The sequence below is a fragment of the Nonomuraea thailandensis genome, assembly GCF_024172165.1.
In the GTDB taxonomy this organism is placed as follows: Bacteria; Actinomycetota; Actinomycetes; order Streptosporangiales; family Streptosporangiaceae; genus Nonomuraea; species Nonomuraea thailandensis.
In genome coordinates this window covers 9556546-9611894 of the sequence record NZ_JAMZEB010000002.1, presented here as the reverse complement: position 1 = coordinate 9611894, position 55349 = coordinate 9556546, and the positions used below count along the sequence as shown (strand labels likewise).

The 55349-nt window shown below is 70.2% G+C and carries 57 protein-coding genes, 1 tRNA gene and 1 pseudogene (2 of these 59 only partly in view); 25 read left to right on the top strand and 34 right to left on the bottom strand.

Features of this window, described 5'->3' with window-relative positions:
* The 8 genes from HD597_RS48195 to HD597_RS48160 all read left to right on the top strand — a co-directional run.
* A protein-coding gene (locus HD597_RS48195) for a sugar phosphate nucleotidyltransferase (RefSeq protein ID WP_253753663.1) crosses the window boundary here: on the top strand, window positions 1–412 show its 3' portion. It extends 365 nt beyond the left edge of the window; only the last 412 of its 777 coding nucleotides appear in the window; its start codon lies beyond the left edge, outside the window; it ends in the stop codon at window positions 410–412.
* Window positions 409–1059 carry a PIG-L deacetylase family protein gene (locus tag HD597_RS48190; protein WP_253753661.1) on the top strand — a complete coding sequence of 217 codons (651 nt, stop codon included), beginning with the start codon at window positions 409–411 and terminating at the stop codon, window positions 1057–1059. The genes HD597_RS48195 and HD597_RS48190 overlap by 4 nt, the downstream gene beginning before the upstream one ends.
* 5 nt (window positions 1060–1064) lie before the next feature.
* Window positions 1065–2084 carry an NAD-dependent epimerase/dehydratase family protein gene (locus tag HD597_RS48185; RefSeq protein ID WP_253753659.1) on the top strand — a complete coding sequence of 340 codons (1020 nt, stop codon included), beginning with the start codon at window positions 1065–1067 and terminating at the stop codon, window positions 2082–2084.
* On the top strand, window positions 2081–3352 hold the full coding sequence (locus HD597_RS48180) for a DUF4910 domain-containing protein (RefSeq protein ID WP_253753658.1): 1272 nt from the start codon (window positions 2081–2083) through the stop codon (window positions 3350–3352). The genes HD597_RS48185 and HD597_RS48180 overlap by 4 nt, the downstream gene beginning before the upstream one ends.
* Window positions 3349–4302 carry a hypothetical protein gene (locus tag HD597_RS48175; protein ID WP_253753656.1) on the top strand — a complete coding sequence of 318 codons (954 nt, stop codon included), beginning with the start codon at window positions 3349–3351 and terminating at the stop codon, window positions 4300–4302. The genes HD597_RS48180 and HD597_RS48175 overlap by 4 nt, the downstream gene beginning before the upstream one ends.
* Window positions 4299–5747 carry an oligosaccharide flippase family protein gene (locus HD597_RS48170; protein WP_253753654.1) on the top strand — a complete coding sequence of 483 codons (1449 nt, stop codon included), beginning with the start codon at window positions 4299–4301 and terminating at the stop codon, window positions 5745–5747. The genes HD597_RS48175 and HD597_RS48170 overlap by 4 nt, the downstream gene beginning before the upstream one ends.
* Window positions 5734–6606, top strand: coding sequence for a glycosyltransferase family 2 protein (locus tag HD597_RS48165; RefSeq protein ID WP_253753652.1), 873 nt, complete (start codon window positions 5734–5736; stop codon window positions 6604–6606). The genes HD597_RS48170 and HD597_RS48165 overlap by 14 nt, the downstream gene beginning before the upstream one ends.
* Before the next feature lie 64 nt (window positions 6607–6670).
* Window positions 6671–7651, top strand: a complete 981-nt coding sequence (locus HD597_RS48160; RefSeq protein ID WP_253753650.1) for a hypothetical protein — start codon at window positions 6671–6673, stop codon at window positions 7649–7651.
* Here the strand turns inward: HD597_RS48160 and HD597_RS48155 are convergent.
* Window positions 7630–8502 carry a DUF6492 family protein gene (locus HD597_RS48155; protein WP_253753648.1) on the bottom strand — a complete coding sequence of 291 codons (873 nt, stop codon included), beginning with the start codon at window positions 8500–8502 and terminating at the stop codon, window positions 7630–7632. The genes HD597_RS48160 and HD597_RS48155 overlap by 22 nt on opposite strands.
* Window positions 8499–9383, bottom strand: a complete 885-nt coding sequence (locus tag HD597_RS48150) for a DUF6492 family protein (protein WP_253753646.1) — start codon at window positions 9381–9383, stop codon at window positions 8499–8501. Before HD597_RS48150 ends, HD597_RS48155 begins: the two co-directional genes overlap by 4 nt.
* Before the next feature lie 142 nt (window positions 9384–9525).
* On the opposite strand from HD597_RS48150, the gene HD597_RS48145 reads away from it, so the two are divergent.
* Both HD597_RS48145 and HD597_RS48140 read left to right on the top strand, forming a co-directional pair.
* Window positions 9526–10251 carry a YveK family protein gene (locus tag HD597_RS48145; RefSeq protein WP_253753644.1) on the top strand — a complete coding sequence of 242 codons (726 nt, stop codon included), beginning with the start codon at window positions 9526–9528 and terminating at the stop codon, window positions 10249–10251.
* Between the two features lie 3 nt (window positions 10252–10254).
* Window positions 10255–11613: an O-antigen ligase family protein gene (locus HD597_RS48140; protein WP_253753642.1), complete on the top strand. Its 1359-nt coding sequence runs from the start codon at window positions 10255–10257 to the stop codon at window positions 11611–11613.
* Here HD597_RS48140 and HD597_RS48135 read toward each other — a convergent pair.
* Complete coding sequence (locus tag HD597_RS48135) at window positions 11562–12467, bottom strand: right-handed parallel beta-helix repeat-containing protein (protein ID WP_253753640.1); 906 nt, start codon at window positions 12465–12467, stop codon at window positions 11562–11564. The two genes, HD597_RS48140 and HD597_RS48135, sit on opposite strands and share 52 nt — an antisense overlap.
* 12 nt (window positions 12468–12479) lie before the next feature.
* Window positions 12480–13028 (bottom strand): dTDP-4-dehydrorhamnose 3,5-epimerase family protein, encoded by a 549-nt coding sequence (locus tag HD597_RS48130; protein ID WP_253753638.1) that lies wholly within the window; start codon window positions 13026–13028, stop codon window positions 12480–12482.
* Window positions 13029–13054: 26 nt separating this feature from the next.
* On the opposite strand from HD597_RS48130, the gene HD597_RS48125 reads away from it, so the two are divergent.
* Complete coding sequence (locus HD597_RS48125) at window positions 13055–13900, top strand: glycosyltransferase family 2 protein (RefSeq protein ID WP_253753636.1); 846 nt, start codon at window positions 13055–13057, stop codon at window positions 13898–13900.
* 31 nt (window positions 13901–13931) lie between these two features.
* Here the strand turns inward: HD597_RS48125 and HD597_RS48120 are convergent, their stop codons facing one another.
* The 11 genes from HD597_RS48120 to HD597_RS48075 form a co-directional block, all read right to left on the bottom strand.
* A complete protein-coding gene (locus HD597_RS48120; protein ID WP_253753634.1) occupies window positions 13932–15125 on the bottom strand; it encodes a glycosyltransferase family 4 protein in 1194 nt (397 codons plus the stop codon).
* Window positions 15115–16422, bottom strand: coding sequence for a nucleotide sugar dehydrogenase (locus HD597_RS48115; RefSeq protein ID WP_253753632.1), 1308 nt, complete (start codon window positions 16420–16422; stop codon window positions 15115–15117). The genes HD597_RS48120 and HD597_RS48115 overlap by 11 nt, the downstream gene beginning before the upstream one ends.
* Window positions 16423–16525: 103 nt before the next feature.
* On the bottom strand, window positions 16526–17521 hold the full coding sequence (locus HD597_RS48110) for a GNAT family N-acetyltransferase (RefSeq protein WP_253753630.1): 996 nt from the start codon (window positions 17519–17521) through the stop codon (window positions 16526–16528).
* The gene (locus HD597_RS48105; RefSeq protein WP_253753628.1) at window positions 17518–18420 is read right to left on the bottom strand and encodes a glycosyltransferase family 2 protein; all 903 of its coding nucleotides are present in this window, start codon (window positions 18418–18420) and stop codon (window positions 17518–17520) included. The genes HD597_RS48110 and HD597_RS48105 overlap by 4 nt, the downstream gene beginning before the upstream one ends.
* Window positions 18420–19079, bottom strand: a complete 660-nt coding sequence (locus HD597_RS48100; RefSeq protein ID WP_253753626.1) for a polysaccharide deacetylase family protein — start codon at window positions 19077–19079, stop codon at window positions 18420–18422. The genes HD597_RS48105 and HD597_RS48100 overlap by 1 nt, the downstream gene beginning before the upstream one ends.
* 55 nt (window positions 19080–19134) lie before the next feature.
* Window positions 19135–20016, bottom strand: a complete 882-nt coding sequence (locus HD597_RS48095; RefSeq protein WP_253753623.1) for an NAD-dependent epimerase/dehydratase family protein — start codon at window positions 20014–20016, stop codon at window positions 19135–19137.
* Between the two features lie 11 nt (window positions 20017–20027).
* Window positions 20028–20960 (bottom strand): hypothetical protein, encoded by a 933-nt coding sequence (locus HD597_RS48090; protein ID WP_253753621.1) that lies wholly within the window; start codon window positions 20958–20960, stop codon window positions 20028–20030.
* A gap of 20 nt (window positions 20961–20980) precedes the next feature.
* Entirely contained in the window at window positions 20981–22027 is a 1047-nt protein-coding gene (locus tag HD597_RS48085) for a 2-oxoacid:ferredoxin oxidoreductase subunit beta (protein WP_253753619.1), read from the bottom strand.
* On the bottom strand, window positions 22020–23864 hold the full coding sequence (locus HD597_RS48080) for a 2-oxoacid:acceptor oxidoreductase subunit alpha (protein WP_253753617.1): 1845 nt from the start codon (window positions 23862–23864) through the stop codon (window positions 22020–22022). The genes HD597_RS48085 and HD597_RS48080 overlap by 8 nt, the downstream gene beginning before the upstream one ends.
* Window positions 23865–23990: 126 nt before the next feature.
* The gene (locus HD597_RS67095) at window positions 23991–24080 is read right to left on the bottom strand and encodes a putative leader peptide (RefSeq protein WP_350669203.1); all 90 of its coding nucleotides are present in this window, start codon (window positions 24078–24080) and stop codon (window positions 23991–23993) included.
* Window positions 24081–24113: 33 nt separating this feature from the next.
* Window positions 24114–25589, bottom strand: coding sequence for a polysaccharide deacetylase family protein (locus HD597_RS48075; RefSeq protein ID WP_253753615.1), 1476 nt, complete (start codon window positions 25587–25589; stop codon window positions 24114–24116).
* A 109-nt stretch (window positions 25590–25698) separates the two neighbouring features.
* Between HD597_RS48075 and HD597_RS48070 the strand changes: the two genes are divergently transcribed.
* The 6 genes from HD597_RS48070 to HD597_RS48045 all read left to right on the top strand — a co-directional run bounded on the left by HD597_RS48070 (window position 25699) and on the right by HD597_RS48045 (window position 31695).
* Complete coding sequence (locus tag HD597_RS48070; protein WP_253753613.1) at window positions 25699–26070, top strand: NADH-quinone oxidoreductase subunit A; 372 nt, start codon at window positions 25699–25701, stop codon at window positions 26068–26070.
* A 35-nt stretch (window positions 26071–26105) separates the two neighbouring features.
* On the top strand, window positions 26106–27497 hold the full coding sequence (locus HD597_RS48065; RefSeq protein WP_253753611.1) for a M48 family metallopeptidase: 1392 nt from the start codon (window positions 26106–26108) through the stop codon (window positions 27495–27497).
* Between the two features lie 286 nt (window positions 27498–27783).
* Entirely contained in the window at window positions 27784–28290 is a 507-nt protein-coding gene (locus HD597_RS48060; protein ID WP_253753609.1) for an NADH-quinone oxidoreductase subunit B, read from the top strand.
* Entirely contained in the window at window positions 28287–29147 is an 861-nt protein-coding gene (locus HD597_RS65255; RefSeq protein WP_308210848.1) for an NADH-quinone oxidoreductase subunit C, read from the top strand. The genes HD597_RS48060 and HD597_RS65255 overlap by 4 nt, the downstream gene beginning before the upstream one ends.
* On the top strand, window positions 29140–30081 hold the full coding sequence (gene nuoH, locus HD597_RS48050; RefSeq protein ID WP_253753607.1) for an NADH-quinone oxidoreductase subunit NuoH: 942 nt from the start codon (window positions 29140–29142) through the stop codon (window positions 30079–30081). The genes HD597_RS65255 and nuoH overlap by 8 nt, the downstream gene beginning before the upstream one ends.
* A 657-nt stretch (window positions 30082–30738) precedes the next feature.
* On the top strand, window positions 30739–31695 hold the full coding sequence (locus tag HD597_RS48045; RefSeq protein WP_253753606.1) for a hypothetical protein: 957 nt from the start codon (window positions 30739–30741) through the stop codon (window positions 31693–31695).
* A gap of 102 nt (window positions 31696–31797) precedes the next feature.
* Here the strand turns inward: HD597_RS48045 and HD597_RS48040 are convergent, their stop codons facing one another.
* Window positions 31798–33099, bottom strand: a complete 1302-nt coding sequence (locus tag HD597_RS48040; protein WP_253753604.1) for a serine/threonine-protein kinase — start codon at window positions 33097–33099, stop codon at window positions 31798–31800.
* Window positions 33100–33119: 20 nt separating this feature from the next.
* Between HD597_RS48040 and HD597_RS48035 the strand changes: the two genes are divergently transcribed.
* The 7 genes and pseudogenes from HD597_RS48035 (at window position 33120) to htpX (ending at window position 41431) form a co-directional block, all read left to right on the top strand.
* Complete coding sequence (locus tag HD597_RS48035) at window positions 33120–34103, top strand: 4Fe-4S binding protein (RefSeq protein WP_253753602.1); 984 nt, start codon at window positions 33120–33122, stop codon at window positions 34101–34103.
* The gene (locus HD597_RS48030; RefSeq protein ID WP_253753600.1) at window positions 34100–34789 is read left to right on the top strand and encodes an NADH-quinone oxidoreductase subunit J family protein; all 690 of its coding nucleotides are present in this window, start codon (window positions 34100–34102) and stop codon (window positions 34787–34789) included. Before HD597_RS48035 ends, HD597_RS48030 begins: the two co-directional genes overlap by 4 nt.
* A pseudogene (nuoK, locus tag HD597_RS67090) lies at window positions 34789–35070 on the top strand (NADH-quinone oxidoreductase subunit NuoK); the annotation flags it as partial. The gene HD597_RS48030 and the pseudogene nuoK, both read left to right, overlap by 1 nt.
* Window positions 35071–35234: 164 nt before the next feature.
* The gene (locus HD597_RS48020) at window positions 35235–37127 is read left to right on the top strand and encodes an NADH-quinone oxidoreductase subunit 5 family protein (RefSeq protein WP_253753598.1); all 1893 of its coding nucleotides are present in this window, start codon (window positions 35235–35237) and stop codon (window positions 37125–37127) included.
* A 22-nt stretch (window positions 37128–37149) separates the two neighbouring features.
* Window positions 37150–38763, top strand: a complete 1614-nt coding sequence (locus tag HD597_RS48015) for a complex I subunit 4 family protein (RefSeq protein ID WP_253759781.1) — start codon at window positions 37150–37152, stop codon at window positions 38761–38763.
* A complete protein-coding gene (locus HD597_RS48010) occupies window positions 38760–40262 on the top strand; it encodes an NADH-quinone oxidoreductase subunit N (protein ID WP_253753597.1) in 1503 nt (500 codons plus the stop codon). The genes HD597_RS48015 and HD597_RS48010 overlap by 4 nt, the downstream gene beginning before the upstream one ends.
* Window positions 40263–40579: 317 nt before the next feature.
* Window positions 40580–41431 carry a zinc metalloprotease HtpX gene (gene htpX, locus HD597_RS48005; protein WP_253753595.1) on the top strand — a complete coding sequence of 284 codons (852 nt, stop codon included), beginning with the start codon at window positions 40580–40582 and terminating at the stop codon, window positions 41429–41431.
* A gap of 22 nt (window positions 41432–41453) precedes the next feature.
* Here htpX and HD597_RS48000 read toward each other — a convergent pair whose 3' ends face one another.
* Window positions 41454–41927, bottom strand: coding sequence for an NUDIX hydrolase (locus HD597_RS48000; protein WP_253753593.1), 474 nt, complete (start codon window positions 41925–41927; stop codon window positions 41454–41456).
* 160 nt (window positions 41928–42087) lie between these two features.
* A complete protein-coding gene (locus HD597_RS47995) occupies window positions 42088–42588 on the bottom strand; it encodes a YajQ family cyclic di-GMP-binding protein (RefSeq protein WP_253759779.1) in 501 nt (166 codons plus the stop codon).
* A 302-nt stretch (window positions 42589–42890) separates the two neighbouring features.
* On the opposite strand from HD597_RS47995, the gene HD597_RS47990 reads away from it, so the two are divergent.
* Window positions 42891–42972, top strand: a tRNA-Tyr gene (locus tag HD597_RS47990).
* A gap of 121 nt (window positions 42973–43093) precedes the next feature.
* On the opposite strand, the gene HD597_RS47985 is transcribed toward HD597_RS47990, so the two are convergent.
* The 16 genes from HD597_RS47985 to HD597_RS47910 all read right to left on the bottom strand — a co-directional run.
* Window positions 43094–44554 carry a tyrosine-type recombinase/integrase gene (locus tag HD597_RS47985; protein WP_253753591.1) on the bottom strand — a complete coding sequence of 487 codons (1461 nt, stop codon included), beginning with the start codon at window positions 44552–44554 and terminating at the stop codon, window positions 43094–43096.
* The gene (locus tag HD597_RS47980; RefSeq protein WP_253753590.1) at window positions 44554–44745 is read right to left on the bottom strand and encodes a helix-turn-helix transcriptional regulator; all 192 of its coding nucleotides are present in this window, start codon (window positions 44743–44745) and stop codon (window positions 44554–44556) included. The genes HD597_RS47985 and HD597_RS47980 overlap by 1 nt, the downstream gene beginning before the upstream one ends.
* Window positions 44746–44877: 132 nt before the next feature.
* Complete coding sequence (locus HD597_RS47975; protein WP_253753588.1) at window positions 44878–46050, bottom strand: DUF3631 domain-containing protein; 1173 nt, start codon at window positions 46048–46050, stop codon at window positions 44878–44880.
* A 23-nt stretch (window positions 46051–46073) separates the two neighbouring features.
* Window positions 46074–46973, bottom strand: a complete 900-nt coding sequence (locus HD597_RS47970; RefSeq protein WP_253753586.1) for a bifunctional DNA primase/polymerase — start codon at window positions 46971–46973, stop codon at window positions 46074–46076.
* A complete protein-coding gene (locus HD597_RS47965; protein ID WP_253753585.1) occupies window positions 46970–48016 on the bottom strand; it encodes a DNA cytosine methyltransferase in 1047 nt (348 codons plus the stop codon). The genes HD597_RS47970 and HD597_RS47965 overlap by 4 nt, the downstream gene beginning before the upstream one ends.
* Complete coding sequence (locus HD597_RS47960) at window positions 48013–48237, bottom strand: hypothetical protein (protein WP_253753583.1); 225 nt, start codon at window positions 48235–48237, stop codon at window positions 48013–48015. Before HD597_RS47960 ends, HD597_RS47965 begins: the two co-directional genes overlap by 4 nt.
* Before the next feature lie 114 nt (window positions 48238–48351).
* The gene (locus HD597_RS47955; RefSeq protein ID WP_253753581.1) at window positions 48352–48831 is read right to left on the bottom strand and encodes a single-stranded DNA-binding protein; all 480 of its coding nucleotides are present in this window, start codon (window positions 48829–48831) and stop codon (window positions 48352–48354) included.
* Between the two features lie 274 nt (window positions 48832–49105).
* A complete protein-coding gene (locus HD597_RS47950; RefSeq protein WP_253753579.1) occupies window positions 49106–49594 on the bottom strand; it encodes a hypothetical protein in 489 nt (162 codons plus the stop codon).
* A 1-nt stretch (window position 49595) separates the two neighbouring features.
* Entirely contained in the window at window positions 49596–51650 is a 2055-nt protein-coding gene (locus tag HD597_RS47945) for a hypothetical protein (RefSeq protein WP_253753577.1), read from the bottom strand.
* Window positions 51650–52129, bottom strand: coding sequence for a TraA-like protein (locus HD597_RS47940; protein WP_253753575.1), 480 nt, complete (start codon window positions 52127–52129; stop codon window positions 51650–51652). Before HD597_RS47940 ends, HD597_RS47945 begins: the two co-directional genes overlap by 1 nt.
* Window positions 52126–52347: a hypothetical protein gene (locus HD597_RS47935; protein WP_253753573.1), complete on the bottom strand. Its 222-nt coding sequence runs from the start codon at window positions 52345–52347 to the stop codon at window positions 52126–52128. Before HD597_RS47935 ends, HD597_RS47940 begins: the two co-directional genes overlap by 4 nt.
* Entirely contained in the window at window positions 52347–52595 is a 249-nt protein-coding gene (locus tag HD597_RS47930; RefSeq protein WP_253753571.1) for a hypothetical protein, read from the bottom strand. The genes HD597_RS47935 and HD597_RS47930 overlap by 1 nt, the downstream gene beginning before the upstream one ends.
* Window positions 52592–53560, bottom strand: coding sequence for a DUF2637 domain-containing protein (locus HD597_RS47925; protein ID WP_253753569.1), 969 nt, complete (start codon window positions 53558–53560; stop codon window positions 52592–52594). Before HD597_RS47925 ends, HD597_RS47930 begins: the two co-directional genes overlap by 4 nt.
* Before the next feature lie 97 nt (window positions 53561–53657).
* Window positions 53658–54041, bottom strand: coding sequence for an RRQRL motif-containing zinc-binding protein (locus HD597_RS47920; protein ID WP_253753568.1), 384 nt, complete (start codon window positions 54039–54041; stop codon window positions 53658–53660).
* Window positions 54042–54072: 31 nt separating this feature from the next.
* Complete coding sequence (locus HD597_RS47915; protein ID WP_253753566.1) at window positions 54073–54468, bottom strand: WhiB family transcriptional regulator; 396 nt, start codon at window positions 54466–54468, stop codon at window positions 54073–54075.
* Between the two features lie 262 nt (window positions 54469–54730).
* Window positions 54731–55349, bottom strand: partial view of a GntR family transcriptional regulator gene (locus tag HD597_RS47910; RefSeq protein ID WP_253753564.1) — the 3' portion only. It continues 164 nt past the right edge of the window; the window shows 619 of its 783 coding nt (coding positions 165–783); its start codon lies off the right edge, out of view; it ends in the stop codon at window positions 54731–54733.

Sequence of the window (55349 nt, the reverse complement as noted above, 5' to 3'; positions counted from 1 at the left end):
GTTCCTGGCCAACTACGCCGACGTGCTCACGGATGCGCCGCTGCCGGAGATCATCGAGCGGCTGGAGAAGTCGGGCGCCGGTGGCGCGCTGATGGCCGTGCCGCCGCCGGGGACCTTCCACTGTGTGGAGATCGCCGAGGACGGGCTGGTGGGCCAGATCACCGCCGTCACCGAGATGCCGCTGTGGGTGAACGGGGGATATTTCGTCTTACGTCAGGAGATCTTCGACCACATCCCCGAGAACGGCGACCTGCTCGTGGACGGCTGCAAGGAGCTGGCCAAACGCGGGCGGCTGATGGCCTACCCCTACCGCGGCTACTGGCGGCCCACCGACACCGTCAACCAGCGCATGGAGCTGGACCGGGCCTACTCCCGCGGCGACCGCCCCTGGGCCCTGTGGGAGCGGGCGTGAACCGGCTCTTCCCCAGCGGCCTGAGCCGCGTCGCGCTGCTCGCCGCCCACTGCGACGACCTGGCGATCGGCGCGGGCGGCACCCTGCTGGTCATGTGCACCGCGCACCCGGGCATCCAGGTGGACGCCCTGGTGCTCTCCGGCGGCGGGACCGCGCGCGAGGAGGAGGAGCGCAACGCGCTGGCCGCCTTCTGCCCGGACGCCGACCTGCGCGTGACCGTGGCCAAGGTGCCCGACGGCCGGCTCCCCGCCCACTGGGACGAGGCCAAGAACGCGGTCGAGGAGCTGCGGATGCGGACCGAGCCGGACCTGATCCTGGCGCCGCAGGCCGGCGACGCGCACCAGGACCACCGGGGGCTGGCGCGACTGGTGCCCACCGCGTTCCGCGACCACCTCACGCTCGGTTACGAGATCCTCAAGTGGGACGGCGACCTCGGCCGGCCCAACGCCTACCAGCCGCTCGACCTCGCGCTGGCCGAGCGCAAGGTCTCCCTGCTCTGGGAGCACTACCCCTCCCAGCGCCACCGCCCCTGGTTCGACAGGGAGGCGTTCCTCGGGCTGGCCAGGATCCGCGGCATCGAGTGTCACGCACGCTACGCGGAGGCCTTCTACCTGCACAAACTCGCTCTAGATCTAGCTGGAGGCTGATCGACATGCGTGTCTTACTCACGGGGCACCAGGGCTATCTCGGCACGGTCATGGCACCCATGCTCGCCAAGGCCGGCCACGAGGTGACGGGCCTGGACTCGGGGCTGTTCGCCGAGTGCGTGCTCGGCCCCGTGCCGGACGACCCGCCGGGGCACCGCGTGGACCTGCGCGACGTGCCCGCGAACGTGCTCGAAGGCTGCGACGCGGTGATCCACCTGGCCGCGCTCTCCAACGACCCGCTCGGCGCGCTCGCGCCCGAGCTGACCTACGACATCAACCACCACGCCTCCGTCCGGCTGGCCAGGCTGGCCAGGGACGCCGGTGTGCGCCGCTTCCTGTACGCCTCCACCTGCTCGGTCTACGGCGCCTCCGGAGGCGACGACCTGCTCGACGAGGACGCCCCGCTGCGGCCCGTCACCCCGTACGCCGAGTCGAAGGTGCGCGTCGAGGACGAGCTGGTCGACCTGGCCGACGACGACTTCACCCCGGTGTTCCTGCGCAACGCGACCGCGTTCGGGTTCTCGCCCCGGCTGCGCGCCGACATCGTGCTGAACAACCTCGTCGGCCACGCCCACCTGACCGGGCAGGTGCGCGTGCTGTCGGACGGCACCCCGTGGCGGCCCCTGGTGCACGTGGCCGACATCGCCGACGCCTTCCTGGCCGCGCTGGCCGCGCCGCGCCAGGCCGTGCACGCCAGGGCGTTCAACGTGGGCGGCGAGCTGAACAACCTGACCGTGGCCGAGATCGCCGAGCACGTCGTCGAGGCGGTGCCCGGCTCCGAGCTGATGATCACCGGCGAGACCGGCGCCGACCCGCGCTCCTACCGGGTCTCGTTCTCGCGGATCCGCGAGGCGCTGCCCGGTTACCACGCCCGCTGGACGGTGAAGGCGGGCGCCGTCGAGCTGGCCGACGCCTACCGCTACCACGGCCTGACCGCCGGGGACTTCCGCCAGCGGTTCACCCGGCTGGCGTGGCTGGCCGACCGCCGCAAGGCCGGGACCGTCTCCGAGGAGCTGCGCACGTGACCGGGGAGGAGATGCACGCCCTGGTGGAGCGGCTCTACCCGCTGTGCCGCTCCATCACGGGCGACGGCGTGCGCGCCACGCTGGGGATCGTCGGGGAGCTGCTGGAGCTGGACGTGCACGAGGTGCCGACCGGGACCCAGGTGCTCGACTGGACGATCCCGCAGGAGTGGAACATCCGCGACGCCTACATCAAGGATCCGGCGGGGAACCGGGTGGTGGACTTCCAGCGGTCGAACCTGCACGTCGTGGGCTACAGCGTGCCGGTGTCGGCCACCATGACCCTGGCCGAGCTGCGGCCCCACCTGCACACGCTGCCCGGCCGGCCGGACCTGGTGCCCTACCGGACCTCGTACTACGCGCCGACGTGGGGGTTCTGCCTGAGCCAGGACACGCTCGACGGGATGGGCGAGGGGCCGTACGAGGTGGTGATCGACTCGACGCTGGCCGACGGGCACCTGACCTACGCCGAGCACGTCGTGCCGGGGCGCACCGACGACGAGGTGCTGATCTCCTGCCACGTCTGCCATCCGTCGCTGGCCAACGACAACCTGGCCGGGATCGCGGTGGCCACGGCGCTGGCCCGCAGGCTCAGGGAGCCGCGTCTCACCTACCGGTTCGTGTTCGCGCCCGGCACGATCGGCGCGATCACCTGGCTGGCGCGCAACCGGGAGAGCACCGGGCGCATCAGGCACGGGCTGACGCTCGCCTGCGCCGGTGACCGGGGGGCGCTGACGTACAAGCGCAGCAGGCGCGGCGACGCGCCCGTCGACCGGGTGATGGCGGCCGTGCTGCGCGACCGGCCGCACACGATCGTGGACTTCTCGCCGTACGGCTACGACGAGCGGCAGTACTGCTCGCCCGGCTTCGACCTGCCGGTCGGCAGCCTGACCAGGACGCCGTACGCCGGATACCCCGAGTACCACACCTCGGGGGACGACCCGGGCTTCGTCTCGCCGCAGGCCATGGCCGACACGCTGGAGACGTTGTGGTCGGCGGTCGAGGTGCTGGAGCACGACGGCCGATACCAGAACCTGAGCCCGTACGGCGAGCCGCAGCTCGGCAGGCGCGGCCTGTACGGATCTCTCGGCGGACGCAGTGACACGAAACAGGCGCAGCTGGCGATGTTATGGGTGTTGAACCTGTCGGACGGCGAGCACAGCCTGCTGGACGTCGCCGGCCGCTCAGGCCTGCCCTTCGGCGCGGTCGCCGAGGCGGCCGCCGCTCTGGAGGGTGCGGGCCTGCTCAAACGGGTGGGGGAGGGCGCATGAACCTGCGGGTGGGGGACCTCGTCGAAGTGCGGAGCGCGGCGGAGATCCTGGCCACGCTGGACGAGCGGGGCGAGCTGGAGAACCTGCCGTTCATGCCGGAGATGCTGGCCTACTGCGGGCGGCGGATGACCGTGCACAAGGTCGCGCACAAGCTGTGCGACACCATCAGCCGCAGCGGCATGCGGCGCATGGACAGCGCGGTGCACCTGACCGGCGCGCGGTGTGACGGCGGCGGGCACGGCGGCTGCCAGACGGCCTGCTCGCTCTACTGGAAGGAGGCGTGGCTCAAACGGGTCGATCCGGACGAGCCCGTGGCTCGCCAGATCCCGGAGGAGCGGCTGCTGAAGCTGCTCGACGCCAACACGCGCAAGGGCCCGGACGGCTACTCCTGCCAGGCCACCGAGCTGCTGCGGGCCGCGCCCGCCTGCCTGCCGTTCCGCGACCTCGGCCAGTACGTCACCGACGTGCGCAGCGGCAACGTGGGCGTCGGCCGGACCGTCCGCACCTTCCTGGTCGGGCTGTTCAACCGCTTCCAGGACCTCAGCAAGAAGGTGCTGCCGCGCCGCCTGTGGATCAGGCGGGGGCTGCGCTGGGGCTTCATCGAGGGCCGGGCCGGGAAGAAGACGCCGACGGCCACGCTGGACCTGAAGGTGGGCGAGCTGGTCAGGATCAGGTCCAAGCAGGAGATCCTCGACACGCTCAACGACGACCTGCTCAACCGCGGGATGGGCTTCGAGGAGGAGATGGCCCGCTACTGCGGCAGGACCGCGCGCGTACGGGCCAGGGTCGAGCGCTGCCTGGACGAGAAGACCGGCCGGATGCTGACCATGAAGAGCCCGTGCATCATCCTCGACGATCTCGTCTGCGAGGGCGTCTACAACGCCAACTGCCCGCGCGAGTTCGTGCCGTTCTGGCGGGAGATCTGGCTGGAGAGGGTCGAGACTTCGTGAGTGAGGTCGGCGACATCGGCCGCAAGGCCGGTCGCGGGCTGCGCTGGAGCCTGCTGGGCAACCTGGTGATGAAGGCGGGCTCGTTCGTGATGAGCCTCGTCCTGGCCAGGTTGCTGGTGCCCGAGGACTTCGGCGTGTTCGCGATCGCGCTGGCTGCCACCCAGTTCGTCATCTACATCAACGACGCCGGCGTGATCGCGGCGACCGTGCAGTGGCGGGGCAGGCTGGAGGAGATCGCGCCCACGGCCACGGTCGTGGCGATCCTGTCGAGCTTCGCCCTCTACGCGCTGTTCTGGGTGATCGCGCCGTTCTACGCGCGGCTGGCCGGGAGCGAGGACGCCATCTGGGTGATCCGTATCCTCATGGCCACCAACCTCGTCTACGGGCTGACAGCGGTGCGCAGCGCCGCGCTCATGCGCCGGTTCGAGCAGGACAAGCTGGCCCTGGCCAACCTGGCGGGGTTCGTCGCCAACGCCGGCGTCTCCATCACGCTGGCCGCGAACGGCGCCGGGGCCTACAGCTTCGCCTGGGGGCAGCTCAGCGGTGGCGTGCTCACCGGCGTGCTGGTGGTCGCGCTGGCGCGCGTGAAGATCGAGCTCGGCTTCGACCGTGCGCAGGCCGCGCGGCTGCTGCGGTTCGGGCTGCCGCTGTGCGTCAGTCTCGGCATCGAGGGCCTGCTGCTCAACGTGGACTCGGTCATCGTCGGCGACGTGCTCGGCCCGGCCTGGCTGGGCTTCTACCTGCTCGCCTTCAACATCTCCAGCTGGGTGCCTGGCCTGATCGGGACCGCCATCCGGTACGTCGCGCTGCCCAGCTTCTCGCGCCTGGTGGAGGAGGGGACCGAGGCCGTGCGGGAGGGCGTGCGGCAGTCCGTCCCGCTGCTGGCGGGCATGGTGCTGCCGATCGCGGTGCTGATGGGCACGCTGGCCCCCGCCGTCGTGGAGTTCCTGTACGGCACGAACTGGCTGCCCGCCGCCCAGGTGCTGCGTTTCCTGGCCGTGGTGATGGCCGTGCGCATGCTGACGCTGCTCATCACCGACATCCTGGCCGCGCTCGGCCGGACGAAGGCGACCATGTGGGTGAACCTGTGCTGGGCCGTCGCGCTGGTGCCCGCGCTGCTGGTGGGCGCCCGTCTCGACGGCATCGAGGGCGCGGCCGTGGCGCACGCGGTCGTCGCCGTGGTGGTGGCGCTGCCGCTGCTGGGCGTGGCCCTGCACCGCTCCGGGGTGCCGGTGGGACTGGTCGGCGCCGGGCTGGCCAGGCCGCTGCTGGGCGCGGCGGCGGCCGGCGTGGTCATGGTGGCGCTGGCCACGGTGATCGACGGCGCCTTCTTCGAGCTCTGCGTGGCCGGAGGCGCGGGGTTGCTGCTGTTCGTGCTGGTCGTGGTGCCGCGCGCGGTGCTCAAGCGGCTCGTACGCCAAGGGAGGGCGCATGCACGAATCTGACCTCGTATCGATCGCGCTGCCGGTGCGCAACGGGGCCGGCCGCCTGGAGGCCGTGGTCCGCTCGGTGCTGGCGCAGGACCATCCGCGCATCGAGCTGGTCATCTCCGACAACGCCTCCACGGACGGCACCGAGGAGCTCTGCCGCGACCTGGCGGCGGCCGATCCCAGGATCGTCTACCACCGGCACCCGCAGAACGTCGGCCTGCTCGGCAACTTCATGCACGCGGCCCGCATCTCCAAGGGCGCGTACGTGCGCTGGATCGGTGACGACGACCGGCTGGAGCCCGACTGCGTCTCGGCGGCCCTGGCCGTCTTCGCCGCGGACGAGCGGCTGATCCTCGTCACCAACCAGGTCTCCTACACAGGACCCGACGGGGAGGTGACGGTGCCCTACACCGGCACCCGGCTCGGCTCCGACGATCCGGTGGAGCGCTTCGCCGAGATGCTCAGGCTGCTCAACGAGAGCCCGTACCTCATCGACCCGCTCTACGGGTTGCTGCGGCGCGAGGCCGCCGTCGGCATCCCGCGGCGCAACATGCTGCGCGAGGACGAGGTGTTCGCGGCCAAGCTGGCGCTGTCGGGGCCGTGGGCGCACGTCCCCGCGGTGCTCTCGCACCGCAACTGGCGGCTGGAGCGGATCGGCCGCATCGCCCGGCGCCTGGACGTGCCGTCCTGGCAGTCCCACCTGGCCAACACGCTGCAGTGCAGGGAGCTGCTGAGATGGGTGCGCGACGCGGAGCTGACCGAGGAGCAGCGGCGGCGGGCGCGCTCCGAGGTGATGCGCATGTACGCGCGGCGGCAGCGGCGCACGCTCGCGCACCGCGGCCGCAAACTGCTATCTCTGGTCGGTTTGGTGTAACACGTCCGATGGGCAGAGCGATTTCCCGTTTGCATCGATACAAAAGTCGACGGGGGCGGAAATAGTGCGCTTCTGGAAGGCCATCCTTGGTCTGGCCCGGAAGAAGTTCGTTGGGCCGCCTGTCGCCGTCGCGGCCATCGGCCTCGCCCTGGCGGCGTACTTCCTGATGCCGAGCCGATACGTCTCGACCGCCTCCATGGTCCTCACCGTGCCCGCCACCGGCGGCACCCTGGAGACCGAGCCGGCGAGCAAGCCCGGCCTGACCAACCCGCTGCTCCAGTTCAACGACGCGTTGCGGACCACCGCGGGCATCCTGATCCTGGCCACCAACACGATCGACGTCTACAAGGAGATCGGCGCGCCCGAGAGCGGGCCCACCGTCGTGACCATCAACGACGGCCGGACCAACCCCGACCTGCTGAGCATCAGCACCAACGGGCCCTTCATCTACGTCGAGGTGGAGGGCGACGACCCCGCCACGGTGCGGGAGGTCATGCGCAAGGCCCAGCTACGGGTGCGGCTGGAGCTGGCCAGGCGGCAGACGGCGCTGGACGCGCCGATCAGCACGCACATCGGGATCATGGACGTGATGCCGGCCTCGGGCCCCAGGGCCGCCCTCGGCGACCGCCTGCTCTACGCGGCCTTCGGCGGCGTGTTCGGCCTGATCGCCGGGATCGGGGTGGCGTACGGCGTCCAGCGGGTGCGCTGGGCACGCGCCCGGCCCGAGCCCGAGAACGAGCCCGAGAACGAGTCCCAGAACGAGCCCCAGAACGAGACCGGATCCGGCACAGGGCTCAGGCCCGAGCCGGAGATCTGGGCGGAGGTCGTCGCCGAGCAGCCGGGAGCGGAGAGCGAGCCGGGGGAGCATCCCGCGCAGGCGCTCAACGGCTCCCGGTCGCACCCGCCGGCCGCCGCCGCGGGCTTCCCCCTGACGGTGGAGGAGCTGGCCCAGGAGCAGACGGGACCGATCCAGGTGGTCAAGGACGACGACGAGCCGGCCGGGAGGAGCGAGGACGGCGACGGTCAGCTCGACTCGACGACCTGAGCGCACCTCCTGATGGCGGCCTGCCTGGCCTCCATCGGGGTGTGCGACTTGGCCGAGATCATCATCCCGACCGCCTCCGGCGGCAGCCGGTCGGCGAAGGCGACGGCCTGGGCCTCGTCCCACGGCTCGTGGTTGTAGCTCAGGTGGCAGATCGTGGTGTTGATCGGCGGGTCGGTCTTCAGCACCTCGTCCACGAAGACGCCGTACAGGATGAACTCCGAGACGTGCAGCTGCGCGTTGAACGCGTCGAGCCAGTCGCGGCCGGTCACCTGGGTGATCCGCCGCTGCATCGCCCGCACGATCTCGGGGTCCCAGAACGTCAGCGCCGTCACGTAGTCGGGCAGCGGCGGTGGCGGCGCCGGAGGCAGGCCGAGCAACTCGCGGGCCACCTGGTGCCAGATGACGTGCCGCTTCATCTCGGCCGTCACGCCGTTCTCCAGCCGGTACAGGCACAGCCGCCCGTCCCTGGTGAAGGACTCGGCGCTGGTCGGGCGGACCAGGACGGCGTCGGAGTCCACGATGAGCATGGCGTCGGCGTCGATCAGGCCCGCCGAGGCGATCTTGACGGTCTGCTGCATCACCCAGCCGCGCAGCGGCGGCCACGGGCGGCGGTAGTTGACGTACACGTCGGCGCCCGGCATGCGCAGGTACCTGCGCGGCAGCAGCTCCGAGCGCACCCACACGTGGCAGCGGGGCCCCTCGAACCCGGCGAACGCGTCGCGGTCGCCGGGCGGCACGAAGACGTGGTGGATGGTGTCCTCTGAGGTGTATTCGAGCACTGATCTGTGCAGGTCGGCGAACAGCTCGGCGTCCAGGGCGTAGGAAGGCGTGATGACCGCCAGCTTGCTCACGGATGACTCCCGTCGGGTCCGGTGATCTGGGAGCATCGCTCGATCGCCGCCATCCTGGCCGCCATGGGCGTCCCCGACTTGGCCGAGATCATCATTCCCACCGCGTCGTGAGGTAGCAGGTCGGCGAAGGCGATGGCTCCGGCAGGGTCGAGAGGGGTGCGATCCCACCGGCTGTGGCAGATCGCGGTGTTGACCGGAGGCGCGGCCCCGAGCACCTCGTCCACGAACACGCCGTAGACGATGAACTCCGAGACCCGCAGGTGCGAGATGAAGGCGGACAGCCAGTCACGCCCCGTCGACTCGGTGATCCGCCGCTGCATCTCGCGCACGACGGCCGGATCCCAGCACGCCAGCGAGCTGACGTAGTCCGGCAGGGGCAGCGGCGCGGGCCCCGGCAGGCCCAGCAGCTCGCGGGCCACCCGGTGCCAGGTGACGTGGTCGGTCATGAGCTCGTGCACGCCGCCGTCCATCCGGAACATGCAGACCTGACCGTCCTGGATGAACAGGTCGGGCGTGGCCTGGCGGACCAGGACCACGTCGGAGTCGGCGACCAGCACCACCTTCGCGTCGAGCCGCGCCGTCACCGCCACCTTCACGGCCTGCTGCGCCACCCAGCCGCGCAGCGGCGGCCACGGCCGTCCGGGATCGATCCACACGCCGGCCAGCGGCACCCGGACGATCCGGCGGGGCAGGATCTCGGCGTAGGTCCAGATCCTGCAGCGGGGCCCGGCGTACCGGGAGAACAGGCGGCGGTCGGAGTCGGGCACGACCACGTGGTGCACCGTGTCGTCGGAGGTGTGCGCGAGCACGGATCGGTGCAGGTGGGCGAAGAGCTCGGCGTCAGGGGCGTACGTGGGCGTGACCACGGCCAGTGCGCTCATGAAAACTGATCTCCGTCCCCCGCCGGGAGTGACGCCCCTCGTACTCCATATCGCCCCGTAATGGGTGGTGTTACAGGGTTTTGTGTAACGCTCCACACCAACCGGGCGACATGTATGAGGCGGGACTCGCGAGGGAGGGCGCGTGGATTTCTGGGGGACGCTCCTCGTCCTGTTTCGGCGATGGTACGTGGCCCTGCCCGCCTTCCTGGCGGCCGTCGGCGCCGCCTTCTACGCCTACTCCACGATCCCGGTCACCTACACCACGACCGCCGTCCTCGTGCTCACCGCGCCCACCAGCGGCGGCACCCTGCCGCCCGACCCCGACCAGCCCGTCCCCAGGGTCAACCCGCTGCTGAACTTCGACCACGGGCTCGACGTGGCCGCCTCCATCCTGATCAGCGTCATGAGCACGCCGGACATGGTGGCGGCCATGGGGGTCACGAGCGGCGGCCCCACCACGTACGCGGTCACGAACGGCACCAACAACCTGGAGTCGCTGGCCACGGGACCGCTGGTGTTCGTCGAGGGGGAGAGCCGGACGCCGGAGGAGGCCACGCGGATCGCGCGCAAGGCCATCGACCGCATCGAGCAGGAGCTGGACGTGCGCCAGCGGCAGGTGCAGGCGCCGAAGGGCACGTACATCACGATCAGCGAGGCCGTGCCGCCGACCACGCCGGCCCCCCAGCAGGGCAGGAAGCTGCGCTCCGCCGCCTCGGCGCTGGGCCTTGGGGTGATCGCCGCGCTGTGCGGGGCGTTCGCCGCGGAGAGCCTCTCAGGGCCGCTGAGCGGCGCTGTGGCGCGTCTGCGCAGGCGCGGGGAGCCGCCCGCTCGGGCACCGGAAGCGGTCCCCGAGAAGACGGGGGTCTAGGCGATGACCCTCAGGGGCCCGGGCGCGGGGGCGCCGCCGCCGCCCGGCCGCGCCGACGGGGCCACCGTGGCCGCGATCTTCGCGGCGGTGCTGCTCATCGTGCCCGCCCGCCTGGTGCTCAAGGCGCTGCCGCTCTCGCTCACCCCGGCCAACGTGGTGAGCCTGGGCGCGGCGTTGTTGTGGTTGTGCGCGCAGTTCACGCTCACGCTGGGGGCGGCCAAGGGGCGCAACCCCGTGCGCACGGCGCTGTTCGCCTACTTCACCTCGATGGTGGCCACCTACGGGTTCTCCACCTGGGGTTACATGGACTCGGACGAGCTGAACCTGAGCGATCACGCGTTCGTTCTGGTGATCGCCCTGGTCGGCATCGCGCTGACGGTCTGCGACGGGGTGCGCGACCGGCGGCGGCTGGACTTCCTGCTGCAGACGCTGGTGGTCGGCGGCGCGGTGATCTCCGTGATCGCGGCCTTCCAGTTCCTGCTGTCCATCGATCTGACCCGGTTCCTGGAGCTGCCGATCCTGCGCTACACCAGCGAGGGCGACTCGTTCGTGCTGGAGCGGGCGGACCTGCGCCGGGTGGCCGCGACCACGGGGCATCCCATCGAGTTCGGCGTCACCTGCGCCATCCTGCTGCCGCTGGCCGCGCACTACGCGAGCCAGGCGCGGCTGCGGGCCGAGCCCGCGCTGCGCTGGTGGGTGTGCACGGGGCTGATCGGGTGCGGCCTGATGTTCTCCGTGTCGCGCTCGGCCATGCTCAGCCTGGCCGTGGTGGGGGCGGTGCTGTTCGCGGGCTGGTCGTGGCGGCGGCGCGGATACACGCTGCTGATCGCCGCAGCCTTCCTGGTGGTCATCAGGATCACGGTGCCGGGCCTGCTCGGGGCGATCACGGGGCTCTTCTCCAACATCGGCAACGACGAGAGCATCCAGTACCGCACGCACGACTACGCCGTCGCGGCCCAGGAGATCGGCCGGCACTTCTGGCTCGGCCGCGGCCTGGGCACCTGGTACGCCCCCAAGCACCAGATCTTCGACAACCAGTACATCCTGTCGATGGTCGAGACCGGCCTGTTCGGCACCGTCACGTTCGCCGCGATCTTCGCGGTGGCCTGCTACGCCGCGCTGCGGGCCCGGCACCTCAGCGCCGACGCCGGCGACCGCGACCTCGGCCTGACCATCGCCGCCGTCATGCTGGTGCCGCTCGTCGGGTCGTTCACCTTCGACCTGCTGTCCTTCCACACCGTGACCGGCCTGGCGTTCGTCCTGGCCGGCGCGGCGGGCGCGCTGCTGCGCGCGGCCACGGCCGAGTCGGGTCAGCTCTCTCCCGCGCAGGCCAGCGGGCCGACGATCGAGGTGACCCGATAGTTCTCGTCGATGGTGACCAGCTCGTTGCCGGCCCACTCCGTCCTGGCGCACTCGGAGTCCACCGGCCCGTACACCCACGACTTGTCCACCAGCTTGTTGCCGCGCACCACCTGCCTGCCGCGCGCGTTGCGCACCTGGATGCTGTACGTGCCGCCCATGACGAGGTTGTCGGTCACCACCACGTCCCGCGACTTCTCGTCCACCAGGAAGACGGGCGCGGTGATGTCCTTGGCCTCCCGCTGGTCGACGGTGTTGTGGTGGAACAGCAGGCCCTTGCCGCCGTTGTAGGCCTGGATGCCGTCGGAGTGGTCGCCCGCCCGCGAGCAGAGCTTGACGTAGGAGTCGCGGATCTCCACGTCGTCGCCCGAGACGCGGAAGCCGTCGCTGTGCCCCTGCACCAGCACCCTGGTCGCCTTGTACTTGTCGTGGCCGATCCCGGGCAGCGGCTCGCACTTGCCCGTGGTGCCCACCGTGGAGTCGGTGATCGTGAACCGGAACGACTGCGGCCCGTCGGCGTTGATCACGTCGCCGTCGATCACGCTGTTCCTGATCGTCACGTCGTCGGCGTGGATCAGCAGGTGGCCGGGGACGTGCACGCCGTCGAGCACGGCGCCGGAAGTGCGCACGCGGAAGGCGACGTCCTCCGTGTTGAGCGCGACCTTGGTCAGCTCGGTCCCGCGCAGGGCGCCCGTGCAGGCGGGCGTCGGATGGTCGGGGCAGGAGGAGCCGTCGGACCGGACGATGGCGGGCGGAGGGGACGACGGGGCCGGCGAGGGCGCCGGATCGGCGGGGGCGGCCTGGCAGGCCACCGGTGTCATCGCCGCCACCAGGAGCATGAGGGCACGTGCGCGCATCGCCGCCACCTCTCAGGCGCCCAGCCTGGGCAGCAGCTCGGCCCAGGAGCCCGCGTCCAGGTCGCGCCGGCTGACCTCCGCCGCCGCGAGCGGCCAGGCTATCCGCAGGTCGGGATCGTCGTAGCGCACTGCCAGATCCTCGCCCGGATCGTGCTCCCTGTCGATGCGGTAGCACGTGTCGGCCTGCTCGGTGAGCGCCTGGAAGCCGTGCAGCAGGCCCGGGGGCACGTAGAGCGTGACGAAGTCCTCGTCGTCCAGGCGCACCGCCATGCTGCGGCCGAACGTGGGCGAGTGCGGCCTGGCGTCCACCAGCACGTCGTGGACCGCGCCCCGCGCGCACCGCACCAGCTTGGCCTCGCCCCTGCCGGAGCGCCCGTGCAGGCCGCGGATCACGCCCGTGCGGGACCTGGACTGGCTGTCCTGGATGAACGCGCAGGGGTCCAGGCCCGCGCCGGCGGCCACGGCCGCGTCGAAGGTCCTGGTGAACAGGCCGCGGCTGTCGCGGTGCGGCACGGGGGTGAACAGCAGCACCCCGTCGAGCTCGCCCTGCTCCACTTTCATGTCCGGTCCTTCCTGGAAGGCGTGCGATGAAGCCTGTGGTCAGTGTCGTGATTGCGGCGCACAACGAGGAGCCCGTCGTGCGGGCGGGGTTGGACCAGCTGCTCGCGGGGGCCGCGCCGGGGGAGTTCGACGTCGTCGTGGTGGCCAACGGCTGCTCCGACGGCACCGCGCGGGCCGCCGCCCGGCCGGGCGTGCGCGTGCTGGAGACGCCGGCCGCGGGCAAGGTCGGCGCGCTGCGCCTGGGCGACGCGGCCTGCCGCGCCTTTCCCCGCGTCTACCTGGACGCCGACGTGCGCCTCGACGCGGAGTCCGTCCGGCTGCTGGTCGAGGCGGCGGGCCGGCCGGGCGTGCTGGCCTGCGCGCCGGTGCCGGTGTGGGACCTGCGCGGCACCGGACCGGTGGTCCGGCGGGTGCACCGGGTGCACGACAGGCTCATCGCGCCCGTACGCGCGCTGGCCGGGGTCGGCGTGTACGTGCTGAACGAGCGGGGGCACGAGCGGGCCTTCCCGCTGCCCGACGTGATCTCGGACGACGGCTGGGTGGACGGCTGCTTCACCGGCTCCGAACGGGTCGTCGTGACCGAGGCCAGGTCCGTGGTGCGGCCGCCGCGCACGGTCAGGGCCCACCTGCGCAGGCGGGTCCGGGTGCGGCAGGGCAACCGGCAACTGGCCGCGCTCGGCAGGCCCGGCCGGGCGCTGCGGCTCGGCGCGCTCGGCCGGCTGGTGGCCGCGCGCGAGGTCGGGCCGCTCGACGCCGCCTGCTACCTGAGCGTGCTCGTGCTGGACCGGCTGCTGACCAGGCTGCGCCGCGGCCCGGCCGGTTGGGGCACCGACGCGGGCACCCGTCATCGCGACCCTACGGCGGCCTCGTAGGCCGCCGGCGTCTCCGCTGACGTCTCCGCCTTCATCGGGGCCTCATCGCGGCTTCGTAGGCCGCCAGGAGCGCCGTCCTGGAGTGTTCCCAGGACAGCGGCCCGGCCACGCGCTCGCGGCCGATCTCGCCCATCCGCCGCCGCTCGTCCGGGTCGTCCAGGAGCCGGGCGATCAGCTTGGCGAACTCCGACTCGTCGTTCGCGGGCGCGTACAGCGCCGCCTCGCCCGCGGACACGCGGGCCTCGCGTAACTCGAAGGAGACGATGGGTCTGGACATGGCCATGTACTCCATGACCTTGTTCATGGTCGAGACGTCGTTGAGCGGGTTGAGCGGGTCGGGCGACAGGCACACGTCGGCCGTGGAGAGGTAACGCATCAGGTCCTCGTCCGGGATCCGGCCGGTGAACTCGACGCAGTCGCCCAGGCCCAGCTCCCGCGAGAGCGCCACCATCGCGTCGAAGGTGTCGCCGCCGCCGACGAACACGGCGTGCCAGTCCGTCCTGCCGTGCTCGTCCCGCAACTTGGCCAGGCTGCGCAGCGCGTAGTCCACGCCGTCCTGCGGGCCCATCACGCCGAGGTAGCACAGCAGGTACGGCTTCCCGCGCCGCACCGACGCGTCGGGCGGCACCTGGTGGAACCGCTCGACCACGGGCGCGCTGCGCACCACGAACACGTCCTGCGGCCGCTTGCCGCCCCTGGTCAGCGCGATCTGACGGTAGCTCTCGTTGGTCGCGATGACGACGCGCGCCGCCCGGTACGTCAGCCGCTCCGCCATCAGCACCCCCCGGTACAGCAGGTCCCTGCCCCGCCCGAACCGCGACAGGTACAGCTCGGGCACCAGGTCGTGCTGGTCGAAGACGTACCGCGTGCCGCGCCGCCGCATGGCCAGCGCGACCAGGAAGAACAGGTCGGGCGGGTTGCAGCCGTGCACGACGTCGAAGCGTCCCAGCCTCCTGGCGATGCGGAAGGTGTGCCACAGCGCCGAGCCGTACTCCTGGACGAACCCGATCGGGCCGCCGGTGGCGGCGCGCAGCGGGTAGCGGTGGATGTGGACGCCGTCGATGACGACCTCCGCCTCGGTGTCCTGCCTGGCGCCCTTCGGGCAGATGACGTGCACCTCCCAACCGGCCTGGCGCAGGGCGGTGCTCTCCTGCCAGACCCGCCGGTCGAGCGGTACGGAGAGGTTCTCGACGAGGATGAGCGCTCTGCCAGCTCTACCAGCCAATGCCTGTGTAGTCCCTTCTGCCCCGGTGGGTTTCCGCGTCGGGAAGGCGTACGAGGTCGACGATCACGCGGTCGCCCGCGCGGGCCAGCGCCTCCAGCACCGGCGCGTCCTTGCACCCGACCACGCACACCTCGGCGTGCTCCAGCACCTCCTCCACCGAGTCGGCGAGCAGGTCGCCCAGGTGGGGCAGGCGCTCGGCGATGTAGGCCCTGTTGGCGCCGACGAGGCGCGACAGGGACACGTTGGCGTCGTAGATGCGCAGGTCGTAGCCCTTGCCGAGGAGCCGTTCCGCCAGCTCGACCAGCGGGCTCTCGCGCAGGTCGTCGGTGCCGGGCTTGAACGACAGGCCGAAGACGCCGATCCGGCGCCTGCCCGGCGCGGTGACCAGGTCGAAGGCGCGCTGCAGGTGGGCGTCGTTGGCGGGCAGCACGTGCGACAGCAGCGGGACGGACACGTCGGCCTTCCTGGCCGCGTAGACCAGGCCGCGCAGGTCCTTGGGCAGGCAGGAGCCGCCGAAGGCGAAGCCGGGCCGCAGGTAGGCCGGGCTGATGTTGAGCTTGCGGTCGGCCAGGAAGACGTCCATGACGCGGTGCGAGTCGAGCCCCATGGCCTGGCAGATGGCGCCGATCTCGTTGGCGAAGCCGATCTTCATGGCATGAAAGGCGTTGTCCGCATATTTCGTCATTTCGGCTACCGGGATGGGCACCCGGAAGACCTCGCCGGGCAGGCCCTCGTACAGGCCGGCCACCACGCTCCCCGAGGTCTCGTCCGACTCGCCGATCACCGTCTTGGGCGGCGCGAAGAAGTCGCGCACACTCGTGCCCTCGCGCAGGAACTCGGGGTTGACCGCCACCCCGAAGTCCACCCCCGCCCGCATGCCCGACGACAGCTCCAGGATCGGCACCAGCAGCTCGGCGCAGGTGCCGGGCAACATCGTGCTGCGGAAGACCACCACGTGCCCGGGCCGCAGCGCCCGGCCGATCTGCTCGGCCACCCGCTCCAGGTACGTCGTGGACAGGCTGCCGTTCGGCGCCGACGGGGTGCCCACGCAGACCAGCGACACCTCGCTGCCCGCGACCGCCTCGGCCGCGTCGGTGGTGGCCCGCAACAGGCCGTCGGCGGTCGTTCTCGCGATCAGCTCGCCGATGCGCTCCTCGACGATCGTCGCCTGCCCGTTGTTGATCAGATCGACCTTGTCCGGATTCACGTCCACGCCGGTCACCTGATGCCCCATGGAGGCCAGGCAGGCCGCCGAGACGCACCCCACGTAACCGAGCCCGAAGACACTGATCCGCATGAGCCGCCCTCCGTGTTGGACCGTCTAACGTGGACCGTCTTTGGAGGGCAGCGCGTGATTCCCCCCGCCTCCAAGGGATATGTCGGGCATGCGTATTGGAACGTTACCGACTTCTCGGTAAACGTCCGTTCCTTGCCATCTCCCTGGCCCGGGCGAGGGCCGTCACCGCGGCCCGGCGCAGCGGGTTGCGGGTCACGATCCCCTGGCACACCACGCTCTCGCCCGTCTTGGCCCGCCGCTTGTACTCGTCCTCGCCCCGGCCCAGGTCGATCCTGGAGACCCCGAGCGCCGGGGCGGCGGCGACCAGCTCGCGCAGCAGGATCCAGCCGGGAGAGAGCTTGGCCAGCTCCGGGTCGTAGACCGGGAACCACCAGTGCAGCACCCCGCCGGACCGCAGCCCGAAGTGCGCCGCCAGCAGCCGCGGCCCCGCGTGCACGGTGGACAGCACGCCGCCGAAGCCCGGGTCGCGGGTCTTCAGCAGGCTCTCCAGCAGCCGCACGCGCTCCGGCTCGGCGAAGTAGTCCTGCGCGCCGGTCGCGGCGTACTGGGCGCGCTTGAGCTCGATCACCCGCGCCAGCGCCTCCGCGTCGCAGGAGTCGGCCTCGAACCGCACCTCGCCGAGCTCCCGCGCGGCCCTGGCCAGCCGCCGCCTGGCCTGCCCCATGTTGTCCTTGCCGCTCTTGGAGGCGCGCCCCAGATAGCCGTCCAGCCCGCCGCTGACGTCCAGGTACGGCGACGGCCTGCGCGTGACCACCCACCGCTCGAACCCGGGCGCCTGCTCGATCAGATGGTCGAACGCGTAGCCGCCCGCGCCGTTCCCCAGCAGGTCCAGCGGCCGGAACGGGGCGCCCGCGGCCAGGATCGGCCCCTGGAAGTCGGCGCCGGGCCAGCCGACCGGCCGCAGCAGCCGCCCGTCCCTGTGGTGCGGCACGAACACGCCGTCGCCCACGGCCACGTGCACGGTACGCCCGGCGGCGTGCACGGCCGCGGAGAAGCCGGGATGGAAGTACGGGCTGTCGAGCGCCGGGTTGCCGGCCCGCAGCTCCTCCCAGGTGTCCAGCTCGCCCACGGTGAGCGCGTCGAAGCTCCTGACGTTCATTGGGGGAGCACCGTGACCCGCCGCGAGGGCCGCAGCAGCGCCGCCACGCTGGCCCTGGACGTACGCCGGCCCGCCAGCGCCCGCACGGCCTCACCCGCCAGCACGGCCAGGTAGTACGCCGTCCCCGGCACCGGCCCATGCCGCCGCCGGTACAGCCGGACCTTGTTCACCACGAGCATGGAGGCCAGCATCGGGTTCACCCCCGAGTCGCCGCCGATGTGCTCGATCACCGACGCGGGCTCGTACCAGGTGGCGTAGCCCAGGTCGGCGGCCCGCAGGCAGTAGTCCGTCTCCTCGCTGTAGAGCAGGAACGACTCGTCCCACGGCCCCACCTCGCGGATGACCTGGGGCGAGAGCAGCATGGCCGCCCCCGTCGCCCAGGCGAACGCGCCCGGCTCGGCGTAGTCGCGCGGATGGGTCACCAGCTCGCCCAGCTTGCCGATCCGCCCGGCCCGCCCGCCGCCGACCACGGCCTCGGCCAGCGCCCGGCCCACGGTCGGCATCCGGCGCAGCGACGGCTGCAACGTGCCGTCGGGATTGACCATGTACGGCACCGCGATGCCCCTGCCCGGCTCCCGCAGGGCGTCCAGCAGCGGCGCGATCGCGCCCGGGCGCAGGCGGCAGTCCGGGTTGAGCACGTAGACGCCGTCGAGGCGGTCCAGGTCGAGCGCGGCGATCCCGGCGTTGATCGCCGCCGCGTACCCGGCGTTCCTGCCCACCCGCACCAGGGTGACTCCTGCCTTCTCCGCGATGGCGGCGGAGTCGTCCTTGGAGGCGTTGTCGGCCACCACGACCTCGGCCAGCTCCACGCCCGCCGCGCCCGCGGGCAGCGAGTCGAGGCAGCCCGGCAGCACGTCGGCGCTGTTGTAGGTGACGATGACGACCGCGGCCCTGCGCATCAACGCACCCGCTTGTACAGCCGCATGCCCAGCTTGCCCGCCCGGCGGCCGAGCGAGGGCCCGCCCAGCACCCCGCCGATCCAGGAGGCGTCCAGGTCGTGCCTGAGGCTGTTGCGCGCCTGCAGCCAGGAGCCGGGCCGGGCCCTGCCGCCGTCGCTGGTGTACGCCCTGGTCACGCCGGCACGGCGTAACCGGCGCAGCACGCGCCTGTCGTACGAGCCGAACGGGATCGCCACCCGCGACACCGGCTCGCCGGTCAGCTCGCCGAGCACCTCGTGCGCCCGCTCCAGCTCCTCGGTGGCCTGGACCGCGCTGATCGTCCGCCAGTCGCGGTGCGCCCAGCCGTGCGAGCCGACCCGCATGCCCTTGCCGACCAGCTCGCGCACGCCGTCGGCGTCCAGCCTGCCCGGCTCGCCGAGCAGCCCGGCCAGCACGAAGAACTCCGCCTTGAGCCCGCGCTCCAGCAGCCGGGGGAGTGCGATCTCCACGTCGGAGGCGTTGCCGTCGTCGAAGGTGATGCGTACGTCCGGCCGGCCGGCCACCGCGTCCACCACCCGCTCGAACTGCTCGACCGACACCCACGTCGTGTCCTCGCCCCGATCCAGCTCCCGGGTCGTCTCTCCGATGCCGTGCACGGTCAGATTCGTCACCGCACGCATCCCGCCCCCTGATCAGAGTGCCGCCAGGAGTGATATCGCCTTCCGGGATGGACCGTTACATCTGCTTTGAATGCCATTCGACAGTTTTTGTGAGCCCTGCCGTCAAGGAGGTGACCGGCCGCCAGCCCAGGACCCGGGCGGCCGGCTCGACGTCCGAGCGTTGCGTGCGGTCCAGCGGCCTGGCCGCCACCGCCCCGTACACCGGGCGGGCCGGGCCGCCGACGAGGCCGGCGATCAGGTCGGCGGTGTGACGGATGGAGACGGGCTCGGGGGTGCCGATGTCCAGGACGTGACCGGCCGCCTCGCCGCTCGCCCCCGCCCTGACGAACGCGTCCACGACGTCCTCGACGTACACCCAGGTGACGAGCCTGGTGCCGGAGGTCAGCTCGGGCGACTCGCCGCGCAGCAGGGACGTCGTCACGTACGGCACCAGCCTGCGCGGGTTCGGCTCCCCGGGCCCGTAGACCATGGCCACGCGCAGCACCGACACCGGCACCTGCCACAGCGCGTGGTACATGCGGGCGTAGCCGGTCGCCGCCGCCTTGGCCGCCGCGTACGGCGAGCCGGGGGCCGCGCCGTCGCGCGGCTCCTCCACCGAGCCCGCCAGCACCACGCTGCGCACCCCGGTGCCGGTGACCGCCGTCAGCAGGTTCACCGCGGCGCCCAGACCGGAGGCCAGGGTCGGGGCCACGACCGCCGGCTCGCGGACCCCCGTGACCTCGCTGGCCAGGTGGAAGACCACCTCGGGGCGGACCCGCCCGACCAGCTCGGCGGTGGCCGCGGCGTCGCTCAGGTCCACCCGGTGCCACCGCTCCCGGTCCGTGCTCCCGCGGCTGACCGCGTGCACCTCCGCGCCCAGATCTTCGAGGCGCCGGACGAGATGAGCTCCGATGAAACCGGTCGCGCCCGTCACCAGGGCCCGCGTCCCCTGCCACATGCGGCCTGCCTTCAGTCGTGTTGTTCGGGTGCCGGTATGGGATCGCCCGTGTCGTGCCAGACGTTTCCCTCCGCGGCCCTGAGCTCCGACCGGGTGCTCAGCAGGATCGGGCAGTCGTGCGCCGAGTTGCGCCCGAACCGGTTGCCCGTCACGCGCTGGCCGGTCAGCGGGCGGCCCAGCGGCGTGTGGTCGATGTTGACGACGCAGCCGCCGCCGTCGAGATAGTTGCCCTCCACGCGCAGCTCGTCGGCCGAGGACTGCACGGCCGCGTTCGGGTCCTTCGTGGTGGACAGGTCGATCGTGTTGTGCCGCAGCGTGACGCCGGTCTGGTCGGCGAAGGCCTGCACGCCGTCGTTGTGCGTGGGCTCCCCGCCCTGGTCGGGGTCGCTGGCGAACCAGCCCAGGTCGTGGATCCAGGAGTCCTGGACGAGGGTGCCGGTGTGGGCCTTGATCCCGTCCACGGTGCCGCGGAACTCCGAGCGGTAGATCTCGGTGTGGGCGGCCCAGATGCCGTCGATCGAGGCGGAGGGGTGGGTGGGGTGGAACTCGGAGTCCTCCACCACGGTGCCGCGGGCGTGCTCGGTGTCGAGCAGCGGGCGTACGTCCTGGGTGGGGCCGCCGCGGAAGACGCACTTCCTGAACGTCACGTTACTGGCGGTCACCACGACGAACCCGTAGAAGACCTTCCCCTCGACGACCTCGCCGTCCTTGGCGAAGGTCCGGTCACCGGTGACCTCGGTGAGCGGGGTGCCGGGCGGCACACCGGTCGTGTCAGCGCCGGGAAAGCCCGCGGGGACCTGCGGGGCCGGCGTGCCGGCCGGGACGGAGGGCCTGATGGGCGACTCGGCCGCCTGCCGGCTCGGGGTCCCCAGCTCCTGCGCGGCGGCCACGACCAGTGCCAGGGCGGCGACCGCGGCTATGACATACCACCACGTCTTCGCCACCCCGGCATAGTCGCGAAAAATCAGCCGATGCGCCAGGTGTCGCCACCCAGCAGCAGCTCGCTCAGGTCACCGGGGCCCTTCTGCGCCACGGACTCCTCGAGCTGCTCGGACATCAGCGACTCGTACGAGGGCCGGTCCACGCTGCGGAAGATGCCGATCGGCACGTGCTCGAAGGCCGGCTCGTCGAGCCTGCTGAGCGCGAACGCCACCGACGGGTCGGGGTTGTGCGCGTCGTGCACGAGGATCTGGTCCTCGCTCACGCTGTCGCGGGCCACGACCTCGACGCCGCCGTTCGGGCCGCGCACGACGGCCTTGGAGGAGCTCACGATCGGCTGGCCGTGCTCCAGGCGCAGCGTGATGTCGTCGCGGACCTCGGGGTCCTTGAGCTGCTCGAAGGCGTTGTCGTTGAAGATGTTGCAGTTCTGGTAGATCTCGACCAGCGACGTGCCGCGGTGCGCGGTGGCCTCGCGCAGCACCGACTGCAGGTGCTTGCGGTCGGAGTCGATGGTCCTGGCCACGAACGACGCCTCGGCGCCGATGGCCAGCGAGATCGGGTTGAACGGCTTGTCCAGCGAGCCCATCGGCGTCGACTTGGTGATCTTGCCGACCTCGGAGGTGGGGGAGTACTGGCCCTTCGTCAGACCGTAGATCCTGTTGTTGAACAGCAGGATGTTCAGGTTGACGTTGCGGCGCAGCGCGTGGATCAGGTGGTTGCCGCCGATCGACAGCGCGTCGCCGTCACCCGTGATCACCCACACGCTCAGGTCGGGCCTGCTCGCCGCCAGCCCGGTGGCGATCGCCGGCGCCCGGCCGTGGATGGAGTGGAAACCGTAGGTGTTCAGGTAGTACGGGAACCGCGAGGAGCAGCCGATGCCCGAGACGAACACGATGTTCTCGCGCTTGAGCCCCAGCTCCGGCAGGAAGCTCTGCACCGCGGCCAGGATCGCGTAGTCACCGCAACCCGGGCACCAGCGCACCTCCTGGTCGGACTTGAAGTCCTTCAGGCCCTGCTTCACGTCGGTCTTCGGGACGAGCGACAGGCCCTTCCCGTTCACCAGCTCAGTCACTCTCGATCACGTCCTGGATGACTCCGGCCAGCTCCTCGGCCTTGAACGGGAGCCCGCGCACACGGTTGTAGCTGATCACGTCCACGAGGTACCTGGCCCGCAGCAGCAGGGCGAGCTGGCCGAGGTTGATCTCGGGCAGCAGCACCTTGTCGTAGCGCTTGAGGACCTCGCCGGTGTTGGCGGGCAGCGGGTTGAGGTGGCGCAGGTGGGCCTGGGCGACCTTGCCGCCCGCGCGCCTGATGCGCCGCACGGCGGCGGCGATCGGCCCGTACGTCGAGCCCCACCCGAGCACGAGCACCGTCGCGTCGCCGTCGGGGTCGTCCACCGCGAGGTCGGGGACGTCGATCCCGGCGATCTTGGCGGCCCGCGTGCGGACCATCAGGTCGTGGTTGTTCGGGTCGTAGGAGATGTTGCCGGTGCCGTCGGCCTTCTCGATGCCGCCGATGCGGTGCTCGAGCCCGGGCGTGCCGGGGATGGCCCACGGGCGGGCGAGCGTCTCGGTGTCACGCTTGTAGGGCAGGTATTCGCCGTCGGCGCCGTTCGGCTCAAGCGTGAATTCCTGCGAAATGTCGGGCAAGTCGGAAATTTCGGGCAGGCGCCAGGGCTCCGAGCCGTTGGCCAGGTAGCCGTCCGAGAGCAGGATGACCGGAGTGCGGTACTTGACCGCGATCCTGGCTGCCTCGACCGCCGCGTCGAAGCAGTCGCTCGGCGACATCGGCGCCACGATCGGCACCGGCGACTCGCCGTTGCGCCCGAACATGGCCATCAGCAGGTCCGTCTGCTCGGTCTTGGTCGGCATGCCCGTGCTCGGCCCCGCCCGCTGCACGTCCACGACGATCAACGGCAGCTCGGTCATGACCGCCAGACCGACCGTCTCACCCTTCAGCGCCACACCCGGACCGCTCGTCGTCGTCACGCCCAGCGCGCCGCCGAACGCGGCCCCGAGCGCCGCCCCGACGCCGGCGATCTCGTCCTCGGCCTGGAACGTGCGAATCCCGAACCGCTTGTGCTTGGACAACTCGTGCAGGATGTCGCTGGCCGGGGTGATCGGGTACGACCCCAGGAACAGCGGCAGCTTCGACTGCACGCTCGCGGCGATCAAACCGTAGGCCAGCGCCTGGTTACCGGAGATGTTGCGGTAGACGCCCGGTGCCAGCTGCGCGGGCTTGACCTCGTACGAGACCGAGAACGACTCGGTCGTCTCGCCGTAGTTCCAGCCTGCCTGGAAGGCCGCGATGTTCGCCTTGGCGAGATCGGGCTTCTTGGCGAACTTCTGCTCCAGGAACTTGATCGTCTGCTCGGTCGGCCGGTGGTAGAGCCACGACAGCAGGCCGAGGGCGAACATGTTCTTCGAACGCTCGGCGTCCTTCTTGGAAAGGTCGAAGCCCTCGAGTGCCTTGACGGTGAGCGAGGTCAGCGGCACGGCGTGCAGGCGCCACTCGCTGAGCGAGTCGTCCTCCAGCGGGTTGGCGGCGTAGCCGACCTTCTGGAGGTTGCGCTTGGTGAACTCGTCGATGTTCGCGATGATGTCCGCGCCCCTGGGCAGGTCTCCCAGGTTGGCCTTGAGCGCGGCGGGGTTCATGGCCACGAGCACGTTCGGCGCGTCGCCGGGCGTGAGGATGTCGTGGTCGGCGAAGTGCAACTGGAAACTCGACACGCCGGGCAGGGTGCCTGCGGGCGCGCGGATCTCCGCTGGGAAGTTGGGCAGAGTCGACAGGTCGTTGCCGAACTCCGCAGTGCCGGCGGTGAAACGGTCACCGGTCAGCTGCATGCCGTCGCCGGAGTCCCCAGCGAATCTGATGATCACGCGGTCGAGTTGCTGGACCTGCTTCGTCACAGCTCAGTCCTCCTCGACGCGCCAATGCGCGGTTGCTTCGGGCGCGTTCTCTGTTTCCATGCTAGATCCTCGGAAGGTCACGCGTTTGCATGCCGCGCAAAGCGGGTAAACGCGGTCGGAGTTCAGTCAGGGTGAGGTGCGAGAACGACGACACAGCCCGGACGCGAGCCTGCAGAGGTCTACATGCAGGCGGGCGAACAGGACGGTTCGGGTCACGAGCGCCAACTATACGTCCCCCCAACACGTGCGCTACGTCAGGGGCTGCTTACCCGGCAGCTCGTTCCCTGACCTGTACAGGCGTCCGGCCTGCATCCCCGCAGAGCCGTACAACTCAGGAACGGTCACGAAGGTGTAACCCTTCCCGCGCAACTGTTTGAGGATGTCCGGAACCGCGTCAACGGTTTCCCGATGAATGTCGTGCATGAGAATGATCGCACCTGGATGGGCTTCGCGCACGGTCCGGTCGGTGATGTCTTTCGCCTTGTCGCCGTCCTGATCCTTCGCGTCGACGCTCCAGGTGACCAGGGACAACCCCATCTCGCGGGCGACGTTGCACACCTGCTGGCTCACCGCCCCGTACGGCGGCCGCACCAGCTTCGGCGTCTGCCCGATGATCGCCGACACCGCGTCCCCGGTCTTGGCGATGGTCTCAGTGATTTTGCTGCTGCCCTGTTTCGACAGGTCCCGATGGGCCCAGGTGTGGTTCCCGACGAGATGGCCCTCCACGCTCATCCGCCGCAGCAGCGCCGGCTGCGCCATCGCGTTGCTGCCCACGGTGAAGAACGTGGCCCGCGCCCGCTCCTGCTTCAGCAGGTCGAGCAGCCGTCCCGTGTACGGCCCGGGCCCGTCGTCGAACGTCAGCGCCACGCACTTGACCCTGGCGCAGTCCACGCTCCCCGCCCGGTTGCTGACGGCGTCGGGGCTGTTCGCGGGGGCGAAGTCCGGGCTGTCGACGCTGCCGCCCCGAGCCTGCCGCGCGCTCTCCTGCGCCTGCCGCCCCAGCTTCGACAACAACGGCGTCACCTGCCCGGCCGGCACCGCCACGGCCACCCGGCCCAGCGAGCACGGCCCCACCTGGCAGTCGTCGAACTCGACCACGAGGTCCCCGTGGCGGTTGAACGCCATCGAGTCGAAGTCGTCGCCCCCGGCGGTCACGGCGTCGCGCTCGACCTGGTTCCCGCGCTCCTTGAGCCGCTCCCCGACCAGCTCCGCCAGCCGGACCAGCGCGGCGTGCTCGTCCAGCAGCCCGGTGGACCCGGTCGCCTGCCGGGTGCGGGGGTCGAACCAGAACGTGCGCGTGGAGTTGGCCCAGCGCTCGCCCTGGAACTCGCCGGTGCGCAGCCGCACCGCGACGGCCTCGGGGGAGGCGGCGGCCAGTTGCCAGTCCACGTTCAGCTCGGGGCGCGGGCTGACGGGCTCGACGCCGCGGTTCCTGGCCCTGAAGTCGCCCAGCTGCCGCTCGGCCTGGGCGCGCAGCTCGCGGTTGAGCGCGGTGGCGCCGGCGAACTCGGGGTAGTCGATGTGCACGTATCCGCTGCCCGGGGAGTCTCCCTCGGTCACTGTCCTGGTGGACAGGCCGATGACGGTCGCTGGGTCGACGAAGTCGATCGCCGTCGGCTCTGCGGGGACGACGACGTCCGGCTCTGGGGAGGCGGCGGCCAGAGCGCACCCTGAGGCCGAGAGGGCCAGCAGAGCGATTCCGGAGAAGAATCGCGATTTGTGCATGCCTGTCAGAGTATGGGGCCGATCTTACGATTTACCCCGATTTTGTGTGAAAGCTCCGGACACTTTGACCACACTGGGTACTCCGAGGGACGCGGGTTACCATCGCTTCATGGACGGCTACTACGAGTCCTACGTACTCGTCGCCGCGCTCCTGGCCATCGGCGTCGCCATCGTGGCCGGCGCCCTCTTCGCCAACCGCCTCCTCCGCCCCACCCGGCCCACCCCCGAGAAGCTGACCACGTACGAGTGCGGGGTCGATCCCGTGGGGGACGGCTGGGCGCAGTCTCAGGTGCGTTACTACGTCTTCACCTACCTGTACGTCGTCTTCGCCGTGGACGCCGTCTTCCTGTTCCCCTGGGCCACCGTCTTCGACGCGCCGGGCTACGGGATGACGACGCTGGTGGAGATGTTCGTGTTCCTGGGGTTCATCGCGCTGGGCATCCTGTACGCCTGGCGCAAACGGGTCCTCAGCTGGACGTAGTGGGCCGGCCGGAGGGCTGGCTATCTTGCTGTGCCATGTCCGCCTGCCCCGAGTGCGACCAGCCGCTCACTTCCGAGCCGCCCCATCCCGAGTGGTGCTCGTCCTGCGACTGGAACGTCGTCCGTTCCACGTCCTCCCGTGAGCTCCAGAAGGTCCGGTTCGCCCGCTTACAGGCCCGGCTGGTTCGCGGACTGCACGAAGACGTACTCCGCTCCCACCCCACGCCCTCCACCTCCACCGCGCCCTCCACCTCCGCTGCTCCCTTTCCCGCCCCCTCCGCCCGCGACCCTCGACCCGACCTCGCCCACCGCCCCCACCTCCATCTCGCCGCCGACCCCGGCTCCACCGCGGCCATCCGCAACACCGCCCCTACCGCCCCTACCGCCCCTACCGCTCCCCGCGGCATCGCCCGCGCCGTCGTCTACGCCCTCGCCCTCCTGACCCACCTCCTCACCCCGGCCTTTCTCATCCTCGGCATCTACCTCCTGACCCGCGGCGCCCTCTTCGCCGTCCTCCCGGCCCTCGTGGCACTCGACCTGGCCTGGCTCCTGCGTCCCCGCGCCGCCCCCTTTCCGCCGGACACCCGCCCCCTCACCAGAGAGACGGCCCCGCACCTGTTCGCCCTGCTCGACCGCATCGGCGCCGAGGTAGGCGCCCCGCGTACCGACGTGGTGGCCATCAGCGGCGAGGTGAACGCCTCATCCCGCACCTACGGCTGGCGCCGCCGCCCGGTGATCGAGATCGGCTACCCGATGTGGCTGATCCTCACCCCGCGGGAACGCGTCGGCCTGCTCGCCCACGAAATGGCCCATTCGAGCAACGGCGACAGCCGCCACGGCTTCGTCGTGGGCAGCGCGTTCCACTCTCTCGCCGTACTGGTCGACGTGACCCGCTTCGACTGGAAGGAAGGCGACGGCCTGGCCCGCCTCATCGCCGAATCCCTGCTCGCCGTGCTCGGCCTCCCCGTCCGCGGCCTCATGGCGGCGATGGAGCTCCTGCTCCACCGCACGTCCCAGCGCGCCGAGTACCGCGCCGACGAGCTGGGCGCCCGCGTCGCGGGCACATCCGCGATGATCTCGCTCCTGGACGCCTTGAACACCCGAGCGCTCTCCGCCTTCGGCTTCCTGGAGAGCAGCGCGCACACCGCCAAGCCCGAGAACCTGTGGACGGCCCTGCGCACCTCCGTCGCCGCCGTCCCCGCCTCGGAGCTGGAGCGCCGCCGCCGCGCCGCCCGCCTGGAGGAACTCCGGGTCGATAGCACCCACCCGCCCACGTACCTGCGGATGGAGTGGGTGGCCGCGTTGCCGTACCCGGAGGGCCGGGTGCAGGCCGGCGACGACTCACCGATCGACAAGGAACTCGAGACGGTCGCACTCCAGGTGGCCCAGACCATCAGAGAGAACGCCCAGTCAGCCCTCTACCGCTGATCGCCGAGCCCGCCCGAGCCCCCGCACGCCCACCCTCCTGTCCTCCGCGGCAGCCTGAGCCCCCTGCCCTTCCTCACGCGCCCAAGCTTCCGCCTTTCCTCGCCCGCCCCAGTTCTACCCTTTGCTTGATCATCCGAGCAGGAATCCCGATCACCCGTGATCCCTCGATTCCTTGATTTCTTCTTTCCTTTGCCTGACCTGTGATCCGCGCAAGAATGGCCATATGGCAGCAACGGATCTCCCGATGCCCACCGTGGGCCCGATCTCACGGTTGGCGCCCAAACCCATGCGTTTCGTCCTCAACTGGGGCCGCCGCTACTCCTTGTGGGTGTTCAACTTCGGGCTGGCCTGCTGCGCCATCGAGTTCATCGCCGCCTCGACGAGCCGTCACGACTTCATCCGCTTCGGCGTGATCCCGTTCGCGAACGGCCCGAGACAGGCCGACCTCATGATCGTCTCGGGAACGGTCACCGACAAGATGGCCCCGGCCGTGAAGCGCCTGTACGAGCAGATGCCCGACCCCAAGTACGTGATCTCGTTCGGCGCCTGCTCCAACACCGGCGGCCCGTACTGGGACTCGTACTGCGTCACCAACGGCGTCGACCAGATCATCCCCGTCGACGTCTACGTCCCCGGCTGCCCGCCCAGACCGGAAGCCCTCCTGTACGGCATCACCAAGCTCCAGGAGAAGATCGCCGCCGAGAAGCTCAGCGACCGCTACGTCTGGTCCCGCTCCCACGCGGAGCACTCCCAAGACCCGACCCTCGACCCGGACCAGGAGTCGCAGCGGTGACCACCAACGACCCCGGCGACGACGACAACACACCCCCGGCCACCAACCGCGACACGGACACCCCCACCACCTCGTCCGCCAGCGACCCCGCAGCGGACACCCCCACCACCCCGTCCGCCAGCGACCCCGCAGCGGACACCCCCACCACCCCGTCCGCCAGCGACCCCGCAGCGGACACCCCGTCCGCCAGCGACCCCTCATCCGATGTCGCGCCAGCCGATGTCCCGCCCGCCGGCGGCGAACCGGCCACCACCCCGCACACCCCGTCGCCGACGCGGGCCCCGACACAGGCGCACATCCCGGCACAGGCACATATCGCCACCCACATCACCGAGCACTTCGGCGACCGTGCCCAGATCTCCGAGTCCTTCGGCGACACGACCATCGACGTCGCCCCCACCGACTGGCTCGACCTGCTCACCTACGTCCGCGACACCCTCGACTTCACCTTCTTCGACTGGCTGACCGGCGTGGACGACCCGCCGGACACGTTCGCCGTCGTGGTCCACGTCTACAACCCGACCGCCGGCCGCCGCCTGCTCCTGCGCACCCACGTACCCAAGGAGAGCCCGCACCTCCCCACCGCCGTGGACATCTACCGCGGCGCGAACTGGCACGAGCGCGAGACGTACGAGATGTTCGGCGTCATCTTCGACGGCCACCCCAACCTCGTCCCGCTCCTCCTCCCGGACGGCTTCGAGGGCCATCCGCTCCGCAAGGATTTCATCCTGGCCGCCCGGGTGGCCAAGCCCTGGCCGGGCGCCAAGGAGCCGGGCGAGTCAGGCCACGGCGCCCCGAGCCGCCGCAAGACCCTTCCGCCAGGAGTACCAGCCGACTGGGGGCCACCTGATGCTTGAAGTGGTGCTGAGCTTCGTCGTCATCCTCGCCGTGTTCCTGGTCCTGCCCTTGATCATCGGGCAGACCGAGCACAAGGTCATGGCCCACATGCAGTCGAGGCTCGGCCCCATGTACGCGGGCGGCTTCCACGGCTGGGCGCAGCTCATCGCCGACGGGGTGAAGTTCGCGCAGAAGGAGGACGTCATCCCGGCCGCGGCCGACCGCCGCATCTTCATGATCGCCCCAGGCGTGGCCCTGGTCCCGTACCTGGTCGTCCTGATCGCCATCCCCATCGACCGCGACCGCGTCGCCGTGGACCTCGACCTCGGCCTCTTCTTCGTCCTCGCCGTCATGGGCATCGGCGTCCTGGGCTCGATCATGGCGGGCTGGGCCTCGGCCAACAAGTACTCCGTCCTCGGCGGCATGCGCTCCGCGGCCCAGCTCATGTCGTACGAACTGCCCCTGGTCCTGTCAGCCTCGTCGGTGGCGATGGCAGCGGGCACCCTGTCGCTTCCGGGGATCGTCGAAGCGTGGCAGTGGTGGTGGCTGCCCTGGCAGGCGATCGGCGCCATCGTCTTCTTCCTGGCCGGTCTCGCCGAGCTCCGCCGCCCCCCGTTCGACATGCCGATCGCCGAGTCGGAGATCATCATGGGCCCGATGACCGAGTACACCGGCATGCGGTTCGCCCTCTTCATGCTGTCCGAGTACGCCGGAATCGTCGTCCTGTCGTTCCTGACCACCGTCCTGTTCCTGGGCGGCTGGCAGGGCCCGTTCCTCCCCGGCTGGCTCTGGACGCTCCTGAAGGTCTTCTTCCTGGCCTTCATCGTGATCTGGCTCCGCGTCACGTACCCGCGGCTGCGCGAGGACCAACTCCAGAAGCTGGCCTGGGCCGTCCTGGTCCCCCTCTCCCTCGCCCAACTGGCCCTGACCGGCATCGTCGTCGTCCTCACCTGAGCACGACGAACACCCCAGCCACCTCACCCCATCCCTCAACAACACCCCCACTTCACCGCCCACGCTCCTTCACCCGTCCGCCCCCAGTCTGTCGGCCGCCGTCGTTCATCTCCTGCCCTCAGTCCGTCCCCCGCCGTCGTCCGACTGCCCGGTGTTGCCTGTCCCTCGCGTTGCTACGCCGTCGCTTACCGCCGCTGCCTGTCGTCCCGCGTTGCCCTGCGTCGCCAGACTTCCCGCCAATCCAACCCCGCGTCCCCCCTGCGTTGCCCGTCGCCTCGCCCCGCCCCGCCCCACCTCGCCTCGCGTCGCGTCGCGTCGCGTCGCCCGCCTCGGGTCGCGTCGCCTCGCGTCGTCCCGCGTTGCCCCGTCCCCCGCGCCCGTGCGCGTGGCGGCAGGCGTGACGCCGAACCCCGTCTACCCGGCGGCGCGTGTCTCCGGCGACACCATGCATCGCCCCGTGTAGCGCCAAGTCACCGGCCGCCTCGCCCGCGCTCGTCGCCGGCGTCGCCCGCCTCGCCCGCGTTGCCCCATGCCTCGACCCGCCGTCGCCCTGCGTAGCCGTGCTCGCCGTCATCCCCCCGGGCCTGACATCCCGAGGAAACCTTATGCCCGCCTTATTCGTCGTACCGGAACAAGGGGGCCCTTAGGGGATGACGAATGAACCAACTCCGACCATGTGCCGGCACCACAAAAGACAGCCATTGCCCGCAGACAATCCTGACCGCCGACCACCGAACGCTGACGGTCACCGACAATGTCTCAGGCGATTCGATCAGCCTGACACCCGCACGCCTCTACCACTACAGATACGACTACCAGCCAGCCGACGGCCAGAAACCGCCCACCATCCAAGGCCTGGCAGCCCTCGACCCTGACGGCCTGGTCCTCGTCGACTTACCAGGCGACTGGCACGAAACCGACCTCCAGGAATTCACTCGCAAGGCCGGAATCCCGCTGGAGGACGCCCGTAACCATGACTCCAACAAGATCCGCGCTGCTCTGGCGTCCCGCGCCCCAGGTTGGCGCCGCATACGCGGCCTGCCACTCCTTTCCACCGCGAAATGGCGCAAACCACTAGGCATTTGCCTGGCGATCGCAGGCGCAGCCCTGATGGCCTATCTCGCCTCCCTGGGAATGTGGGCCGCCTGGCGAGGCCTGTCCACCATAGGCCGGGTGCTTCTCGACCTCCTCGACGCCAAATGGCTCTTGGTGGTCTTCAGCCCAGCGTTACTCTTCCTCCGCCCCGCACTGGCGAGAGCCCACCACTGGCGGGTCGGACGCGGCACGATCCTCGGCCCGTACGGCGGCCCGTACCTGACCAGAGGCTCCTCGAACAAGCTGCACATCACGCAGGGCAGCAACGTCGTGGCCAAGCTCCGTCTGGGCGAGAACTCCGGCCAGGCCTTCAGCCTCCTCCTCTACCGGTACGAGGACCTGACCGGCCTCCTCGTCCTCGACCGCTTCGGCCAAACCCTCCACCACCTGCCAGGCCCCTGGTCCCCGCAGGACGTCGAACGGTTCGCGCAACGCCACGACCTGGTCCTGGCCGTACACCGGGTGTCCCGCGAGGAGTACCTCGCCTTCACGAAGAACGCCGAAGAAGCCACCCCCTGACCCCGTACACGAACTCCGACCCCCGCCACCACATCACGCTCGGACACGGCAGCCACGGACCTCCGCCCAGCCCACCGCACCACACCTCAGCCCAGCCCAGCCTCAGCGAACGATCGCCAGCATGACATCCGAGGCCGAGGGGCGTTCCTCGGGCTGCTTGTTCAGGCAAGCCTTGACGATCCCTCGTAACGCGGGCGGCAGCGGCGACAAGTCAGGATGAAAAGTGAGCACCCGGTGAAACACCGCAGGCACCGTGTCCTCCCCGAACGCCGGCCGCCCCGTGGCCGCGAACATCATCGTCACAGCCCAGCTGAACACATCCGAGGCCGGCCCCACCGCCGTCCCCGTGAGCTGCTCCGGCGACATGTACGGCGGCGTCCCCACCATCTTCCCCGCCGTCATCGTCACCTGATCCAGCGCCCGCGCGATCCCGAAGTCGATCACCCGCGGCCCGTCGTGCCCGATCAGCACGTTGCTCGGCTTGAAATCCCGATGGACGACCCCCGCCTTGTGGATCGCCGCCAGCGCCCCCGCCGTGGACAGCGCCAGCCGCGTCAGGCTGTCCTCGTCGCGCGGCCCGTACTTCTTGACGAGCTGCTCCAGCGACGGCCCCTCCACGTACTCACTGACGATGTACGCGTGCCGCCCCGTGATGTTCACGTCGAGCACGCGAGCTGTGGAAAACGTCGCCACCCGCCGCGCCGCCTCCACCTCCCGCGCGAATCTCGCCCGCGCCGTCTCGTCCACCAGATCGTGCAGCACCTTCACGGCGACGCGCACCCCGTTGGGCGCCATGGCGAGGTAGACCGACCCCTGCCCGCCACGCCCGAGCTGCTGGAGCACGCGGTAGTGGCCGATCCACTCAGGATCGCCCGGCCGGCGCTGCCGGCTCGGCGCCGTGGTGCGCTGCCCCAGGTCGACCGGCTGGTAGGAGGGAGCGGTGAGCCGGGCGCGCGCCATGAACGGCACCAGGACGCCCGAATGGATGAGCCCGCCGAGCCAGCTGAGGAAGAGCCCGGCCGTTATGGTCAGGGCCAGAGCCTCCGGCATGGTCTCGAAGTCGTCGTACGCCATCACGGCGATGAGGAACGACCCCATGCTCACCCCGTAGACGGCCGCCGCGACACCGTGCCAGACGTTACGCAGCCAGAAAGCCGCGATCCCGATGGTGAACGGGGTCGCAAAGCCGCACGTGAACAAGGGCAGGCACGCCCACACGACGGCGGCCGTCCACCTCAGGCCACTGGGGCGGATCGGATGGCTTTGCTGCATGGCCGAGAGACTATCGCCATGCCGTGGTTCATATCGGGCATGCACACAGGTTGTGGATAACCCCCCATCGGCCTGTGGATAGCTGTGGAAAAACTGGGGACAACGCGCTGGCTCATTCACGTGCGCGCCCAAGTGCGTCATGATGTTGAACCATGGCGCGGATACCGGGAGTGGGGCTGGCGAAGGGGCTGTCCATCACCCTTCGCCACATGCTGCGCAGATCGGTAACGCAGCAGTATCCCGAGGTCAAGCCCGATCTGCCGCCCCGTAGCCGAGGCGTCATCGCCCTGGTCGAGGAAAACTGCACCTCCTGCATGCTCTGTGCCCGCGAATGCCCCGACTGGTGCATCTACATCGACTCCCACAAGGAGACGATCCCGGCGCCCGAGGGCGGCCGAGCCCGCCAGCGCAACGTCCTCGACCGCTTCGCGATCGACTTCGCCCTGTGCATGTACTGCGGCATCTGCATCGAGGTCTGCCCCTTCGACGCGCTCTTCTGGGCCCCGGAGTTCGAGTACGCGGAAGGCGACATCCGTAACCTCCTCCACGAGAAGGACAAGCTGGCCACCTGGGTCGAAGCCGTCCCTCCGCCTCCGGCCCACGACGCCGGCGCCGAGCCCCCGAAGGAGCTGACGGCGGCCCCGCGGCGCCCGGCCGCCGACCGCCCGGCCCGTACCCCTGCAGCTCAGCGCCCCCGCACCGCCACCCCGACACGCCCGGCCGTCACCGAGGACCAGGAACCGGCCACGAGCGCCGAGGCCGCCCCGGGCACGACGACCGGCGAGTCCGCCCCTGCCGCGCCGGAGCCCGGCCAGGACACGCCCGCGTCACGCCGTCCCCGACGGCCGATGACGAACGTACGAGGCATCCGCCCTCCAGGCGCCCTGCCGTCCAGAGAGCAGCCCCGTCCACAGGAAGAGGGGTCGGCGCAGGCGCCCGGCGAGGCGTCATCCACAGGCCGACAGCCCGCGGACGAGTTGTCCACAGGCACGGAGAAATCGCGACCGGAGCCCGGAAACGAGGAGCAGACTTCTGCCCCGAGCCCGCGCCGGCGCAGGATGGCCGATCCACGTTCCATCCGACCGCCAGGGCGGCTCGGCCCTGACGACCCGAAGGAGCCCGAGGAGGAGTCGTGACCGAAGCGGTGCCCTCCTACCTGTCACCCACCGCGCAAGAGATCGTCTTCTTGCTGCTGGGGGCGGTAGCGGTTGGATCGGCGCTGCTCGTCGTCACGACCAGGCAACTGGTCCATGCCGCCCTCTGGCTCGTGGTCTGCTTCGGCGCCCTGGCGGGCGGTTATCTCGTGCTGACCGCCGAGTTCGTGGCCTGGGTGCAGGTGCTCATCTATGTGGGCGCGGTGGTCGTGCTGCTGCTGTTCGGCATCATGCTCACGCGCGCCCCCATCGGCCGCTCCACCGACCTCGACAGCGGCAACAGACTGGTCTCGGCCCTGGTGGCGGTGGCGACGGCGGCGATCCTCGTCACGGTGGTGATCGACGGCTTCCGTACGGCCTACGCCCCGCTCACCCCCGGCCGGGGAGCCGCGAAGGAGATCGGCGCCAGTGTGTTCGCCACGTGGGTGCTGCCGTTCGAGGCCCTGTCCGTGTTGCTGCTGGCCGCCCTCATCGGCGCCATCGTCCTGTCCCGTACGGACATCCCGGGCGGTGCGCCGTCCCAGCCCGACACCGGCCCTCCACCGCCGGCGAACGCCCCGCCGCCGGCCCGCCCCAACGGCGCCTCACCATCCGGCCAGCCGATGAGCGCCACACCACCCGACCAGCCGAAGAGCGCCACACCACCCGACCAGAGCGGGGGTCATTAGTGCACATCGTCTACCCGGCGGTCGTCTCCGCGCTCCTTTTCTCCATCGGCGTCTACGGCGTGCTCGCCCGGCGCAACACGATCCTCGTGCTGATGTCGGTCGAGCTGATGCTCAACGCCGTCAACCTCAACCTGGTGGCGTTCGACGTGTGGCTGGGCGACCGCCTGCACAGCGGCCAGGTGCTCACCCTCTTCGTCATCGTCATCGCCGCCGCCGAGGTGGGCCTGGGCCTCGCGATCGTGCTGGCGTTGTACAGGAACCGCCGCACCGTGGACATCGACCATCTCCGCGACCTGGCGGAGCCGGCCGACGATCCCGCGCGGGCACCGGCCCGGCCGGCCCCCGTACGCCTCCAGCCCGACCCCGCCACCCGGGCGGAGGCCGTCCAGCCCGACGACCACCGCGACGGCGAGAGCGCCCCGGTCAACCGAGGGGGCGGCACGCGATGACGACCTTCCCGCTGCTGGCCGTGCTCCTGCCCTTCGCCGCCGCCTTCGCGGGCCTCCTGCTCTCCCGCCGAGGCTTGAACAGAAGCAGGCCCCGTCAGCAGGCGGCGAACACCCGAGCCGCCTGGATCGCGATCCTCCCCACAGCCGCCTCGGCGATCGTGGCCCTCTCCCTGGCCTGGACCCCGGGGCTGGCCTACTTCGCCGGCGCCGCCATCCCGCCCACGGGCCGCACCTACGGCACGATCGTCACCGGCGGCATCCCGATCTCGCTCACCCTCCAGGCCGACGCCCTGTCGAGCGTCATCGGCGTCCTGGTGACCCTCGTGGCGCTCGCCGTACAGGTCTACTCCGTCGGCTACCTCGGAGACGACCCCCGCTACCCCTCCTACAGCGCCTTCATCAGCCTGTTCACCAGCGCGATGCTGCTGGTCGTCTACGCGGGCGATCTCCTGGTGCTCTACGTCGGCTGGGAGATCATGGGCCTGTGCTCCTACCTCCTCATCGGTCACTGGTGGGAGGACCGGGACAATTCCCGCGCCGCGGTGAAGGCGTTCCTCGTCACCCGCCTCGGCGACGTCGGCTTCCTGTTCGGCATCTTCGTGCTCGGCCTGGCGGCCGGCAGCTTCCGCATCGCCGACGTGCTGGCGAAGGTGCCCGACATGTCCACCGCCACCCTGGTGACGGCCACGATGTTGCTGCTGGCCGGCGTGGCGGGCAAGAGCGCCCAGGTGCCGCTGCACACCTGGCTCCCCGACGCCATGGCGGGCCCGACGCCGATCAGCGCCCTGATCCACGCCGCCACCATGGTCGCCGCCGGCATCTTCATCGTGGCCAGGCTGTTCCCCGCGTTCCTCGCCGCCCGGCCCACCCTCGACGTGCTGGCCGTCATCGCCGCGCTGGGCATGCTGGGCGCCGCCCTGGCCGCGCTCGCCCAGGACGATCTCAAACGCGTCCTCGCCTACTCCACGGTCAGCCAGCTCGCCTACATGGCAGGCGGCCTGGCCGCGGGCTCCGACACCGCGGCCGTCTTCCACCTGGTGACCCACGGCGCGTTCAAGGCGCTGCTGTTCCTCTGCGCGGGCGCGGTGATCCACCACGTCGGCTCCAACCTGATGACCCAGATGGGCGGGCTGCGCCGCGAGCTGCCGGTCACGTTCGTCACGATGACGATCGGGTTCGCCGCGCTGATGGGCATCCCGCCGGCCAGCGGTTTCTTCAGCAAGGACGGCGTCCTGCTGGCCATGGACGACGCGCTGTCGAGCGGCGGCCTCACGGACGCGGCCGCCCTCCTCCTGTACGGCTGCGCGCTCGCGACCGTGGCCGTCACCGGCGCGTACGCCACCAGAGCCTGGCTGCGCACCTTCTTCGGCCAGGCGCGGGCCGTGGCGCTCCCGGAGCCCGAGCCCGGCACCGCCCACGTCGTCGACGTCAGGGAAGCCCCGCGCACGATGCTCGTGCCCGTCATCCTGCTCGCGGCCCCCGCCCTGCTGCTGGGCTTCGCCGGCGAGCCGCACCTCGACATCGGCGTGGCGGCCATCAGCGTCGTGCTCGCGGCGCTGGGCGCGGGGGCGGTGTACGCGTTCTGGCGTCTCGACCCCGTCTCCGACCCGGCCCGCCTGCTGGGCCCGCTCCGGGCTCCGTGCGAGCGCGCCTTCTACGTCGACAGCCTGTACGCCGCCCTGTTCACCCGCCCCGTGCTGGCCCTGGCCAGGCTCGTCGTCAGGACGGACGACGTGGTCGTGGACGGCGCGGTGCGCGGCACCGGCAAGTCGGCGCGCGGCCTGTCCGGAGTGCTGCGCCTGGCCCAGAACGGCAACGTCCAGCTCTACGTGAGCGGCCTGCTGGCCGGGATCCTGCTGATCGCGGTGGGGGCGGTGGTGTTCACGTGATGCCAGCGAGGGGAGTCGCATGATGGGCTGGATCCCGGTCGCGCTCCTCGCCGTGCCCCTGCTGGGCGCCCTCCTGCTGATCCTCGCGCCGCGGACCTTCCGGGACGTGCTCCGTACGTACGGGCTGATCTTCTCGGGCGTCACGCTGGCCCTCAGCCTGGCGCTTCTGGCGACGTTCGACCACGGCGGCCCCTCCCGGATGCAGTTCGAGCTCGACCAGCCGTGGATCCCGGGGCTCGGGCTGCGCCTGCACCTGGGCGTCGACGGCATCTCGCTGCCGCTGATCGTGCTGACGGCGTTGCTGACGTTCCTGTGCTTCGTCTACCTGTGCTGGGGCGGGTCGAGGGGGTTCATGAGCGCCAGGCCGAGGGCGCTCGTGTTCACGCTGCTCGTGCTCGAAGTCGGCATGATCGGCACGTTCCTCGCCCTCGACCTGCTGCTCTTCTTCGTCTTCTTCGAGATCGTGCTCATCCCGATGTACTTCCTGATCGGCATCTGGGGAGGTCGGGGGCGCAGAGCGGCGTCGATCAAGTTCATTCTGTACACGCTGCTCGGCTCGGTCGTCATGCTGCTCGGCCTGCTCCTGGTCTGGGCCCAGACCGGCACGCTCGACATCGAGGCGCTGAGCGCGGCACACGGCGCGGGCATGCCCAGATCCATCCAGATCCTGGCCTTCGTGGCGATCGGCATCGGCCTGGCGGTCAAGACTCCCATGTGGCCGCTGCACACCTGGCTGCCCGACGCGCACACGGAGGCTCCCACCACCGGCTCCGTGCTCCTGGCGGGCGTGCTGCTGAAGATGGGCACGTACGGATTCGCCAGGATCGCCATCCCCGTCCTGCCGGAGGGCGCGGCGGCGGTGGCGCCATGGCTGGGTGCGTTCGCCGTGGTCGGCATCGTGTACGGCGCCCTGGCCTGCCTGGCCCAGCGCGACCTGAAACGCATGATCGCCTACTCCTCGGTGGGCCACATGGGCTTCGTCCTGCTCGGCTTCGCCACCCTCACCCCCGTCGGCATCAACGGCGCCCTGTTCGCCAACGTCGCCCACGGCCTGATCACCGGCCTGCTGTTCTTCCTGGCAGGAGCGATCAAGGAGCGTTACCACACCTCGGAGATGCCGGCGCTGGGCGGCGGCCTGCTGGCGACGATGCCGCGGCTGGGCTCGGTGCTCACGTTCGCCTCGATCGCATCGCTGGGGCTGCCGGGGCTGGCCGGGTTCTGGGGAGAGATGCTGGTGCTGTTCGGGGCGTTCCAGCCGGCGAACGGGCTGCCGCGCGGGCTCTTCCTCACGTACATGGTGATCGGGGGGCTGGGCGCGGTCCTCACGGCCGCGTACTTCCTGGTCATGTTGTCCCGCGTCACCCACGGCCGGCCACGTCCCGCCCCCGACTTCCACCCGCCCGACGACCTCGTGCCGCTGGACGACCACCTGATCCACGAGCCTCCCGACGAACGCCCCGTCACCCGCCTCGGCTCACCGGCCACGGCGACCCTCGTCCCCGCCGACGTCTACCGCCACGAGCTGCTGGCCTGGACGCCTCTGGTGGTCCTGATCCTGCTGTTCGGCCTGTGGCCCGGCCTGCTGCTGTCGCTGACCACGCCGCCCGTGCAGACCCTGCTGGGAGCCATCTCATGATCCAGCAGATCGACTACTTCCTGATCGCGCCTCCGCTGGTGCTCGCCCTGGCGGCTGCGCTGGTGCTGCTGCTCGACGCGTTCCTCCCCGTACGCCCGCGGACGCGGATCGGGCTGGGCCTCGTCACGCTGGCGGGCATCCTGCTCTCCCTGGGCTTCGTGGTCGCCCAGGCGTTCGGAAACGGCGCACCGCGGTCGACGTTCTGCGTCCCGCCCGGTCTCGCCGCGGGGCAGGCGTTGTGCTCGTTCGTGGTGGACGGGTTCACGCTGGTGTTCGCGGGCATGGTGCTGGCGGCCGCCGTGGTGGTCGTCCTGATGTCGATGACCGAGCTCGCGGGCGGCGCCATCCCCGTGGGCGAGTGGTACTTCCTGCTCCTGTGCACCCTCGTCGGCGCGGTGACCCTGCCCGCCTCCCGCGACCTGATCATGCTGGTGGTGGCACTGGAGCTGGTCTCGCTCCCGGTCTTCGCCCTCACCGCGCTGAAACGCTACGACGGCCGCTCGTCCGAGGCCGCCGTGAAGCTCTTCGTCGTGTCGGTCGTGTCCACGGCGATCATGCTGTTCGGTGTGTCCCTCCTGTACGGCATCGCGGGCTCGGTCTACCTGTCCCGCCTGGGGGAGGTCTTCGACCCGCAGGGGGCGGCCGGTGCGGAGCTGCCCGCGGTCGTCACGGTGGGCGTGGTCCTCGTAGCGGCGGGTTTCGTCTTCAAGATCGCCGCTGTGCCGTTCCACTCGTGGGCGGCCGACGTCTACCAGGGCGCGCCGATCCCTGTGGCGGCGCTGCTCTCGGTCATCTCGAAGGCGGCCGGGTTCGCCGGGCTGATCCTCGTCCTGGTCAGCGCCCTGTACGGGCAGGCCGGCACCTGGGCTCCCATCGTGGCGATCGTGTCGGCGCTGACCATGACCGCGGGCAACCTGCTGGCCATGCGGCAGCGCTCCGCCGTACGCCTGCTGGCCTGGTCGTCGGTGGCGCAGTCCGGCTACATCCTGGCGCCGCTCGCGGTGGCGGCCACGACACCGGGGGCGGTCGGCACGTCCACGGCCTACCTGGTCATCTACGCCGCCATGAACCTCGGCGCGTTCGCCGTCGTCATGCTCGTGTCCAGAACCACGGCCCGCAACGAGCTCGACGACTATCGCGGCCTGGCGCTGCGGCGGCCGGCGGCGGGCATCACGCTCGCGTTCTGTCTGGTCTGCCTGGCGGGCCTGCCGCCTGGGCTGGCCGGGCTGTTCGCCAAGGTCTTCGTGTTCCGGGAGATCGTGGCGGGTGGGTCGGGGTGGCTGGCGGTGGTCATGGCCGTCAACACGGTGATCGGCCTGTACTACTACGCCGTCTGGACGGCCCGCCTCTTCACCCCGGCGGGCCGGGCGGAGCCGTCCCTGTACAGGCCGCCCGTGACGGCCTGGCTGGCTGTGGGGCTCGCTCTGGCGGCGGCTGTGCTGTTCTCGATCGCGCCCCAGCTCGTTCTGGACATGACCTCGCTGTCGGCCTCGGGCTGAGGAACCGGACGTCGCCTCACCGATCGCCTCACCGGCCGCCAGCCGATCGCCTCTTCGGGTCGCGAGCCGGTCGCTCATCGGTCGCTCACCCCGTCCCAAGCCGGTGGCTTCCCCGGTCGCGAAACGCTGTGAGGCGGCTCACGAACCCCGACAGCCGGCCGCGCAACCACCCACGACATAACCCGATACAACGGGACGCATCGTCCATCCCCTCGACACGGGAAGTCGCGCTCCGCCCTCAGCTGAGCACGCCGGGGAACGAAGCACCGGGTCTTCATCGTTGGACCTGGTGAACCCAGACCACGAGAGGGGGAACCTTGCACCACAACGGTCTGCGCACCGCCATCCTGCTCGGCGGGCTGTCGGCGCTGATCATCACGGTGGGCGCGTGGTTGGGCGGCGGCACCGGTGCACAGATCGCGTTCGTGCTCGCCCTGGTGAGCAACGGCGTCGCCTACTTCTTCTCCGACCGCATCGCACTGTCGGCCATGCGCGCCAGACCGGTCAGCGAGGTCGAGCAGCCCACCCTCTACCGAATCGTCCGCGAGCTCTCCACGCAGGCCCGGCAGCCGATGCCCCGCCTGTACATCTCGCCGACGGTGCAGCCGAACGCCTTCGCGACGGGCCGAAGCCCCAGGCGGGCCGCGGTGTGCGTGACGTACGGCCTGACCAAGCTGCTCAACGAGGACGAGCTGCGCGGCGTCATCGGCCACGAGCTGTCCCACGTCTACAACAGGGACATCCTCATCTCCTCCGTGGCGGGCGCGTTCGCCACCATGATCACCTGGCTCAGCTACGTGGCCGTCTTCTTCGGCGGCTCGGACGACGACGAGGGCCCCGGCTTCGTCGGAGCGCTGCTCATGATGCTGCTCGGCCCGGTGGCGGCCACGATGGTGCAGATGGCGATCTCCCGTACGCGAGAGTTCCAGGCCGACGAGTCGGGCGCCAGGCTCACGGGCGACCCGCTGGCACTGGCCTCGGCCCTCCGCAAGATCGAGATGGGCGCCCGCAGGCTGCCGCTTCCGGAGAACAGCCGCCTCACCTCGGCCTCGCACATGATGATCGCGAACCCGTTCAGCGGCTCCGGCTTCGGCCGCCTCTTCTCGACCCACCCGCCCACCTCGGAGCGGGTCGCCCGCCTCGAGCGCATGGCCGGCTACCGCCGCTGACCATCCTGGCCCGAGGCGCAGGTCAGCCGGCGTTCCCGTCCTCCTCGGCGATCTTCCGCAGGATGGTCGCGAGATCCGCGGGATGCACGACCTCCTCGGTGCTCTCGAGCTCCTGCGAGCTCCACCACCGATACTCGGTCGTCGTGTCCTTCTCGATCTGCTCCATGTGGTCGAACGACACGACCGCGTCGTCCACCCGGATCGCGAAGAACGACTGATCCTGGGTGAACGCGTACTCGCCCCACTCGAACTCGATCAGCGCCTCCGCATGCGGCCCGGTGAACTCCTCCACCCCCGCCCGGATCCCGACCTCCTCGTAGAGCTCCCGCGCCGCAGCCTGCTGCAGCGTCTCGCCGTCCTCGACGGCCCCGCCGATCGTGAACCAGAACCGCACGTCCGGCCGAGCCGGATCGAAGCCATGAAGCAGGAGAACCCGACCTTGTTCGTCAATGGGCAGAACACGTGCCGTGAACCGGCGCAGGGGGATCTTTGTCACGCTAACCGAGCATAGGGTCAAGGCCGCCCGCAACGGCCGCTTCCACGCCGAAGCCCCCTCGCGCCGCGGAGCGCCCGGGACACAGAACAGACCCTTGTGTCCCGGATACGCTCTCCGCGATCGTCGTGTGCGAGCTCGGAGCCGTACGGCATGCCTCGGGCTAGCGGTAGTTCACGAACTGCAGGGCGATGTCCAGATCCTTGCCCTTGAGCAAGGTGATGACGTCCTGAAGGTCGTCCTTCTTCTTGGAGCTGACCCGCAGCTCCTCGCCCTGAATCTGCGCCTTGACCCCCTTCGGCCCCTCATCGCGGATCAACTTGGAGATCTTCTTGGCGTTCTCCTGGTCGATGCCCTCCTTGAGGCTGACCAGCATCCGGTACTCCTTGCCCGACAGCTTGGGCTCGCCCGCATCGAGGATCTTCAGCGAGAGCCCCCGCTTGACCACCTTCTCCTTGAACACGTCGAGCGCGGCACCCGCCCGCTCCTCGCTGTTCGCCTTGATCTCGATGTTGTTCTGCCCGGACCAGCTGATGCTCGCCCCGGTGCCCTTGAAGTCGAAGCGGTGTCCGATCTCCTTGACCGTCTGATTCAGCGCGTTGTCGACCTCCTGGCGGTCGATCTTGCTAACGATGTCGAAAGACGAATCGGCCAAAGCACCCATCCTCTCAGCTGCGGCGAAATCGGCCCGGTCCACGCAACGCCCGGACCCAGCGAACGAGCCTAGCCAGCATCGGCCCTCCGTGCAGGACCACGCCCCCTTGCTCGCCCCGTACGCGATGCATCCCCTTCATCCCCTTCCCCTCAATCCACTCCAACCTCCACACCATCGGCCGTTTACGACAGCACCCGGGGCGGCGATGGGGATCGATGGGACGACTCGGACTCGCCTCGGGACAAACCGGTGTCACGTGCACCTCCGAAGTCCGCTATTCTTCTGTCTGTCGCCGCGAGAGCGGAAGACACGGCAGGTTGCCCGAGTGGCCAAAGGGAGCGGTCTGTAAAACCGTCGGCTCAGCCTACGCAAGTTCGAACCTTGCACCTGCCACACCAGCGGGAAGAGGCCCGTCACCAGCGGAAACGCGGTGACGGGCCTCTCGCTTTACGTCCGGCTGTCTACGGCTCACGCCGGTCCGCTACGGGTGTCTACGCTGAATACGCGCTGAAGATCAACGGGCTTCGTCCGGGGAGTCCGGCGGCTTCGGAGACGTCGGGGGTAGAGCTGCCTCGATGCGCCGCATGGCCTCAGCCTGCCCGCCAGAGATGCACTTGGCGTAGACCCGTAGCAGCACCTCGACGCTATGCCCTGCCCACTCGGCGACCTGGGGCGGGTTCACGCCGGCGTTGAGCCACGCGGAGACGCACGCGTGCCGGAAGTCGTACGGCCGACCGGCGATTCCTGACGCTTGCTCAGCGGGCGTGAGAGCGCGCTTACGCGCCGCGTGCCAGACCGGAAGGTAGGTGCTGTCGCGAATGATGCCGCGCCGGGGTCCAGTGAAGATGCGGCCTTCTCGATCAGCGGGGAATGCGGCGATGTGGGCGTGCAAAAGCGTGACGAGATCGGGGTGAATGGGTACTAACCGCTTCGCCTTCGGCGCGCGGTGCTTCAACCCGCGGCGCTGTCGCGCACTCCCGTCGTCCGTCCACTTGGTTCCAACCTCGGGGGCGACATTGGTCAGGATGAATGCACCCCAGCCGTCGGCATCGGGAAGGTTTGCGATGTTCTCTTTCCGCAGGTCAATCACCTCTTCCGGGCGGAGTGCGGCGTAATACATGCAACCGAAGAAGGCAACGAGGCGCTGGCCCATGGCACCTTCCCTGCCGACTTCGGAGAGAATGGCGCGTGCCTGCGTGGCATTGGTGACCACGCCGGGGTCTACAGCTTCCTCGGTCTTGGGCCTGGTCCACGTGATGTTGTGGAGCGGGTTCTCTGGCAGCGCGTTGACCTCTATGGCGAACTTGAAGAGGTTGTTGAGGACCTGGCGCTTGCGCTTCACGGTGTTGCCCGCGGCGGCAGTGCCGTCTTGCGTCTGGCTGATGCGTTCGAGAATCGAGCGGGTGAGGTTGGCGCCGTGCTTCGACTGCGTCAGCTCGTGAACGTCGATGGTGTTGTTCTGTAGCCATCGGATCACGTGCTCAATGTCCGCCGGAGGGGCAAGCCAACGGATCGCCGGATTCTGGTCCTTTCGGGTGCCCTTCTCGCCATCACGCGTACGCGTGCTGAGAACCCAGTCACGCAGGGCGGCGCGGAGCTCCTTTCGAGGCGGTCGCCCGTTGTCTCCTGCCGACACCGCCTCAGTCGCGTCGGTGAGGGCTTCGGCGATGCTTCTGCGGTGGTTGCCTGACGCGTACGGCCATTTCGCGTCCATGTAGGCGCAGACCAACGTGAACCAGCTGACGGCCTGTTCACCGCGTTTCCACGAAAGCGGTCGTCCGTCCTCGATGCTGAATGCTTCGCCCTTGTTGGCGGCGACCGTGAGTTCCGCCTTGAAGCTCTCCGCTTGAGCCCTGAGTCGGAAAGGTGCCCTGAAGGCTGCTTTGGCCACCCGCCAGCGAACGGTGTAGGTGCTGACCTCAGTCCCCTGGTAGACCTCGGTTTTCCAGATGCGAACGTCGTAGCTGGCGTTCATCAGGCCGTGTCCTCCAGGCTGGTCAGCCAGCGGTCGTAGTCGGTGCGGCGGATGCGAAGGTCGCCGTTGGGCAGCTTGAGGCAGCGTGGGGCGCGACCTTTCGCGCGCCAGTCGTAGAAGGTGGATCGGGCTATGCCGAGCTCGGTGCAGAAGTCGGCTACGGTCATGGGCTTGCTTGCAGTGGCCGCCATGAGCGTGTTCCCTTCCGATTTCCATGATCGATAGAACCGCTGAATGCAAGATGGGGAGGGGTAGCCGTATCAACCCGTAACAGCGTCGTTTTCGCTGGTCAGGGTCGATACGGCTTGCTAATGCGTTACGACTTAAGCCGTAACGGTGTCGGAAGCCGTACCGGCTTGATCTGCGGTGTTACGGCTAGTACGGCTGCTGCGTCCTCCCCTGTCCAAGGGCAGGACGGCGGCCTCGGGGACGGGTTCTGCGGCCGGGCAGTAGCGCGCCCATGCGTCGGCGAAGTCGCCGCGGTGGTAACCCCTCAGTGGACCGTTCGGGAAGCGCATCATGGCCGGTCGAATGCCGTACTCGCGGAGCATCAGTCCGAGCTTCATCGCGGTCAGCCCAGCGGGGCCGTGCTCGGTCCATTCGCCTTCCGGATCGGCCTTGAGCCGTTCCAGGAGTACGGCGGTGGGCAGCGCGGTGTCGGTGCCGAAGGCGGTACGGCAGTCGGCCAACAGCCGGACGCGGGGCGAGGGTTGCCCGTTGTCGTCGGCTTCGGCGGTGAGCGCGACGGCGGCGGCGCGGGCTCGTTCGGGCCAGGTGCCGCCGGCGTGGTCGGCGACGATCACGAGGGGTTCCCAGGTGTCGGCGGCGCGGTCCTCGACGGGCATGGCGGGTTCTGCCTCCTCCAAGCTGCTCAGGTCGGCGCGGAGCCACTGGTTGAGGGCGGCGGCCAGGTCGCGGAGCGGGGTGCGGTCGCGGCGGTGGCGGTAGGGTGCGGCGGTTTCGCCGGGTGCGCGGCGGCGCATGCGGACGACGACGGCGCGGTCTTCGATGGTGTCGGGCATGGCGCCGATGCCGGCGAGTGCGGCCATGGCGAAGGTTGGGATGCTCTCGACGCGGTTGGTGGCGGCGTCGTAGCGTTTGGCTGGCCGGTTGCGCTGGTGTCCGGCGTTGAGCAGGCCGCGCAGATCCTCGTTGCCGTCCGCTTTGGGGCCGAAGATGGTGTCGGCTTCGTCCACGAGCATGGTGGGCGGGTCGTCGGTGATGGAGCGGTAGACCGCGGCGCTGGAGGAGTTGACCGTGATGAACGGCTGGTGGCAGGTGGCCTCGACGATGTCGAGCAGGCGCGATTTGCCGCACCGCTTCTCCGGGCCTCGGATCACGAGGCGGGGCGCGTGTGCCCACGCGGGTTGGGCGTGGGATGCGGCGATCCACAGGGTGACGGCGTCCGCGGTTTCGCTGCTGGGCAGGATGACGTAGCGGGTCAGGGCGGCGCGGAGCCGATCGAGCAGGGCCGCGCCGGTCGGGTCTTGGGTCATGGTGGTGCCCTCCCAGGGCAGGGTCAGGCGGTGGCCAGGTGGCGGGGACGGCGGGCGCCGTGCCGCAACCCGGACTCGACGGTGCGTACGACTTCGCTGCGGGACAGTCCGAGGTCGGCCCCTCCCTGTTCAAGCAGCTCTTTGACGGGCTGCTCGGGTAGCGCGCCGCCAGCGATGAGTTCGCCGAGTGCGGCTGCGGCGCCGAACAGGGCGCGGTTGCGTTGACCGGGTTGTGCCGCGGCCAGGTGGGCGAGTTCGCGGTTCAGGGCCGCGTTCAGGTAGGCGGAATGGCGATCATCGATGATGGGGACGTGTACGGGCCTTTTGGCTGGTAGCGGGGCGGGTTGGAGCTGCTTGAACAGGGAGGGGGGCAGCGGGGCGGGCCTCGTGGCGTGTTGCACGGTGTAGCGGCCGGTGCCGTCCGGGAGGGTGACTGTGCTGCCGGGTGCGACGACGTAACCGCCCCATGCGCGGGTGTCGATCAGCCATCCGAGGCTGCCGTTGGTGCTGGGCAGGCGGGTGCCGGGCGGGGCGGTGTAGTACAGGTGCAGGCCGCCGCGGCGGGTGCGCACTTGCAGGGTTTCCCATTCGATCGGGATGCCTGCGCGCTGGCAGAGGAGGGCGAACACGTCGGCGCCGTCGCAGATGCCGGGCAGGTTCCATTCGCGGGGCGAGCGCTGGCCGGGCTTGGGCCGGTCGAGGTCGATCACGACCAGTCCGGCGGGGCCGGTGGCGATGCCTGCGTTGTAGGGGGCGCGCTGCCACCAGGCGCGGATGCGGCCGGGGTCGCGGGTGGCGCGGGTCTCCCAGTTGGTGAAGCCGCGCGGGGGCGCCTTGTCGCCTACGGCGAGGGGGAAGACGGGCCAGCCGCGGGCGGCAGCTCCCAGGGCGGCGGCCATCGCGGCGTGGTGCGTAGTGGTCATGCGGCGCTCCCTTCGCGTTGCTCGGCGGGCAGGAGGTGGTCGGGCAGCAGACCGGCTATGGCGGTGGCGGCCTGAAGGGGGACGACTCCGTTGCCGATCAGCCGGAGTTGACCGTTGCGGGAGGTGCCGGGCACGTCGGTGACCCAGCCGACCGGCAGGCCCATCAGCCATTCCGAAAAGCGTGGCCTCAGCCTGAGCTTGCCGCCTCGTCCAGGCTCAACTGGCCAGGGTGCCGGATGGCCGAACGTCGCTTCCCAGCGCGCGATGGCCGGGGCGTACGGTCCCCACTCGAAGACACGGCGCCGGTCAGCGTGGGGTTGCCCCGCGGGTAGGTGGTGCTGGTCCGTTCGCTGTCGGCCGCGGTCGGGGTCGGCAGCAGCAGGGAAACCGCCGTGCGCAGGTCCATCCCCCCGTCGCCGTGCAGGCCCGCCCCGTTGGTGTCCGAGGTGCGCGGCGTCGGCAGCAGGGTGAACACGTTCGGCAGTTGTCCCCGGTAGCCGGCTCCCTTGCCGTCCCGGGCGACCGGTGTGGGCAGCAGGCCAGGCGAGGCAGAACCAGCGTCCACGCTCGTGAGCGGCGCCGTCGTCGCACGCTCGGAGACATGTCCAGTTCGCATCGAACCCGAGGCGGGCAAGGTCAGCGAGGACGACGTCAAGACCAGGTCGCCGAGTAACGATGGCCCGCACGTTTTCCAGCACGAGCAGGCGGGGTCGTAGCGTAGCGACGGCATCGGCGATGGTGTGCCACAGGCCACTTCGCGTTCCTTCCTTGATGCCCGCGCCGCGGCCGGCGTAGGACAGGTCCTGGCACGGGAATCCGGCGGTCAGCACGTCCACAGGCGGGACGGCACCCCAGTCGAGCGCGGTCAGATCGCCGAGGTTGGGCACGCCGGGGAAGCGGCAGGCCAGCACGCGGGCGGCGTCGTCGTCGTTGTCGGCCGTCCACTGCAGGCGGGCGCCGAGTACGGCGGCCACGGCCAGGTCCAGGCCGCCGTAACCGGAGCACAGCGATCCCGACGTGAGGCGCGTGAGGGCGCGGGTCATGCCGCGGCCCGCCTTTCGCCCTGGGCCAGTGAGGCGGTCAGCGCCCGTTCGAGGCAGATCTTGTGGACGGGATGCCGGTCGTCGTCGAGCAGGAAGCACAAGCGGTGGCAGAAGCGGCACGGGCGGCGGCGTCCCCCGCCCCAGTGCTCGCGTTTCTTGTGCCAGTCCAGGGACACAAGCCCCTGGTAGATGCGGTGGCCGCTCGGGGCGGTGGCTGTCATGCTTGTAGGTGCCCTTTCTCGTCATGTTCGGGGAGCGGGCGGGCGGCCTCGACGGTTGTGCTTGGCGGCTTGTCGTCGAGGCCGCATGCGCCCACGTGGTCATGTTGGAAGGATCTAGAACGGGGGCTCGTCGCTGAGGCCGGTGCGGAACGACGGCTTGTCGCCCATGGGGGCGGCACTTGCCCACGGGTCGGCGGGTGCGCCGTTGCCGTGGCCGTTGCTGCCGGTGCGGGCGGCCTTCTGCGGTTTGGCGGTGGCGAAGCGCAGCGATGGGCCGATCTCGTCCACGGTCATCTCCATGACCGTGCGGTGGTCTCCGTCGCCGGTCTCGTAGGTGCGCTGGCGCAGCCGGCCGGAGGCGATGACACGGGTGCCCTTGGTCAGGGACTCGGCGACGTGGTCCCCGAGGTCGCGCCACGCCGAGCAGCGCATGAACAGGACCTCTCCGTCCTTCCACTGCTCGACGCTCTTGTCGTAGGCGCGGGCGCTGGAGGCGATGGTGAAGCTGGCCACCCCGACGCCGTTCTGCGTGTAGTTGAGCTTGGGGTCGTCGGTCAGATTGCCGATGATCGTGATCGTGGTCTCGCCGGACATGGCGGGTCTTCCTTCCGAGATCGTCGAGAGGATCGGTGAAGGGGTTCGGGGCAGGGGTGTGGCACCCCGCCCCTGCCACGGGCGGGGGGTCGGGGGGAGGGTTACAGGTCAGGAGGGGTGCCACGGAGCGTGGCACCTGCCGTGGCACCCCCGTGGCAGGGGTGTGGCACCCTCGTGGCACCGGGCGTGACAGGGGTGTGGCACCCCTCGGGTGGCACCCGTGGCAGGAAGATCGAAAAGGGCTGGCGCTCGCACTCACGCGCAGCCGTGCGCGCTACGCGCTGTGCGGCTCGGCGTACTGGCGCCCTTTCTGCGTGAGCGAGAACAGCACCTGTTCGGCCTCGTTGAGCTCGCGGTGCAGGAAGCCGAGCGTGTCGAGGCGGGTCAGCGTGTCGCTGGGCACGCCGGCGTCGTTCTCGACGTCGTCGGCTGTGAGGGGGTGGCGGTCGCGCAGCAGTTCGACGACGCGCCAGGCCGGCGCGATCTCGTGTGCCGCCTTCTTTCCGGGCTTGGTGAGGTGGATGCGCAGTTTCGGGTTGCCGCGGGCGGTGATGGCGATGCCGGGCGTGGGCGGGGTGGTGCTGCCGTGCAGCCGTCCGGCCACGTGTCCGAGGCCGGCCAGCTCCACGAGCTCATCTCCGGTGACGCCGGTGCGCTCCCATATCTGGGAGGCGCGGAAGCCGACGCGGGCCGCGCTGGCGCTGTAGGTGGCCAGGTAGCGCAGGGCGCGCCACTGGCCGGGGGTGAAGCGCAGCGGGTCCACCTCAGGCCGCCTCCTCCCGGATCTCGGGCCGCTCAGGCATCAGGTAGCGCTGGGCTTCGTCGTCGTAGCCGCCGAGCACGCCGGCCGCGAGCAGCCGCTTGAGCTGCTTCTGGCACCACGCGCGGGACATGTCCGTGCTCTGCCACAGCGGCTTGAGGTCGCCGGAGGAGAAGTCGCGGGCGCCGTCGTCCCACAGCTCTTGCAGCCGCCCCAACAGGGCTTCTCCGCGTTGCTGCGGGGTCATGCGCTGCTCGGGCGGCGCGAACGTCAGCGGCGGCTGTCCGTCCGGCAGGTCGGGGATCTCGTCGTCGAGGTCGCCGATGACGTCCGGGTCGGGGTCGTCGGTGGCCAGGTACTCGGCGGCCACGTTCCGCACCTCCTCATCGTCGTCCTCGTTCTGGTCGGGGTCGGCTTGGTGGGGTTCTTCCAACTCGACGGGCCAGGTGGCGCGCGGGTGCGTGCCGCCATCCAGGAGCGCCAGGCGGGCCGTGGTCGGGTCCACCTTCTTGTCGGCGGCCGGCCAGCGGGCCGCGTGCTCCCGCATCGCCTGGTTGGCGGCCTCGTCGTCGAAGCGGTCGCCCTTCATGCCCCACGCGAACGTGCGCAGCGGCATCGCGATCCGCTCGTCCGGGATGGACGGGGCATCCAGGTAGGCCATGCCGGGTTGGGCGTTGGTCCACAGCTCGGGCCGGGCGCCGGCGTCCTGCTGCCGTTCCGACAGCCCGAACGAGGCATCGGCCGGGGAGTCCACGCCGAAGCACATCTTGGCCAACTGGCCGCGGGCCAGGGTGGGCATCTGGGAGTAGTCCGAGCGCTGCAACGACATGACGATCGTGCCGCCGGCCGACCGGATCGCCTTGAGCATGGACAGGAAGCGTTCCTGCTCGGCGTCGGACAGGGCGTCGAAGATGTCCGGGAACTCCTCCAGCCACACGATCCAGTACGTCAGGCCGCAGCCCTTGACCCACTTCTGCAGGCCCTTGCCCGCGAGGTAGTTGGTGCGCGGCTTGATCTGGGCTTGCAGGTCGGCGAGCATCGCCTTGACGCCGGGCTTGGACGTCTCGAACCGGTGCAGGGATTCGCGCATCGGGCCGAGAGTCTGATTGCCCTTGGTGATGTCGCCGGCGAAGATGGCGACGTCGTAGCGGGTGATGAGCTCGCCGAGCAGGTTCCAGGCGCCGCCGATGCTCTTACCGGAGCCGGTCTGCCCCATCACCTGTAGGTGGTGCCCCACCAGCGTGTATGCGAGTTCGTCGAGGTCTTGCCACAGGCCCGCGCGGACCGGCTCGGCGACCGAGCCGCCGGGGCGGGAGGCGCCGGGCCAGGGGATCGGGCGCTTCATCACCCGCGGGTCGCTGATGGTGACCTTGGCCTTGGAGGCGTCGTCCGGGTCGATCGCGGTGGTGATGCTGCCCGGCGGCAGCGGGATCCCCGACTCGATGTAGGCGACCTTTTTCTGCAGGTCATCGGCGGTGTGCCGGCCGTGGTCCAACTGCACTTCACCCTCGACCTTGTGTGCGGTGGCCTTGACCGTGCGGGCCTCGACCTCCTTCATGCCGGCCCGTTCGGCGCCGCGGCCGAACAGGAACGACAGCGGGTCGGTGGCGGTGCCGGGCTCGTCCCAGCCCTTGAGGCGGATGACGGAGCGGATGTTCCATGACAGCGCCATGGTGATGCCCCCGACGACGCCGAGCCGCCACAGCACCGGGTGCCAGGGGCCGAGGTTGACCACGGCCACGGTCCAGACGCCGGCCAGGAACGTCGAGGCGGTGGTGTGGGTCTTGCCCCACGGGCCGCGCGCGTGTGAGGTGCCGTAGGTGACGCCGGTCAGGATGATCACGCAGACGGTGACCACGCTGGACCAGGCGCCGATCGCCTCGGGGCTGTAGAGGATGAAGTGCAGCGCGGCGGCCAGGCCGAAGCCGAACAGGCCCACGACCCACGGAGTGACCAGCGTGAGCAGCTTGGACACGCCCTTGGCAGCCACCTTGGACATGCTCGATTCTTCGATCGTGGCGGTGGCGAGCTCGCGACCGCTGTTGGTGCGTGCGGGCATTAGTCGTCCTCCCAGTTGAAGGCGCTCTTGCGCTTCTCGGGATTGGCCTGGGGCAGGATGTCGACGAACTCCTTGCGGAACTGGGCGTGGAACTTCACCAGCTCCACCCCCGCCCCGCGCTGCAGCTCGGCGGCGCGCTTGAGCCGCTTGACGACCCGCCTGGCGCGCCGGCGCACATCCGGGGCGCCGACCATGGCCAGCAGCGGGTGACCCTTGAACGAGCGGATCAGCACCGCGTACAGCTCATCGGAGCCCATCGCGAACTCCTCGCCGAGCTCACGGCACAAGCCGCGGCCGACGCGGGCGTAGTCGGTGATGGAACGCGGCCCGGACCACGGAATCATGGCCAGCTCGGGGACACGGCCCCTGCCGGACGATGAGGCCGTACTGCCGTTCGACGCACCGCGGTATGAGGTGTCGTAGCCAGCCGTCCTGCCGGAAGATCCCTCTTCGTTGATGAAGATGCCGTTGTTGCTCACAAGTTCTCCTCCCGCGCGGTCTCCCGCACGATCTCGGCGAAGCGGTGCAGCAGGTAGGCCAGCCGCGGCAGGCCCACATACGAGGTGGCCAGCGCGTCGAGGGCGCCGACCACCAGGACGATCACGTGCCCGAGCAGAGTCAGCGCGGCCAGCACATAGGCGACCGCGAGCATGGCCGCCATCCGGGCCAGGGTGGCGATGTCGCCGGCGCCGTTCATCAGCGCGTCTCGCGCTTACCAGCCCGGCGAGACGCGCGGCCGATCAGGCGCCGGATGCTGCGGTGCCGGGGGAACACGGCGGCCTCGACGGCGGTCAGGACGATCACGACGCAGGCCAGCGTCAACCCGAACGCGACCGGCGACCAACCGAACAGCAGCCAGACCAGCCCGACGATCGCGACCAGCACGAGCACGCTGCCGAAGTCGGGGCCGATCTTGTGCTTGGTGGTGTACTTGCGGGCCATCATGCGGCACCTCCTACGGTGTTGCCGGACGTGAGCGTGGGCACCTCGTGATGCACCGGAACAACGCGGTCACCCCAGCGGACGGGGCGGGGAATCTCCTCGGCGACCGGCTCGGCGCCGGCCTGGTCGGTGTCCTCGACGGGCTCGGCGGGCCACTCGGCCAGCCGGGCGTTGATGAGCTCGACCGCGCGCCGCTCGGTGATGCCGAACCGGTCGATCAGATGGTCCGGGTGCGGCGGCTTGCCCTGCATCCGCAGCGTGGTCACGACCAGATCGTCAACCAGGGCGCCGATGATGGACCGGGCAGCGGTACGGGTGAGCTTGAACCGGTCGGACAGCTTGCGCTCCGACAACGGCTCACGGGCCAGCACGCTCGCCTCGTAGGCCAGCCGGGCGGCCTCCTCCACCGTACCGGCCACAGCCGGCGTCGGCTCGACCTGCTCGGCGGCCTCCTGGTCGGCGTGGTCCTCGACCGGCTCAGACGCGGCCTCAGACGCGGCCCCGGGGGCGGGTGCGGTGACCGGGCGCGGGGTGCGCCGGAGCATGCCCATCAGCAACTCGTAGGCGACCACGAGCACGATCGGCGCGACCGCGCTGATCAGGCTGGATGCCAGGCCGCCGGACCAGCCGTGCGCGACGTTCGCCGCGAGAGTAGCGACCGCGCCGGCGATCAGCGCGAGGCGGGCCAGCCACGGCGCCTTGTCGCCACGGCGGGAGGCGTCGAGCATGACGAGCGAGCCCATGATGATCACGCCGTCGATCAGGATGGGCAGCGTCCACGCCGTCGCGACCGGCTCGCCTGCCGTCATGGCCAGGCCGTGCTGGTGGCGGAAACTGACGTAGGCGGCCACGCCGGCGATGACCGACACGACGGCGATGGCGACCCGGCGCGTGGCCAGGCCCGCGGCCACCGCGCCACCCGGCGGGGCGGGCGGTGGGTTGGCCGGCTCGGTAGGGTTCGGGTTCACAGTCTGGATCTCCTTCAGTAGCGGGGGCAGATTGAGGTCCCCGACCGGTGTTGCGACCACTGGCCGGGGACCGCTTACGAGGTGGACGGAAGGCCGGTCAGGCGGCGGCCTGCTCGGCGCAGTCGTTACAGGTGCCGAGGCGGCGCGACAGTACGTAGCCGACATCGCGCAGGCACTCGGGGCAGGTCCGGCGCGCGGCGTTCGCCTTGGCCAGCGCGGCACGCTGCCGGACGGTCGGGGTGCGCTTGGGCAGGGCCAGGCGCACGTCGTACAGGAACGCGACCCGGACACCACCGGGGGCGCGGTAGCGGCGCGAGCACCACAACACCTGACCCTGCACGTCCTGTCCGCCGGGCCGAAGACCGGCGGCGGTGAGCTGGCGCAGAGTGAGCAGGTGTGGCGGCGCCATCCGCCACGGCCACGTGGGCAGCGCGTAGCGCCGGCCGGTCGGGTCCCAGAAACGGGCACGAATACGGCTCACGAGTCCATCACCGACTTTGCGGCGGGAGCCGTCAGGCCGCTTCGCGCGGTGTGGGCGTCGAGGCACCCTGTCCGCGGGCGAACGCGTCGAGTTCGTCAGAGGTCAAGCCCGCCCACACACCCGCCTCGGGGCGCGCGTCGAGGGTGTAGAACAGGCACGAGGCCCACACCGGGCACTCGGCGCACACCTCACGGGCAACCTGCTCGCGGGCGGCACGGGCGTCGGTGGACTCCTCGGTGAAGACGTCGGGGCCAGCGTGCAGTTCGGGGTCGAACCGGCATGCGGCCTGCTCGACCAGGTGACGCGGCATGCCCTCGGTGACCGAGGTCAGCAACGCCTGATAACCGCGGGCGGCATCCCGGACCAGCCGGGACTGTGCCCTGTCGTAAGCGTGATCTTGTGCGGTGAACGTTTCGGGCGGCTTCATCGCGATCCCTTCGGGTTGGTGCGCCTCGGGCAGTCGGACTGCAAAAGGCGTGGGATCGACGCCCCACGCGACCGCCTTTTCGGTGGGAGGCGGTGACCCGAATGAAGTTGTGGCAAGCAGCAGGCGCCACAGCCCTCGGCGCGCGGCTTAAGCCGCCTTCCTAGGGGTCTTTTGGGCTGTACGCATCGTTCTCGCCTAGGCGACTACTCGACTAGAGGAGTTCTGATTCATGTATCGCAGACTCGTCTAGAGGAGTCAAGCGCTATCTCGCAGGAAGTTGGTAGGAGAGCACATAGGCGTCGCTCGACATCACGGTGTCGCAGACCTCTACAGCCCTGCCATCTTCGGCAAAAGCTGTCCTAACGAGGTGAAAGACCGGCGTGCCGGGCGCAAGCTTCAGAGCCTTAACCTCTTCACGGAGAGGCATCCGCGCCTTGATCTCCTCGTCGAAGTGATCCAACCGATAGCCCATCTCCTCCAGGCGGGCGTAGATCCCCCCTGGTCCTGTGTCAGGCTCGGCGATCCGCGTTCCGCCGGCAATAGCGGCAGGCAGGTAGGAAACCGCTGTCTCGACCGGATGGCCGTTGATCAAGTAGCGACGGGAACGCACAACGACCCTGTCTTGCGCGGCCAGACCTAGTCTCTTCGCCACGTCGGCCGACGCATCCATCTCGCTGATCTGGATGGAATCGACTGAAGGTTTGCCTCCTGCCTCCTCCGTCTCCACGATGAAGGCGGCCTTGCCGCGGTCCCGGTGGCGTCGAGCGAAGCGGTCCGACGCCAGCCGGCGAACTGGCGGACGTGAACGGACAAACACGCCACGCCCATGCTCTGCAACGGTCAAGCCTTCACTCTGGAGAAGCTGGAGGGCGCTCCGGACA

Coding starts and splice junctions, on each gene's coding strand:
- HD597_RS48185 (WP_253753659.1), top strand. CDS start 1,065: ATGCGTGTCTTACTCACGGGGCACCAGGGCTATCTCGGCACGGTCATG.
- HD597_RS48175 (WP_253753656.1), top strand. CDS start 3,349: ATGAACCTGCGGGTGGGGGACCTCGTCGAAGTGCGGAGCGCGGCGGAG.
- HD597_RS48165 (WP_253753652.1), top strand. CDS start 5,734: ATGCACGAATCTGACCTCGTATCGATCGCGCTGCCGGTGCGCAACGGG.
- HD597_RS48150 (WP_253753646.1), bottom strand. CDS start 9,383: ATGAGCGCACTGGCCGTGGTCACGCCCACGTACGCCCCTGACGCCGAG.
- HD597_RS48140 (WP_253753642.1), top strand. CDS start 10,255: ATGACCCTCAGGGGCCCGGGCGCGGGGGCGCCGCCGCCGCCCGGCCGC.
- HD597_RS48135 (WP_253753640.1), bottom strand. CDS start 12,467: ATGCGCGCACGTGCCCTCATGCTCCTGGTGGCGGCGATGACACCGGTG.
- HD597_RS48130 (WP_253753638.1), bottom strand. CDS start 13,028: ATGAAAGTGGAGCAGGGCGAGCTCGACGGGGTGCTGCTGTTCACCCCC.
- HD597_RS48125 (WP_253753636.1), top strand. CDS start 13,055: ATGAAGCCTGTGGTCAGTGTCGTGATTGCGGCGCACAACGAGGAGCCC.
- HD597_RS48115 (WP_253753632.1), bottom strand. CDS start 16,422: ATGCGGATCAGTGTCTTCGGGCTCGGTTACGTGGGGTGCGTCTCGGCG.
- HD597_RS48110 (WP_253753630.1), bottom strand. CDS start 17,521: ATGAACGTCAGGAGCTTCGACGCGCTCACCGTGGGCGAGCTGGACACC.
- HD597_RS48105 (WP_253753628.1), bottom strand. CDS start 18,420: ATGCGCAGGGCCGCGGTCGTCATCGTCACCTACAACAGCGCCGACGTG.
- HD597_RS48100 (WP_253753626.1), bottom strand. CDS start 19,079: ATGCGTGCGGTGACGAATCTGACCGTGCACGGCATCGGAGAGACGACC.
- HD597_RS48095 (WP_253753623.1), bottom strand. CDS start 20,016: ATGTGGCAGGGGACGCGGGCCCTGGTGACGGGCGCGACCGGTTTCATC.
- HD597_RS48075 (WP_253753615.1), bottom strand. CDS start 25,589: ATGCACAAATCGCGATTCTTCTCCGGAATCGCTCTGCTGGCCCTCTCG.
- HD597_RS48070 (WP_253753613.1), top strand. CDS start 25,699: ATGGACGGCTACTACGAGTCCTACGTACTCGTCGCCGCGCTCCTGGCC.
- HD597_RS48065 (WP_253753611.1), top strand. CDS start 26,106: ATGTCCGCCTGCCCCGAGTGCGACCAGCCGCTCACTTCCGAGCCGCCC.
- HD597_RS48060 (WP_253753609.1), top strand. CDS start 27,784: ATGCGTTTCGTCCTCAACTGGGGCCGCCGCTACTCCTTGTGGGTGTTC.
- nuoH (WP_253753607.1), top strand. CDS start 29,140: ATGCTTGAAGTGGTGCTGAGCTTCGTCGTCATCCTCGCCGTGTTCCTG.
- HD597_RS48045 (WP_253753606.1), top strand. CDS start 30,739: ATGAACCAACTCCGACCATGTGCCGGCACCACAAAAGACAGCCATTGC.
- HD597_RS48035 (WP_253753602.1), top strand. CDS start 33,120: ATGGCGCGGATACCGGGAGTGGGGCTGGCGAAGGGGCTGTCCATCACC.
- HD597_RS48020 (WP_253753598.1), top strand. CDS start 35,235: ATGACGACCTTCCCGCTGCTGGCCGTGCTCCTGCCCTTCGCCGCCGCC.
- HD597_RS48015 (WP_253759781.1), top strand. CDS start 37,150: ATGGGCTGGATCCCGGTCGCGCTCCTCGCCGTGCCCCTGCTGGGCGCC.
- HD597_RS48010 (WP_253753597.1), top strand. CDS start 38,760: ATGATCCAGCAGATCGACTACTTCCTGATCGCGCCTCCGCTGGTGCTC.
- HD597_RS47995 (WP_253759779.1), bottom strand. CDS start 42,588: ATGGGTGCTTTGGCCGATTCGTCTTTCGACATCGTTAGCAAGATCGAC.
- HD597_RS47985 (WP_253753591.1), bottom strand. CDS start 44,554: ATGAACGCCAGCTACGACGTTCGCATCTGGAAAACCGAGGTCTACCAG.
- HD597_RS47980 (WP_253753590.1), bottom strand. CDS start 44,745: ATGGCGGCCACTGCAAGCAAGCCCATGACCGTAGCCGACTTCTGCACC.
- HD597_RS47975 (WP_253753588.1), bottom strand. CDS start 46,050: ATGACCCAAGACCCGACCGGCGCGGCCCTGCTCGATCGGCTCCGCGCC.
- HD597_RS47970 (WP_253753586.1), bottom strand. CDS start 46,973: ATGACCACTACGCACCACGCCGCGATGGCCGCCGCCCTGGGAGCTGCC.
- HD597_RS47965 (WP_253753585.1), bottom strand. CDS start 48,016: ATGACCCGCGCCCTCACGCGCCTCACGTCGGGATCGCTGTGCTCCGGT.
- HD597_RS47960 (WP_253753583.1), bottom strand. CDS start 48,237: ATGACAGCCACCGCCCCGAGCGGCCACCGCATCTACCAGGGGCTTGTG.
- HD597_RS47955 (WP_253753581.1), bottom strand. CDS start 48,831: ATGTCCGGCGAGACCACGATCACGATCATCGGCAATCTGACCGACGAC.
- HD597_RS47945 (WP_253753577.1), bottom strand. CDS start 51,650: ATGCCCGCACGCACCAACAGCGGTCGCGAGCTCGCCACCGCCACGATC.
- HD597_RS47935 (WP_253753573.1), bottom strand. CDS start 52,347: ATGAACGGCGCCGGCGACATCGCCACCCTGGCCCGGATGGCGGCCATG.
- HD597_RS47930 (WP_253753571.1), bottom strand. CDS start 52,595: ATGATGGCCCGCAAGTACACCACCAAGCACAAGATCGGCCCCGACTTC.
- HD597_RS47915 (WP_253753566.1), bottom strand. CDS start 54,468: ATGAAGCCGCCCGAAACGTTCACCGCACAAGATCACGCTTACGACAGG.